The sequence below is a fragment of the Kumtagia sp. genome (assembly GCF_059502445.1).
This window is the reverse complement of sequence record NZ_JCACER010000036.1, coordinates 1-55052: the sequence shown is the minus strand read 5'-3', so window position 1 is coordinate 55052 and position 55052 is coordinate 1. Positions and strand designations below refer to the sequence as shown.

Here is a 55052-nt window from a genome sequence, read left to right as displayed (position 1 = left end):
CGGTATTCGTTGGCGACCTTCAGCTCGTCCATGTCGTCGATGACGCCCGACTTCGAAACACCGGGCAGGTTGGCTATCGTCACGTTGTGCTTGATGTGGTCGATCAGGTTGAGGCCGTAGACTTTTCTGTCCTCCGTGGCGTAGGCGAGCCCGCTGGCGACCGCCCGGTGCACCGTCGAGGTGTCGGCCGGCTTGCCGTGCAGGAACACCTCGCCGGTGACGTTGATGCCATAGCTGCGGCCGAACACGCTCATGGCGAATTCGGTGCGCCCGGCGCCCATCAGGCCGGCGATGCCGACCACCTCCCCCTTCTTCACATGCAGGTTGATGCCCTTGATCACCTGCCGCTCGGGGTGCTGGGGGTGGTAGACGGACCAGTTCTTCACTTCGAAAATGGTCTCGCCGATCTTGGGCGTGCGGCTGGGATAGCGGTTCTCCAGCGTGCGTCCGACCATCGAGGTGACGATGCGGTCCTCGGTGATGTCGGCCTTGTCCATCGTCTCGATTGACTGGCCGTCGCGGATCACCGTTATCCGGTCGGCGATGCGTTTGATCTCGTTGAGCTTGTGCGAGATCATGATCGAGGTGAGGCCCTGCGTCTTGAATTCGAGCAGGAGGTCGAGCAGGGCCTGGCTGTCCTTCTCGGACAGCGATGCCGTCGGCTCGTCGAGGATCAGCAGCTTGACGTCCTTGGCCAGCGCCTTGGCGATCTCGACGAGCTGCTGCTTGCCGGTGCCGATATTGGTGATCAGCGTATCGGGGTCCTCGCGCAGCCCGACCTTGCGCAGCAGCTCGGAAGCGCGCCGCTTGGTCCGGTTCCAGTCGATCACGCCGGCGCTAGCCTGCTCGTTGCCCAGGAACATGTTCTCGGCGATGGAGAGCATCGGCACCAGTGCCAGTTCCTGATGGATGATGACGATGCCGACCTTTTCGGAATCGTGGATGCCGTGGAACCGGCACTCATTGCCTTCGTAGCGCACGTCGCCGTCATAGCTGCCGAAGGGATAGACGCCGGAAAGCACCTTCATCAGCGTCGATTTGCCTGCGCCGTTCTCGCCGCAGATGGCGTGGATGTCGCCGCGGCGGACCTTCAGGTTGACGTTTTCGAGCGCCTTGACGCCCGGAAACGTCTTGGTGATGCCGCGCATCTCCAGAATGGTGTCTGTCATGGATGATCGTCTTCGATGCCTGGCCGCCGATAGTCGGCCACAGAGAATAGCTCAAGAGCCCGCAATATCCTACGGCCGACGATGCGCGGCCGGCAGGCCCCGCAAGCCCTTTCTCCCGCTGTCGCGGGAAGGAGGCCGGCAGGCGGATGAGGTGCGACCCGAACGCGGCAGAGTTGGCGCCGCCCCTCATCCGGCCGGGCCGCCTTCTCCCCGCAGCCGGAGAGAAGGCGATGTCGATTACTTCAGGTCTTCGGCCTTGATATAGCCCGAGCCGACGACGATCTCTTCATAGTTCGACTTGTCGACCGAGACCGGGACGAGCAGGTAGGACGGAACCACCTTGACGCCGTTGTTGTAGGTCTTCTCGTCGTTGATCTCGGGCTTGCCGCCGGAGAGAGCGGCGTCGACGAGATTGGCAGTCACCTTGGCCAGCTCGCGCGTGTCCTTGAACACGGTCGAATACTGCTCGCCGGTGATGATCGCCTTGATCGACGGGGTCTCGGCGTCCTGGCCGGAGATGATCGGCCACGGCTGGTCGGCCGAGCCGTAGCCGACGCCGCGCAGCGACGAGATGATGCCGCGCGACAAGCCGTCATACGGCGCCAGAACCGCATCGACGCGGCTGCCGTCCGAGTAGTTGGCCGACAGGATGTTGTCCATGCGGGCCTGTGCGACCGCGGCGTCCCAGCGCAGCGTGCCTACCTTCTCCATGCCCATCTGGCCTGACTTCACCACCAGCACGCCCTTGTCGATCAGCGGCTGCAGCACGCTCATGGCGCCGTCGTAGAAGAAGAAGGCGTTGTTGTCGTCGGGCGAGCCGCCGAACAGCTCGATATTGAACGGACCCTGCTTCTCGGGGTAGCCGAGGCCCTTGAGGATCGACTCGGCCTGCAGCACGCCAACCTTGAAGTTGTCGAAGGTGGTGTAATAGTCGACGTTCGGGCTTTCGCGGATCAGGCGGTCATAGGCGACCGTGATCGCGCCGCTGTCTTTCGCCTGCTGCAACACCTGGCTCAGCGTCGTGCCGTCGATCGAGGCGATCACCAGGGCCTTGGAACCCTTGGTCACCATGTTCTCGATCTGGGCGAGCTGGTTGGGGATGTCGTCCTCGGCATATTGCAGGTCGACGGTGTAGCCCTTGGCCTCCAGCGCGGCCTTCAACTCGTTGCCGTCGCTGATCCAGCGCAGCGAGGATTTCGTCGGCATGGCGATGCCGACCAGGCCCTTGTCCTGGGCGTGGGCGGCAAAGGTCAGGCCAGCCAGGCTTATCGCCAGGGCGCCGACCAATGTCTTGATGATCTTCACGGTGTTGTTCTCCCTTGTCCAAATCGAGCGCAGCCGGCGCGCGGTCGCTCATGTGGGGCGGCCCCAGGGGTCAGTCGCATGCTGTTCCGAAGTCCTCCCGCTCCCTCCGGCCCTTCGTCAGGGCGCACTCGAACGCCCGTCAGGGGAGGGCCCGAGACCGCCTGACACTGTGTCCAATTCGATATGACTGTCAAATCAGAATTATGACGAAAGATATATCCAGTCTGGTATATCGTGGCGTGCGCAGAACAGGAGGATGCGAATGCAGGATGCCGGTCCGGACCACCATCCGACATACCATGCCGACATGCCGGTGGTCGGCGCCGACACGCTGCTCAGGAGCGGGCTGAAGCTCGCCCACATGCGCATGATCGTGGCTCTCGACGACCACGGCCAGGTGAGCGCCGCCGCGCAGGTGCTCGGCATGTCGCAGCCGGCGGCCTCGCGCATGATCGCCGAGATGGAGGGGATTTTGAAGGCGCCGCTCTGCCAGCGCCTGTCGCGCGGCGTGGGGCTCACCGCCTACGGCCGCGCGCTGGCGCGGCGCGCCCGCGCCATCCTGCTGGAGTTGAGGGAGGTCGACCGCGAGATCTCGGACCTGCGCTCGGGCAAGGGCGGCTCGGTCTTCCTCGGCGCGGTGACCGCGCCGGCGATAGAGCTCGCGGTGCCGGCGATCGGCAAGATGCGCGCCGACAACCCGCGGCTCGAGGTCAATATCCAGGTCGACACCAGCCCGGTGCTGGCGCGCGAGCTGCTCGCCTCGCGCCATGACTTCATCATCGCGCGAATCCCGGACGACCTCAACCCGCGCCAGTTCGAGAGCCGCGAGATCGGCATCGAGAAGGCCTGCCTGATCGTGCGCCGCGGCCATCCGCTGGCCGGCGACGGCACCGTGCCGACCGACCGGCTGGCCGATTACGACTGGGTGTTCCAGCCGGCCGGCTCGCTGCTGCGGCGTACGCTCGAGCGCATCTTCCTGAGCCGCAACATTCCGCTGCCGGAGCGGGTGCTGAACACCGGCTCGCTGCTGCTCACGCTGGTCATGGTGGCGCAGTCCGACGCGATCGCGCCGGTGTCGGTGGAGGTGGCGCGCTTCATCCGGGGCGAGCAGGGGCTCGGCGGGGCGATCGACGTGCTGCCGATCGATTTCGACATCGTCGTGCAGCCCTACAGCCTGATCAAGGTGCGCAACCGGGTGCTGTCGCCGGCGGCCGCGGCGCTGCACCAGCGCATCCTCGACGAGATCGCGGAAGGGTGAGGCGCGGCCGTCCGTCTCGGGATCGCCCCGCAGGGACGTTCAGAAATAGCACTCCGCGCCCTTGCCGCGTGCATAGGCGCTGCGCTCGCCGCACTGCTGGCCGTTGAGCATGATGTCGTAGGGGCACTGGCAGTCGCCGCCTTGCGGCGCACGGGCAGGTCTCATCGCTCCCCAGATCGACTTGTCGGCCGGCGACGCAGCGGCAGGGACGGCCGCCGCCGGTTCGGAGATCGGCGCCACATCGGCCCTTGGTCGCGGCACGGCGGCCATTTCCGTCGTCGGCCGCGGTCCCCGGGCGGTCAGGTAGTCGCTGTGCACCCAGCCAACCATGCCGTCCACCGCGACCTTGCGCCATTTGCCGTCGGTGGCGGTAGCCTCGAGGGCCTGCCCGGCCTTGAGCATCGCCACCACGGGGCTCGCCGTGCTCGCCTCCTTGCGCAGGCGCACCTTCTCGGTGGTGCGCAGCGTCTCGGCCTCGGCACGCGCCACCGGCCTTTCCGGCCGCGGGATCGAGCTGGTCACCATGGGCGAGGGTTTCGGCGCCGGCGCGGCGGCGAGGGCAGGGGTGCTTTCCGTCGGCTTCCTCTTCTCGACCGAGGCGCTCTCGCCGGTGCGCTGGCGCTGCCAGTGCTCGCGCTTCGGCGGCTCCTGGGTCATCGCCCAGGCGCCGGCGGCGAGCGCACCGATCACCAGCCATCGCAGTCGTGGAAGCATGAATCCAACCATGCGCCGATCATGCGCCGGAATCGCTTAAGGCTTGGTTTACCACGATGCGGCGGCGCATCGATCTGACGGGAGGCGAGCCGCCGGCGGCTTTGTCCTCCGACTGGCCCAGCGCTTGTTCGCCACTAGCGATTGCATCGTCCCGTAAGGCTTGCGAAACGGGCTGCATGCAGACGCAATCCAACCTCAAGGCGGCCTTCTGGATGGGCTGCTCGCTGGGCTGCATGATCCTGATGACCTGGGCCGGGCGGGAAACCACGCGTGAGCTCGACGTCTTCCAGGTCATGGAGATACGCTCGCTGATCGGCCTCGTCCTGCTCTATCCGCTGGTGCGCCGGCTCGGCGGGCTGCGGGCCATGGCGACGGCGCGCCCGCTCCAGCATATCGGCCGCAACGTCGCCCACTATACCGGTCAGTTCTCTTGGCTGGTGGCGCTGACCATGATCCCGCTGGCGCAGCTCATCGCCATCGAGTTCACCATGCCGATCTGGACGGCGCTGCTGGCCGTCACCTTTCTCGGCGAGCGGATGACGCCGGCAAAGATCGTCGCGATCGTGCTCGGAATGATCGGCGTCGCCGTCATCGTGCGGCCGGGCGCCGGAAGCTTCCAGGTCGGCCAGCTCATCGTGCTGGGGGCCGCGGTCGCCTTCGCCATCTCCTTCGCCATGACCAAATCGCTGACGCGCACCGAATCGGTGGTGGCGATCATCTTCTGGATGCTGGTCATCCAGTCGGCGATCGGGCTCGTGCCGGCGTTGCTGGTGTGGCGCACGCCGTCGATCGGTTTGTGGCCCTGGCTGGTGGTGATCTCCTTCGGCGGCTCCTACGCGCATTACTGCATGGCGCGCGCCCTGGTGCATGCCGACGCCACGGTGGTCACGCCGATGGACTTCATGCGCGTGCCGGCGACGGCGGCGCTCGGCTACTTCGCCTATGCGGAGAAGGTCGACCTGTTCACGGTGCTCGGAACCGTGCTGATCCTGGCGGGCAATTTGCTCAACCTGGCCGGCCGGCGGCACAAGGCCGAGCCGCCGGTCTCCACGCCCTGACCTGACCTACTGGCGCCGGCGCAGCGCCAGCCGCACCCGCTCGACGCCGGTGATGATCACCGCCTCCATCGCGGCCCGCGCAGCGGCCGCGTCGCGGGCGCGGATCGCCTCGACGATGCGGTGGTGGGAGGCCGAGGCACGGTGCACCTCGCTGATGTCGGCGGTCGGCGAGGACAGGTTGAAGACACCGACCAGCGCCGCCTCGATCAGATTGCCGACCGAGCGCATGAACGGGTTGCGCGACGCCTCCGCCACCGCGAGGTGGAACTTCAGGTCGGCCATGGCGTGGCTTTCGGCGCTGTGGCCATCCTTGCCCATGTCCAGGGCAAGGCGTTCGAGATGGGCGACGTCGGCGGCCGAGGCGCGCTCTGCGGCGAGACCGGCGGCATAGGGCTCGAAGGCCAGGCGGATTTCGCTGAGGTGCACGAGGAAGGCGTCGTCGATGCCGGCCTCGAAGTGCCAGTTGAGGATGTCGGCGTCGAACAGGCTCCAGCTCTCGCGGCTGGTGACGCGGGTGCCGATGCGGGCGCGCGGCACGATCAGGCCCTTGGCGGCGAGCGTCTTCAGCGCCTCGCGCAGCACGGTGCGCGACACGCCGAAGCGCGCCATCAGCTCGGTGTCGCCGGGCAGGGTGGAGCCGGTGGGGATGGTGCCGGAGACGATGTCGAGGCCGAGCGAGTCGACGATGTGCGCGTGGTTGCTGCGCGACCGCTGGCCGGTGATCACTGTCTGGAGCAGGCCCATCGGTTGCTTTAGCGAGCCTCCCGGGCGTGGTCTGGCTGGGGTTCGTGGGGGCGGCGCGGTCCGCCCCGAGCATGGTTGCCGGACAAGAGAGACTCCTGCGGTGTAGAATCCCGCCGGGAAACGGGAAAACAACGGCAGCGGCCGACACCCCCGTCACGGATGGCGATCGTCCCTTGCTGCCGCGTTCCCGTCATCTGCGGTCGTCCACCTCAGTGATTGTCCCTTGGAATGCCCTTGGTCTGGGCGATGCGCTGGTAACGCACCGCCGGCTCCAGCACCGCGCCGGTTTCCATCTGGCCGACCATCGAGCGCTGGATCTCCTGCCAGGGCGTCTGGTGGTCGGGGTATTTGTAGCCGCCGGAGGCCTCGAGCTCGGTGCGCCGGCGCGCCAGTTCCTCGTCTGGGACGAGGATGTCGGCGGTGCCCTTGCCGATGTCGATGCGCACGCGGTCGCCGGTCCTCAGGATGGCCAGCCCGCCGCCGGCCGCCGCCTCCGGCGAGGCGTTGAGGATCGAGGGCGAACCCGACGTGCCGGACTGGCGGCCGTCGCCGATGCAGGGCAGCGAATGGATGCCGCGCTTCAAAAGATAGTCGGGCGCGCGCATGTTCACCACCTCGGCGGCACCCGGATAGCCGATCGGACCGGCCCCGCGCATGAACAGCACGGTGGTCTCGTCGATATGGAGATCCGGATCGTCGATGCGGGCGTGATAGTCCTCCGGTCCGTCGAACACCACGGCCGGCCCCTCGAAGGCATTGGGGTCCTTGGGGTTGGAGAGATAACGGTCGCGGAACTCCTGCGAGATGACGCTGAGCTTCATGATCGCCGAGTCGAACAGGTTGCCGCGCAGAACGCGGAAGCCGGCATGCTCCTTGAGCGGACGGTCGATCGGCCAGATCACCTTCTCATCGAGGATCTTCGCGTCACGGCAATTCTCGCCCATCGTCTTGCCGTTGACGGTGAGCGCGTCCTCGTTGATGAGGCCCCTGCTCATCAACTGGTTGACGACGGCCGGCACGCCGCCGGCGTGGTGATAGTCCTCGCCGAGATATTCGCCGGCCGGCTGCAGGTTGACCAGCAGCGGAATCTCTTCCCCATAGGTCTGCCAGTCGTCGATGGTGAGCTCGACGCCGACATGGCGCGCGAGGCCGTTCAAATGGATCGGCGCGTTGGTCGAGCCGCCGATCGCCGAATTGACGCGGATGGCATTGATGAAGGCGTCGCGGGTGAGGATGTCAGAGGGCTTCAGGTCCTCGTCCACCATCTCGACGATGCGCTTTCCGGTGAGATAGGCCACTTCCTGGCGGTCGCGGTGCGGCGCCGGGATGGCGGCCGAGCCGGGAAGCTGCATGCCCAAAGCCTCGGCCAGCGAATTCATCGTGGTCGCCGTGCCCATGGTGTTGCAGTAGCCGGTGGAGGGGGCCGACGAGGCGACCAGGCTGACGAAGCCGGCATAGTCGATCTCGCCCGCTGCCATCAGCTCGCGCGCCTTCCACACGATGGTGCCGGAACCGGTGCGCTCGCCGCGGAACCAGCCGTTGAGCATCGGCCCGACCGACAGCGCGATCGCCGGGATGTTGACGGTGGCCGCCGCCATCAGGCAGGCGGGCGTGGTCTTGTCGCAGCCGATGGTGAGCACCACGCCGTCGAGCGGGTAGCCGTAGAGCACCTCGACCAGGCCGAGATAGGCGAGGTTGCGGTCGAGCCCGGCGGTCGGGCGCTTGCCCGTCTCCTGGATCGGATGGACGGGGAATTCCAGGGCGATGCCGCCGGCCTCGCGGATGCCCTCGCGCACGCGCTTGGCGAGGTCGAGATGGTGACGGTTGCAGGGCGACAGGTCGGAGCCGGTCTGGGCGATGCCGATGATCGGCCGGCCCGACTGGAATTCCTCCTGGCTGATGCCGAAATTCATGTAGCGCTCGAGATAGAGCGCTGTCATGTCGGGGTTGCCGGGGTTGTCGAACCAGGCCTGCGACCGGCGCAGCGGCCTCGTCCCGTTGGGTTTGTGCGCTCCGTTTCCTGGCTTGCTCATGGCTTGGAGTCCTCGGGTGTTTCCTGGGCTTGTATCAGTCTTCGAACGGTTCGACGAAGGCGTGCCGGCCGACCATGAAGGCGTCGGCGACGTGGCGCAGCGGCCGCAGGTCGACGTCGCTTTCGCGCGCCGCGATCAATCCGGCGAAGCGCCTGTAGATGCCGGCATATTCCTCGTCGCGTCCATCGACGACCATCTTGGCGTCAATGGTGAGCCGGGCGCCACCCGACTGCAACAGCAGATCGCCGTCGTCGGTCGAGACGCGGATATCCCAGGTCTGCGGGCCGGTCTGGCGCCAGTCGAAGGTGGCGCTGGCGCGCTCGCCGGCTGCGTCGGCGAAGGTGAGCTCCACGGCGATCGGCTGGGCGCGGTTCTCGGGGAACTGCAGCGTCGCGGCCGTCAGATGGATCGGCATCGGCAGGATTTCAGTGACGATCGACAGGGCATTGATGCCGGGATCGAACACGCCGAAGCCGCCCGGTTCCCAGATCCAGGCCTGGCCCGGATGCCATTTGCGCACGTCCTCCTTCCAGTCGACGCGCACGGACCGGATATTCCTGGAGGCCAGCCACTGCTTCGCCTGGGCGACGCCGGCGGCGAAGCGCGAATGCCAGGTGGCGAAGAGCGACACGCGCTGTCCCGCCGCCAGGGCGACGAGGTCATCCAACTCGGATAAAGTCGCGCCGGGCGGCTTTTCGAGCAGCACGTGTTTTCCGGCGCGCAGCGCGGTCAGTGCCGCGGCGTGGCGCGGTCCGGGCGGCATGCAGAGCGCGACGGCGTCGAGGTCATCGACCTTTTCCAGCAGCGTCTCGATATCGGGATAGCTCGAGACCCCGTCGACGCTGCCGTGACGGCTGGCGGTGGCGACCAGCTCGAAATCGGCGCTGGCGGCGATCGACGGCACATGCTGGTCGCGCGCGATCTTGCCGACGCCGACGATGGCGATGCGGATCGGGGTCATCTGTGCGATCCTACAGCGCCTTCACCGCCACCGGTTTCGGCTGGTCGGTCGCCAGACTGTTGCGCAGCGGCAGGGTAAACGGCTTCGCCTCGATCTCGAACACGTCGCCGTCCTGCGGCTTGATGCCGTCGGAGAAGGACAGGGTGGCGGTGCCGAAGAAATGCACATGCACGTCGCCCGGCCGGCGGAACAGATCGTATTTGAAGTGGTGGTGGTCAAGATTGGCGATGGTGTGGGACATGTTGTCCTCGCCCGACAGGAACGGCTTTTCCCAGATCACCTTTCCGCCGCGGCGGATGCGCGAAAAGCCTTCGACATGGCCGGGCAGCGGGCCGGTCAACAGTTCCGGGCCAATCGAGGCCGGCCTGAGCTTGGAGTGCGCCAGCCAGAGATAGTTGTGGCGCTCGGTGATGTGGTCGGAAAACTCGTTGCCGAGAGAGAAACCGACGCGGAACGGCGTCCCATCGGGACCGATGACGTAGATCGCCGCGATTTCCGGCTCCTCGCCGCCGTCCTCGGCGAATGCCGGCGAGACAAGCGGCGCCTCCGGCGCGATCACGCTCAGGCCGTCACCCTTGAAGAACCATTCCGGCTGCGCGCCGACCTCGCCCGGCTTCGGCTTGCCGCCCTCGACGCCCATCAGGAACATGCGCATGGAATCGGTCGGCTTCTCGGCCGACGCGGCCGCCTTGTGCATCTTGTCGCGGCCCTCGGCCGAGCCGAGATGGGTGAGGCCGGTACCCGCGAGCATGAGATGCGCCGGATCGGGATGGTCGATGGGAGCAAGCACGCGCCGTTCGGCAAGCGCGGCGGCAAGATCGACCTCCGGCCCCCTGGGCAGGCCCGCCACCGTCGCCTCGAGCGAAACGCCGTCCTCGATCGCCCTGCAGGCGAGCTCGTAGGTGGAGGCCACGCCGCCGACCAGCCGCGCATCGCCGGCATCGTCCACGGCGGCGACGCGCCGCTCGCCCTGATGGATGAGTTGAACCAGCCTCAGCGCCATTCGTCTTTCCGGCGACGCGCGCCGGCCCTCTCGTTTCGCTACCGGCCTCTGCCGTTTGAAAGTCATATAGTACGACTTTTCAGGGCTGCATAGCGCCAAGTCGGCCAGAGGTTCGGGCCATGCGCGGCGAGGAGCGAGGCTGCGTCGGCGGAACTCCAGCCATGCGAAAAAGCCGTCGCGCGTTGGCGCGGACGGCCTTCGGTGGTCCAGGCGCGGCTAGACGGGGTAGAGACAGCGCCGGCCCTATCGGCGGGCCAACAGCCCGACGAGCAGGCCGATGACCGCGAGGCCGACGACCGCGGTCGTCACCGGATGATCCGATGCCGCGCGGCCGACGGCGCGCGAGCGGTCGCGAATCACCGGCAGGGCGTCGCCGATGTGGCTGGAGATGCCTTCATAGAGGTCGGACGCGGTTTCGTAGGCGTCGTCATAGGCCGCCGAGCCGCGTTTGCCCAACGCCCTGCGCAGCGACCTGACCTCCTTCTGCAGCTTCGCCATCTGGGCCTCGAGGTCGTCGGTCACATCGTCGCGGAAACGGGAAAGGGAAGCCATCATATGTCCTTGCGAAAGGGGAGATATTTCCCCGAACGCGAAGCCTGCTGAGATGGTTCCGCCTCAGCCCTTTTCCGAAACGCCTGCGTCGGCGAAGCTCGCCATGCCGGTGTGGCAGGCGAGCGCCGAGCGCAGGATGTTGACGGCTAAGCAGGCGCCCGAAGCCTCGCCGAGCCGCATGCCCAGGTCGAGCAGCGGCTTCAGGTTCATGGCGGCGAGCAGCCCGCGATGGCCGGCCTCGGCCGAGCAGTGGGCGGCGACGGCATGGTCGAGCCCATGCGGGTGGAGCCGCATCAGCGGCGCCGCCGCGGCGGTCGAGACGAAGCCGTCGAGCAGCACCGGAACGTTTTTGTGACGCGCCGCCAGCGTCGCGCCGAGGATGGCGGCGAGCTCGCGGCCGCCGACGGCGGCGGCCGCCCGCAGCGGGTCGTGCAGGACCTCGCCGTGCAGCTTTACGGCGACTTCGATCGCCGCCATCTTGCGGCCGAGCCCAGCGTCGTCGACGCCGGTGCCGCGCCCGACCCACTGATCGATGCCGCCGAAAAGGGAGGACGCGATGGCCGCCGCGGCGGTGGTGTTGCCGATGCCCATCTCGCCGAGGCAGACGAGGTCGGTTCCCGCCTCGACGGACTCGTAGCCGCGCCCGACCGCCGTCAGGAACTCTTCCTCGCTCATGGCGGGCAGCAGGGTGAAGTCGCCCGTCGGACGCTCGATGTCGAGCGCGATGACGTCGAGCTCGGCGCCGGCGGCGCGCGCGAGCTGGTTGATCGCCGCCCCGCCGGCGGCGAAGTTGGCGACCATCTGCGCGGTGACCTCTGCCGGGTAGGCCGACACGCCCTGGGCGGTCACGCCATGCGAGCCGGCGAAGACGAGCACCTTGACCCTGTCGAGGCCGGGCGTGTCGCGGCCCTGCCAGCGTGCCAGCCAGGCGACCAGCGTCTCCAGCCGGCCGAGGCTGCCCTGCGGCTTGGTCAGCGTGTCCTGGCGGCGGGCGACCGCCTCCGCCGCGGCGGGACTGCCGGCGGGCAGGTCCTGGCAGGCGGACCGCAGCGCGTCGAAGGAAGCGAATTTCATCGGAAAGGCTCCGTTGATCAGAAGACGGCCGAAGCGGCCAGAAGGACGAGGATTTCGGCAACCTGCTGCAGGGCGCCGGCCGTGTCGCCGGTCTGGCCGCCGATCTTCTTCAGGCAGAGCGCCCGCATAAGGAAGAAGGCGGCGGCGAGCAGCAGCGCGACGGCGACGGCGCCGGCGAGGCCGAGGGCGAGCAGCGAGGCGGCGCCCAGCAGCAGCGCCGCGTTGGCGACCGGGGCTTCGACGGCGCCTGCGCCGGCCGAAAGCCCGTCGCTGCGGGCAGGGGGGACGAGCCGCAGCAGCGCCGGCAGCAAGGCGCGCGAGGCGCCATGCGCAGCGATCAGCGCCGCAAACACCGCGCCGGGACCGGCCAGTTCGCTCAGCGCGCTCCAGCGCAGCAGGATCGACAGGGCCAGCGCGCAGGCGCCGAAGGCGCCGATGCGGCTGTCGCGCATGATCTCCAGGGTTCTCTCTCTTGTGAGTCCGCCGCCGAAACCGTCGGCGGTGTCGGAAAGCCCGTCCTCGTGCAGGCAGCCGGTGGCGAGCATGGTGGCGGCGAGCGCCAGCGCGGCCGCCGGGCCGGCGGCGAGGCCAAGCGCGTTCGCCAGGGCGAAGGCCAGGCCGCCGATCAGCGCCACCGCCCAGCCGGCCACGGGTGCGGCCCAGAACGCCGCCGACAGGCTGCGGTCGGATGCATCGAAGGCGGGAATCGGCAGGCGCGTGAAGAAGGCGACACACAGGCCGACGTCGCGCAGCAGGATTTGCGGGGAGAGGGTCATGCGCCTGCACCGAAAATCATCATCCCGCCCTCGCGATAGCGTGGAAGAATGTGCCGGTGACCAGCCCGCGGCGTCCGCCGAAGGCGCCGAGCGGTGCGCCCTGGCCGTCGAAGAGCTCGGCGAGCGGCTGGTCGGGGCCGGCGTCGACCAGCCGGGCATAGTGGAATTCGTGGCCGCGAACCAGCGTGCCGGCCGCGCCGATCGGGCAGTCGGCGAGCAGTCTTGCCTGGCGGTAGCCCAGATTCATGCGCCGTTTGGCGAAGCTGGTGGCATGGCCGAGCAGGCCGAGCATGGTGTGGGTGACGCCGTCGGCATCCTCCAGCGTTTCGCCCAAGACCATGAAGCCGCCGCACTCGCCATGGACAGGGCGGGTCGCGGCGAAGCGGCGCATGCCGGCGGCGAAGTTTTCCGCTTCCGCCAGCCGGCCGGCGTGGAGTTCCGGGTAGCCACCGGGCAGCCAGCAGACGTCGCAGCTCTCGTCCGGCGCCTCGTCGGCGAGCGGCGAGAACGGCCGGATCTCGGCGCCGGCCGCCTGCCATTGGGCGACAAGATGCGGATAGAGGAAGGTAAAGGCGGCGTCCTTTGCCAGCGCAATGCGCTGACCTGGCGGGGGCAGGGCGGTGGTTGTCAGTACCTGTCCCCGACTGGGCAGCTTCGTCGATGAGGTTCGGTCGGCGCTCGTCGCACCCCCCTCTGTCCTGCCGGACATCTCCCCCGCAAGGGGGGAGATTGCGCCTGCCGCCACGCCTTCGCCAATCGCCAGCGTTGCAGGAGGAGTGGCGGGGGCGAAGCTGCCAATCTCCCCCTTTGCGGGGGAGATGTCCGGCCCATTCGACAAGCTCAGGACAGAGGGGGCTGCGACAAGCGCCGACCGAACCTCAAACGCCCCCGCCATCCCGGCGATCCGGCCGATGTCGAGCGAGCGCTCCATCACGTCGGCGAGACGATCGATATGGGCGTCGAGGTCGGCGTGCTCGGAGGCCTGCACCAGGCCGAGGTGGCGCTCGGGGATGGTGACCAGGGGATCGCGCAGGATCGAACCCACCACCGGCAGGCCGAGCCGCTCGATGGCGTCGCCAGCGAGTTTTTTGTGGCGCTCGCTGCCGACGCGGTTCAGCACCACGCCGGCAATCCGCACCGCCGGGTCGTAGGCGACAAAACCCTTGGCGACGGCCGCCGCCGTCTCGGACTGGCCGGAGACGTCGAGCACCAGCAGCACCGGCAAGCCGTAGCGGCGGGCCAGATCCGCGGCCGAGCCCGACTGGCCGGCCGGCGCCGGGATGCCGTCGAACAGCCCCATGGCGCTTTCGATCACGACGATGTCGGTGTCGCGCCCCGCTTCAGCGGCGAGCGTGTCGAGCAGCGCGGGCGGCATCGCCCAGGAATCGAGATTGACGCCCGGCAGTCCGGTGGCCGCCTCGTGGAAGGCCGGGTCGATGTAGTCGGGACCGGACTTGGCGCCGCGCGCGGCGAGGCCGCGCCGCTTCAGCGCGCGCAGAAGACCGATGGTGACGCTGGTCTTGCCCGAGCCGGAGCGCGGCGCCCCGACGATCAGCCCGCGCGCGCTCATGGCAGGCCCGCGAGCGCGGCGCGCATCGACACGATATGGCCGACCACGATCAGCGCCGGCGCACCGATGCCGGCCTTCTCCGCTTCCTCGGCGAGCGTGGCGAGCGTCGCCGTCAATACACGCTCGTCCGGCGTCGTCGCCTGCTGGACCACGGCGGCCGGCGTGTCGGCCGGCAGGCCGCCGGACTGGAGTGCGGCGGCGATCAGCGGCAGGTTCTTCAGCCCCATATAGATGACGATCGGCTGGCCGGTTTTCGCCAGCGCGGCCCAGTCGAGGTCCTCGTCGGTGCCGGCGGCGTGGCCGGTGGCCAGGATGATGGCCTTGTTGATGCCGCGCATGGTGGTCGGGATGCGCGTGGCGGCCAGCCCGGCGAAGGCGGAGGTGAGGCCGGGCAGGACCCGGAACGCGATACCGGCGCGCACCAGCGCCAGCGCCTCCTCGCCGCCGCGCCCGAACACATAGGGGTCGCCGCCCTTCAGCCTGAGCACACGCCGGCCGGCGCGGGCGAAGTCGATCAGCCGGCGGGTGATGTCCTCCTGCTCGGTCGACGGCTTTCCGCCACGCTTTCCGGCGAAATGCAGCTCGGCATGGCCGGCCGCGGCCAGGATTCTGTCGGAGACCAGGGCGTCGTAGACCACACAGTCGGCCTGTGTCAGCGCCGACAGCACGTCGAGCGTCAGGCAGCCGGGATCGCCCGGCCCGGCTCCGGCCAGCCAGACATGGCCGGCCAAAAATCCGGCCGGACGGTAATCGAGGCGGGTGAGGGCGTCGGCGAGCGTCATGCGTGTCGCTTTGGACGATGACGCCCGGCTTCCGCAAGCCTATAGACGGCATCATGGAGACGGAAGATCGCCCCTTGCGGCGCGGATGGACCACCGGCGCCTGCGCGGCGGCGGCGGCCAAGGCCGCCTGCGCGGCGCTGACCACGGGCGATTTTCCCGATCCGGTCGAGATCGGCCTGCCGGGCGGGCGGCGCGTCGCCTTCGCGCTGGCGACGACCGAGGTGCGCGATGGCGAGGCTACGGCGGGCATCGTCAAGGACGCCGGCGACGATCCCGACGTCACGCATGGCGCGCTGGTGAAGGCGACCGCGCGGCGCGGCGCCGCCGGCTCCGGCGTCACCTTCCGCCGCGGCGAGGGGGTCGGGCTGGTGACGCGGCCGGGCCTGCCGATCCCCGTCGGCGAGCCGGCGATCAACCCGGTGCCGCGAAAGATGATCGCCCAGGCGGTCCGCGAGGCGGCGGGCGAGGGGGCGGACATCGAGGTCGAGGTGTCGGTGCCGAACGGTGCCGTGCTGGCCGAAAGGACGCTCAATCCGCGCCTCGGCATTCTGCACGGCATCTCCATCCTCGGCACGACCGGAGTGGTCATCCCCTATTCCTGCTCGGCCTGGATCCACTCCATCCATCGCGGCATCGACGTGGCGCGGGCCATGGGGCTCACCCACATCGCCGGCTCGACCGGCAACACCACCGAAGCCGCCGTGCAGAAGTTCCACGACCTGCACGAGGTGGCGCTGATCGACATGGGCGACTTCGTCGGCGGCATGCTGAAATATGTGCGGGCGCATCCGGTGGCGCGCGTCACCATCGCCGGCGGCGTCGCCAAGATGACGAAACTGGCGCAGGGCATGCTGGACGTGCATTCGAAGCGCGGCGCGGCCGACTTGGACGCGCTGGCGGCGGCAGCGATCGCGGCAGGCGGGTCGGCGGCGCTGGCGGATGCCATCCGGAAGGCCAACACCGTGGCCGGGGCGTTTTCGCTGGCCGGGGCGGAGGGGGTGGCCATCGGCGACGCGGTGGCGGCGGGCGCTTGGAAGACGGCGGCCGGGGCGTTGAAGGGAGCGGATGTGGAGCTGGAGATTCTGGTTTTCGATCGTCTCGGCAATCTGCAGGGGCGGAAGGGTTTTATGCCAGTGAATGAGAGGTGAGCGGCGGGCGCCGCGCTCTTTCGTAGGAGGTCGCCTCACTTCCGCCCCCGAAAACGCCGCTGATAGGCCGGATCGTAGAGCGAGCTCTCGCGAAAATCGTCGGCGCCGAGCGAGCGGCCGACGAAGATCACCGCCGTGCGCTCGATCGGCTGCGCCGCCAGCTTTCCGGCGATGGTGCCGAGCGTGCCCCTGACGATGCGCTCGTCGGCGCGAGAGGCGTGGAAGACGATGGCGACCGGGCAATCGGTGCCGTAGAGCGGCGACAGTTCCGCGACGATGCGGTCGATGGCGTGGATGGCGAGGTGAATGGCGAGCGTCGCGCCGGTGGCGCCGAAGGCGGCCAGCGTCTCCCTTTCCGGCATCGGCGATGCACGGCCGGAGACGCGCGTCAGCACCAGGCTCTGCGCCACTTCGGGGATGGTCAGCTCGCGCCCGAGGCTCGCGGCCGCTGCGGCGAAGGCCGGCACGCCGGGCGTCAGCGTATAGGAGATGCCGTGTTTCTCCAGCCGTCGCACCTGTTCGGCGACGGCGCTCCACACCGACAGATCGCCGGAATGCAGCCGCGCCACGTCCTGCCCGGTCTGGTGGGCGGAGATAAACTCCCGCTCGATCTCGTCCAACGACAGCGGCGCTGTGTCGACCAGTCTTGCGCCGGGCGGGCACCAGTCGAGCAGTTCTTTCGCGACGATCGAGCCCGCAAACAGACAGACAGGGCAGCGCGCGATGAGATCGCGTCCGCGCACCGTGATCAGGTCGGCCGCGCCCGGCCCGGCGCCGATGAAATGCACAGTCATGGCAGAACTCCGTCATATGCCAGCGCGCAGGTCACCCTACCGGCCGCGACACGCGGCCCGAGCAGTTTTGCGCCGGCGCCGATGGCCGCGAGCGCTGTCGCCTCCGACGCCGACGGCGCGCCGGTCGCCTCAAGGGACCGCGCCGAGTGCGTCAGCGAGCCGGCGCCTGCGGCTTCCAGCTCGGCCCGGCCGATCACCACCACGATCTTTCCCAATATCTGCGCCGCCGCATGAATGCCCGGCTCATCGGTCTTCAGTTCCGGCACGGCCAAGGCTTCCAGGTCCGACGGTTCGACGGCATGGGCGGCGCAGGCGGCGTCGACGGCAGCGAGCACCTCCGCCGCCGTCACGCCACTGGCGCTGCCTATGCCCGCGACGATCATGGCTTCTGCCACGCCCATTGAGTCACCGGCAGGGCGGGCCGCCAGGCCTGCATGGTGCCGACCGGAGCGGCGCGCGAAAGCCCGATGCGGGTCAGGTCGCCACCGCGTTCGGCCTGGCAGGCGATCAGCACCGCCTCCATTTCGAGCGTCACCGCATTGGCGACCAACCGGCCGCCGGATTTAAGCGCGTCGATCGCGGCGTCCATGACACCGGCCTCGCTGCCACCACCACCCACGAAGACCGCGTCGGGTGCCGGCAATCCGGCGAGCGCGGCCGGCGCCGTTCCGGTGACGATCTCCAGCCCCGGCACGCCGCAGGTTTCGGCGTTGCGGGCGATTCGCCCGGCCCGTTCCGGCGAGGCCTCGATGGCGATCGCGCGCAGCGAGGGATGGCGCAGCATCCATTCTATGGACACCGAGCCGGAGCCGGCGCCGATGTCCCACAACAGCTCGCGGCGGCGCGGCGCCAGTGCGGATAGCGTGAGCGCGCGGATCTCGCGCTTGCTGATCTGCCCGTCATGCTCGAACAGACCGTCGGCCATGCCGGGCGTGAGCGGCAGGATCCTTGCTTCAGGATTTGAATCAACCGCGATCGCCAAGACGTTGAGCGGATTGATGTCTTCCATCGCGAAGCCGGCAGCCTGCGCTGTGCGTATGCGCTCGTTCGGGCCGCCCAGCGCCTCCAGAACGGTGAGCCGTGAGGCGCCGAAACCCGTTTCCGCCAGAAGCCTTGCCACCGCACCGGGCCCGTCCGCATCCGAAGTCAGCGCGATGATGCGCGTGCCGGGATGCAGCAGCGGGCGGATCAGGTCGATCGGCTTGCCGTGCAGCGAGACCGTCTCCACCTCGGGCAGTGCCCAGCCGAGCCGGCTCGCTGTCAGCGAGAAGGCGGAAGGCGCGGGTATCGTCCGCATCTCTGTCGGCCCGACATGCCGTGCCAGCGTGGTGCCGGCGCCATGGCAGAACGGGTCTCCCGAAGCGAGCACGCACACTCTCTTGCCGCGCAAAGCAGTCACGGCGCGCATCTCCGCGTCGAAGGGCGAGGGCCAGGGCCGCGCCTCGCCTGAGATGGCGGCGGCCACCAGCGCCAGATGCCGCCTGCCGCCGAACACGATTTCGGCTTCGGTGATCCGCCGCTTGGCCTCGGCACCCAGACCGTCTAGACCATCTTCGCCGACGCCGACGATCGTGAGCCATGGCGCGGCGACGTCCTTCGCTTCAGCAGCCACCATGACCCATCGCATCCTCATCCTCGGCGGAACCACCGAAGCCCGGCAACTGGCGGAGCGGCTTGCCGGCCGCAGCGGCCTTGCCGCAACCCTGTCGCTCGCCGGCCGCACGGTCAATCCGCTCGCCCATCCCGTGCCGGTGCGCAGCGGCGGATTCGGCGGCGCCGAAGGTCTTGCCGCCTATCTGCGCGAGGAGCGCATCGATCTGCTGGTCGACGCGACGCATCCCTATGCCGCGCGCATCTCGGCCAATGCGGCGCGGGCGGCTTCGTCCACGGGCAGCGGCATGCTGGCCCTGCGTCGAACCCCCTGGCAGGCTGTCGTCGGTGACCGCTGGACCATCGTCGACGATGCCGCCCATGCGGTTTCGGCGCTCGGCGCGGTGCCGCGAAAAGTGTTTCTGGCGCTCGGCCGGCAGGAGATCGGGCCTTTCAAGGCCGCCCCGCAGCACTCCTACCTCATCCGCAGCGTCGATCCGGTCGAGCCGCCGCTGCAGGTGCCGGATGCCACCTATCTGCTGGCGCGGGGACCGTTCGCGGAAGCCGACGAGCGCAGGCTGCTGGAAGAAAACGGCGTCGAGGCGATCGTCGCCAAGAACAGCGGCGGAATGGCCACCTATGGCAAGATCGCCGCCGCCCGCGCCCTCGGCATCGAGGTTCTTCTCTTGCGCCGGCCGGCGCTTCCACCGGTGAGGACGGTGGAGACCGTCGCGGAGGCGGCTCTGGCGATCGATCATTGGCTTGCCGGGACGAACGATCGCGGCGTGTAGATCAGCGGCGGCCTTTCGCCGCGCGCGATCAGGCGGGTCTCGGCCGAGCCGATGATGATGCAGGTCGCCATGTCGGCGCGTTCCGCATCGGCTTGTGCCAGCGGCACCGTGTCGATGCGCTCGTCGGTCCTGCCGGCGGCGCGGCCGAAGATCACCGGCGTCTCGGCCGGCAGCACGGCGCGCAGGCATTCGAAAGCCCGGCCGAGCTGCCACGGCCGCGCCTTGCTGATGGGGTTGTAGAGCGCGATCACGAAGCCGGCCGCCGCCGCCGCCGTCAGCCGGCGCTCGATCACGTCCCATGGCTTCAGGTTGTCGGAAAGCGAGATGGCGCAGAAATCATGGCCGAGCGGCGCGCCGGCGCGGGCCGCGACCGCCAGCATCGCGGTGACGCCGGGGACGATTTCGATGTCGAGGTTGCGCCATGCGGCCGGGCCGGCCTCGATCGCCTCGCAGACGGCGGCGGCCATGGCGAACACGCCGGGGTCACCGCCCGACACCACCGCGACCGTTTCGCCCGCCGCCGCCTTCGACAGAGCGGCCTGCGCCCGCGACAACTCCTCGCGGTTGTCGGAGGCTACCCGCACCTGCTCGGGACTTAGGTCAAGACGGTCGAGGTAGGGCTTGTAGCCGTAGAAGAATTTGGCTTCGGCCACCGCCGCCCGCGCTTCCGGCGTGACCTGATCCGGGCTCCCGGGACCGAGGCCGACGACGAACAGGCGGCCGCTCACAGCACAACTCCGGATGCCGTGACGCTGCCGGGGCGGCCGAGCCAGCCGGGAACCAGCACGATCGAGAAATACGGCGCGGCGTCGTCGGCCTTGTCGGCCAGCCGCATCGTCGCCCCGTTGGCCATCGTGCCGCGCTCGACATAAAAGGCGCGCTCCAGCCTGCCGGTCGCTTCCAGCGCCCGGCGGATCTTCGGCAGGTTGCGGCCGACCTTCATGATCACCGCGGCGTCGGTGTCGGCCAGACGGCGCGCCAGGTCGAACTCGCTCATAGTGCCGGGCAGCACGGTGAGCACGTCGTCGCCCTGGACGATGGGCTGGCCGGTGGCCGACCAGCAGCCGGACATGGCCGTGACGCCCGGGACGACCTCGGTAGGATAGAGGTGCGCCAGGCGCACATGCAGGTGCATGTAGGAGCCGTAGAACAGCGGGTCGCCCTCGGAGAGCACCGCCACGGTGCGGCCGGCGTCGAGGTGGCGCGCGACAATTGCGGCAGACTCCTCGTAGAAGGCGAGGATATGCGCCTTGTAGTCGTCGTGGCTTTTGGCGATCTCGGTGGTGACCGGATAATGCAGGGGCAGCTCGACGACGCCGGGCTTCAGCCGACCCTCGACGATGGCGCGGGCGTTGCCGTTGCCGCCGCGCTTGGCGAAATGCGCCAGCACGTCCGCCTCTGCGAGCGCGCGCACCGCCTTGAGCGTCAGCAGCTCGGGGTCGCCCGGCCCGGTGCCGACGCCGATCAGGCGTCCTTTCGACTGCGCGGTCACAGGCCCGTCCTCGCCAGCGCGTTGAGGCAGGCCGCCGTCATGGCGCTGCCGCCGAGCCGTCCGCGTACGATGGCGAAGGGCACGCCAAAGGAATTTTCGGCAAGACCATCCTTGGATTCGGCAGCGCCGACGAAGCCGACCGGCATGCCGAGGATCGCCGCTGGTTTCGGCGCGCCGTCGCGCAGCAGTTCGAGCAGATAGAAAAGGGCGGTTGGCGCATTGCCGATCGCCACGACCGAGCCGGCCATGCGCTCGCCCCACAGCCTTATCGCCGCGGCCGAGCGTGTATTGCCGATCTCGGCGGCGATCGTTGCCGTGCGCGGGTCGCGCAGCGTGCAGACCACCTCGTTGCCGGCCGGCAGCCGGGCGCGTGTGACGCCGTGCGCCACCATCTGGGCGTCGCAGAAGATCGGCGCGCCGCCGGCCAGCGCCGTTCGCGCTGCCTCCACGAAATTCTCAGAGAAGACGAAATGCTCCGCCGCCTCCACCTGGCCGCAGGCATGGATCATGCGGATCGCCACATCGGCCTCGGCCTCGGAGAAGCGCGAGAGATCGGCTTCCTCGCGGATGATGGCGAAGGAGCGCCGGTAGATGGCGTCGCCGTCGCGGATGTAGTCGTAAACCGTCATGGTCTTCCCTGTTCGAATGCCGCGGCGAGCCTGGCCTTGTCGTCCTGCGTCAGCGCTGCAATGTCCGAATCGCCCGGGCGCCGGCCGCTGCGTATAGTTTCCGGAACCGGCTTCGCGCCACCGGCGCGCTCGGCCCCGAGATTTGTCAGAATCCTTGCCACCGCCGCGATCGCCCGCGGCAGGCCGTCCGCCGACCTGTAGGCCAGGGGCGTCGCCTTAGGTGTTCCCTGCACGACAAGTCCGGCGCCGTTTTCGCCGCCGATGATGACGATGTCGGCCGCCGCCTGCCGGGCGCAGCCCTTTTCGCAGCCGGAGATGTGGATGGAAAGATCCGAGTCGGTAAGGTCGGCGAGTGCGCCCGCGAGCTCGGCGATCTCCCGAGCCGGGATTTTTCCGGAGGCGCAGGCCGGCGCGCCCGGGCAGGCGGCGATTCGTGAACGCGGATCGGCGGGGTCGGTGACGAAGCCGAGCCTTGCCGCTGCGGCGCGCAAGGCGTCCGCGGAGTCGGGCGAAGGGCAGATCGGCAGCAGGGTGCGTGCCGGGGCTGGGCGGATGTCGGCGATACCCAACGCCTCCGCGTGGCGGGCGAGGTCGATGAGGCGGGCGGCGTCGATATGGCCGAAGGGCAGGGTGACGGGGAAGGCGTTGCGTCCGTCGTTCAGACGAAAGAGATCGCAGCCTGAACGGAGCGTGCCCTTCGCATTGCTGGAGCCGCGCTCCTTCGCACCCCCCTCTGTCCTGAGCTTGTCGAATGGGCCGGACATCTCCCCTGCAAGGGGGGAGATCGCGCCGGCCTCTGCGATTTCGCCAATCACCCGCGTTGCAGGAGGAGCGGCGGCAATAGAACTGCCAATCTCCCCCCTTGCGGGGGAGATGTCCGGCCCATTCGACAAGCTCAGGACAGAGGGGGGTGCGGAGGGACGCAGCCAGTTCAAAGTCCCGCTGGCAGCAGCGTCTCTCGCTCTCGCATCCCGGCCTCGCTCCGCAATTCTTTTAAGAACGGAAAGCACGGCCCGAATCGCGCCGTTGTCGTCATAGCAGCCGAATTGCTTGGCCGTTTCTAAGTCTCCCGCAATCGCCACTCGCCAGATCGGACCGCCTTGTGATTTCTCCGCCGTCAGCCGCACATCGGCGGAGATCGAATCCAGGGTGACAGCGCCGCGGCCGTCGACCACGACTGACACCTTTGGCCCCAGCCGCCGCTCCAGTCCGGCTGCGGCAACCGCTTGGCGGATGCGCTCCGCTATCGGCACCGGATCGGCGATCTCGGCCGGATCCGTCCCCGCCAGCGGGCTCACCTCGACCGGCACGCCGGTGCGTACCGCCATGCCGAGCGCATCGACGTCGGCGGCGAAGCGCTCGGCGGACGACGCAGAGAAGCCGCGGAACTGAAGGCTGCCGCGCGCCGTCACCTCGACCACCCCATTGCCGTGGCGCGCGGCCGATTCGCAGAGTCCGATCAGCGACTTCGGCGAAAGTCCTCCGGAAACGGGCGAGAGCCGGATCAGCAGCCCATCGCCGGTGGGCATCGGCGCCGACAGGGCCGGGCAGGCGCCGCGCCTGAGGGCCGCGCTCATGCCGCCGTCTCCTGGGCCGAGGCCTCGGCGATGAGCGCGGCGAGATCGTCGTCGACCGAGTTGCGCAGCGGGTGCCACAGGCCGCGCCGCCGCGCGGCGGCAAAACGCTCGGCGATCGCCCGCGCCGCCGCCGGATTCTCGCGTAGCAGGAAGGCGCGCACCCGTTCGTCGCCGAGATAGGCGTCGTGCACCGCGCCGATCAGCGCGCTGGGGATGGCATTGGTGGTCTCGGCGAAGCCGACCAGCCGGTCGACCGTCTCTGCGAACTCTGATGCGCCGCGCGGGCCGTGGCGCATCTGGCCTTGGATGAAGATCGGGTTGGTGGCGCGCGCCCGCACCACGCGGGTCACCGCCTCCGTCACCGAGCGCGGTTTCGGCCGTGCCGGGTCGGTGGTATCGAGCACGATCACGTCGGCATTTCTGCCGAGTGCGGCAAGCGCTGCCGAAAAGCCGCCGATGAAGGCGACGTCGGCGGAGCCTTCGAGGATGTCGCGGGTCGGATCGTCGCCGGTGTGCACCAGCAGGTCGGCCGCCGCGATGCGGCCGGCGAAGGCGCCGGGCGCCACCTCGCCGACGCCGTCGGCGCCGCCATAGGCGTGCGAGGCGGCTGCCAGATAGGCCTTGCCGATCTCTTCGCGCGCTGTCCAGTCGCCACGCGCCAGCAGGTCTTCGATGCCGGCGCCGTAGGTGCCGGGCGAGGAGCCGAAGATGCGCGCGGGAGGCTTGCCTTCGGCGCGCGCGGTGGCGGCGAGCGGATTGTCGGCGATTTCCTCGGCACAGGCGGCGACGGCGCGCGCGGCGGCGTCCATCAGCGCGATCTGCGTCGGGAACATGTCGCGGAACAGGCCGGATATGCGCCAGGTGACGTCGACGCGCGGCCGGCCGATCGTCGCCAGCGGCAGCACCTCGATGCCGGTGACGCGGCCGGTGGCGGCGTCCCATTGTGGGCGGCAGCCCATCAGCGCCAGGCCTTGCGCGATCTCCTCGCCGCCGGTGCGCAAGGAGGCGCTGCCCCACAGGTCGATGACCAGCGAGCGCGGCCAGTCGCCGTGGTCCTGCAGGTAGCGGCGCAGCATGTCGTCGGCCGCCGCCTTGCCGAGGTCGAAGGCGGTCGGCGTCGGCATGGTGCGCGGATCGGCGGTGAACAGGTTGCGGCCGGTCGGCAGCACGTCGGTGCGGCCGCGCGCCGGGGCGCCGGCCGGCCCGGCGCGGACATGGCGGCCGTCGAGCGCGGCGAGCAGGTTTTTGCGCTCCGCCTCGGCGCTGGCGGTGCGCAGCGGCTCGGCCTCGTCGGGCGCGGCGCGGCCGTAGACGTGCAGGCCGTCCTTGACGGCAAAATCCTTGAGGTCGCAGAGCCAGGCGTCGATGCGGCGCAGCGCCTCGTCCGGCGCGTCGGTCTTGGCCACGCCGGCTTCGCCGGCCAGCCCGGTCCTGGCGGCGGTCTCGACGATCAGCTTGGCCAGCCGGTCGCGGCGGCGGCGGTCGAGGCCGTCGGCCTGCGCGTATTCGTCGACCAGCCGCTCCAGCTTCTGGCGCTCTCCGTCATGGCCGGCGGCGGCCATCGGCGGCGGCAGATGGCCGAGGGTGACGGCCGCGATGCGGCGCTTGGCCTGCGCTGCCTCGCCGGGATTGCTGACGATGAAGGGATAGACGACGGGCAGGGGCCCCGTGACGATTTCAGGAAAGCAGTTTTTGCTCAGGGCGACGACCTTGCCGGGCAGCCATTCCAGCGTGCCGTGGGCACCGACATGGACGAGTGCATGGCAGCCGAGGCTTTCGCGCAGCCATAGGCCGAAGGCGACCAGCGCATGGCGCGGCGGCAGCGTAGCGTCGTGATAGTCGGCGCGGCGGTCGGCGGAGCGGCCGCGGTCCGGCGCGAGCGCCACGGTGACGTTGCCGAAGGCGGCGGCGCGGAAGGGGAAGTGGCGGTTTGGTTTCTTTGATGTGGAAATGGATGCGCTGCGCTCCTTTGCACCCCCCTCTGTCCTGAGCTTGTCGAATGGGCCGGACATCTCCCCCACAAGGGGGGAGATTGAGCCGGCCGCATTGGTTTCGCAAATCGCCGGCGTTGCAGAAAGAGCGGCGTCGCCGACGCTGCCAATCTCCCCCCTTGTGGGGGAGATGTCCGGCCCATTCGACAAGCTCAGGACAGAGGGGGGTGCGAAGGAACGCGGATTATCGCAATCATCGCCCGCGTCCCCCCACGCTGCCTCGAGCGCGGCCATGGCGTCAGCCGGCAGGTCGATAGCCAAGCGCCGATAGTCATCGAGCGTCAGGCTCTGCCCACCGCGCTCCAGCAGGTCGAGCAATGCGCGTGGTGATTGCGGAATCGAATCAACGCAATATCCGGCGTCCTTCAGATCGTGCAGCATGGCGAGCACGCTGGCGGGAACGTCCAGGCCGACGGCATAGCCGGTGCGTCCCGGCGCCGAGGGATAGTCGGGAATGAGGATCGCCAGCCGGCGTCTTTCGCGCGGGGTTGCGGCGAGCCGCAGGAAGGCAGCGATGCGTCCCGCCACCTGCTCGACGCGGTCGGGCTCAGGTGTGTTGGCTTGCGCCGTGAAGCGGAGCGATGGGTCGACGATGCTCGCAGCCTTGAAGGACAGCGCGCCGGCGAGCACGCGGCCGTCGAGCTCCGGCATCACCACATGCATAGCGAGGTCGGCCGGCGCCAGGCCGCGCGCATTCTCCGCCCAGGCCTCGCGCCGGGTGGTGGCGACGATCACCTGGAAGACCGGCACGCCGGCGCGGTCGAACAGCGTGTCGGCGCCGGGCTCGGCGCCGGTCGCGAAGGCGGTGGCGGTGACGATCGCCGCCGGCGCGAGGTCGCGGATCGCGGCCTCGACGAACGCGATCGATTCGCGGTCCTTCAGGCTGGCGACGAAGATGGGGATCGGCGCGATACCCCTGGTTTCCAGCGCCGTGGACAGCACGTCGATCGGTGCGACGTCGTCGGCGAGCAGCATGGAGCGATAGAAGAGAACGAGGACGGGCGGTGCGTTTCCCTCCGCCTCGAGGGGAGGGTGGGCGGTCCTGAGCTTGTCGAAGGGCCGGCCGGGTGGGGTAATTTCGGCAGTGCTCGGCGTTCCCCGAGGCCGAGCGCGGCCTTCATGTCGAGCGCTGCCTGGATCGACCCCCTCTGGCCGCTGCGCGGCCATCTCCCCAGCAAGGGGGGAGAGGACGCCGCGCCCGTAAAATCCCGCCTTCGGCACCGCCACCGCCGCATCCGCCGCGCCATCGCCGCGCGCCAGCGCCGCGAGCCGCCGCACGAGCGCGTCCATATTGTCCGGTCCGCCTTCGCGGAAGAAGGCGAGCAGCGCGTCGAGTTCCCCGCGTGGCAGGGTGGAACACTCGACCAGCCGCTCGTCCTGTTCCCGGCATTCGCCGGGCAGCAGCGCGAGTCGGACATTTTTGGCCCGCGCCAGCGCGGCGACCTGGTCGCAGCCGTAGCGCCACCAGTCGTAGCCGCCGAGGATGCGTATCAGAATCACTTTGGCGTGCGCCGCGACCTTGTCCAGCCAGAGATCGACCGACATGGGGTGGCGAAGGTCGCGGAGTGCTGCGAGCCGCATCGAGGGCAGGGCGGCCTCGTCGCGCTTCCACGCCGCCGCGATGGCAGCCAGGTCGCTGTCGGTGAAGGACAGCGCCACGATGTCCGCCGGCTGTTGCGCCAGGTCGACCGGCTCGATCAGGTCGTCGAGCGATGCGGATGTCGTGGGCAGGATGTGCATGGCGCAGTCCTAGACCAAGCCGGCCGTTTGCCACAGCGGCGGTCCGTACTCCTCCACACCCCCCTCTGTCCTGAGCTTGTCGAATGGACCGGACATGTCCGGCCCATTCGACAAGCTCAGGACAGAGGGGGGTGCGAAGGAACGCGGCATTCCGTCAGCCCGCCAGAATCTTCTCAACCGCATTCCGGTCCAGCCCCTTCAACCCGATCACCACCAGGCGCGAGCGGCGGTCGTCGGCGGCGGTCCAGGCGCGATCGTAATAGTGGTTGACGCGCGGGCCGACCGCCTGGACGAGCAGCCTGAGCGGCTTGCCGTCGACGGCGACGAAACCCTTCAAGCGCAGCACGTTCTCGCTCTCGGCGGCGGCGGCGATGCGCCCGGCGAGATCGTCCGGGTCGGTCACCCCCGGCAGCTCGACGATGAAGGAATCGAAATCGTCGTGCTCGTGGTCGAGCTCGTCGTCGTGATGGGTTTTTCGATTCTCGATGTCGTCCTCGACGGCCAGGCCAAGGCCGAGCAGCACGGACGGATCGACACGGCCCTCGGCCGTCGGCACGACCTTCACGGCACGCGAAAGATGCGCGTCGATCAGGTTGCGGGCGGCGGCGGTCGCTTCGGCGTTCATGAGATCGCTCTTCGACAGGATGACGAGGTCGGCGCAGGCGACCTGGTCCTCGAACACCTCCTCGACCGGGTCGTCGTGGTCGAGCGTCCCGTCGGCGGCGCGCTGCGCGGCGAGCGCGTCCATGTCGGAGGCGACCTTGCCGGCGGCGAGCGCCGGGCCGTCGACCACGGCGACGACGCCGTCGACGGTCACGCGGCTCTTGACGCTTGGCCATTGGAAGGCCTGCACCAGCGGCTTCGGCAAGGCCAGGCCGGAGGTCTCGATGATGATGTGGTCGACCTTCGGTTCCATCGCCAGAATCCGGTCGAGCGCCGGCACGAAATCGTCGGCCACGGTGCAGCACAGGCAACCGTTCGCCAACTCGATGATGTTTTCCTCCGGGCAGGCCTCGACGCCGCAGCCCTTCAAAATCTCGCCGTCGATGCCGACGTCGCCGAACTCGTTGACGATCAGCGCCAGTCGCCGTCCGCCGGCGTTTTCCAGGATGTGGCGGATCATCGTCGTCTTGCCGGCGCCGAGGAAGCCGGTGACGACGGTGCAGGGGACGCGGTTGAGCGAAGCGGTCATGAAGGGTCCTCGAGGATGGCAAGGGGCGGGATGCGGGCGACCAGCCCGCGCTTGAGGCAATCGGGGCGGCCGCGCCAGGGCAGCAGGCCGTCGGTCGACGTCGCGAAGAGCAGGGCGCCGGCGACGAGGTCGGGCGCGTCGTCCTCCGTCAGGTCGCCGAACACGTAGCTCCAGCAGCCGTCGCGCAGCAGCGCGGCGCTGAGGCGGCGCTTGCAGTTGCCGAGGCATTCGGCCTGGCGCACGGCTACGCCGGTGCCTCGCGCCGTTTCGCGGACCTGGTTGCCGAGCAACTCGCCGGCGCGGGGCCGGGCGTCCGAGCCGGTGGCGTCGCGGCAGGACGAGCAGACGACGAGCGTCACGCCCTCGACCGGCGTGGCGGCGTCCTGCGACAGAAACGGTCCGATGGTCACGTCATACGGCTCCTCGTCCGGGTCACCCGCCGGACAGTGGGATTGCGATTCCGACGGCAGGTCTCCTGGCTCGCGGGTTGTCGCCCTCAGCCGCCTTCCCGGATCGCTCCAGTGGCTTTCGGCGCGGGCTTGCCGCCTACAGTTGCGGGGACAGCTGCGGATTCGGCCGGACGGCCTGACCGCATTCCCTCTTAGCCCTTCCCATTGCCGGGAAGGGAACCGTCGCCCGTGGTTTACGCTCCGGCGGCGGAGCCTGTCAACGCACCGCCGGGGCGCCGGCATCGCATTGCCGTTCCGCATGGTGCCGGCCGACGTTATCGGGCTTGCAAGCCACGCCGGCTCGACACATTTTTTAGGGGTGATGGGTAAAAACGGCACACCGGTCCGCTCGGACAGATCGCTCGACCGCTCCGGTTCGCGCGAGATCGACGATTTCGTGCGGCTGGCGCGGTCGATGGCGCAGGCCAAGACGGATGCCGGCGGGCGGCTGGTGCTGGCGCTCGACGCCACGATGAGCCGGCAGCCGACTTGGGACATGGCCTGCCGGCTGCAGGGCGAGATGTTCGACGCCGTCGGCAACAGCGGCGGGCTCGAGGTCCAGCTCGCCTATTTCCGCGGTTTCGGCGAATGCCGCGCCTCGCGCTTCGTGCGCGACACCGGATCGCTCAAGGATCTCATGACCAGGATCGACTGCCGCGCCGGCCACACCCAGATCGGCAAGATCCTCGCCCACGCCCTCAAGGAGACGGCGCGCCGCAAGGTGGATGCGCTGGTCTATATCGGCGACGCGATGGAGGAGGAGATCGACGGGCTCGCCGAGCAGGCCGGGCGGCTCGGCCTGCTCGGCGTGCCGGTCTTCGTGTTCCAGGAGGGGCGCGATCCCGCCGCCGAAAAGGCGTTCAAGGAAATGGCCCGGCTGTCGAAGGGCGCCTGGTTCCGCTTCGACCGGACCGCTGCCGCGACGCTTGCAAAGCTGCTGTCCTCGGTGGCTGTATTCGCGACCGGCGGGTTGAAGGCGCTGGAGGCGCGCAACCGGCCGGAGGACAGATTGCTGATCGAACACATGCGGGGTGAAGGATGAGCTATGTGATCGGCGGCCTGCTGGTCCTGCTGGTCGCCCTGGCCGCCGTGACCGGCTTCCTGAAATCGGACGCCGCCAAGCTGGCGCGCACGCTGCGCACCGCCGGTCCGATCGTGCTCGGGGTCTTCGGCCTGGTGCTGCTGCTGGTCGGGCGGTCGGGGATCGGCGGCTTTCTGATCTCGGCGGCTCTGGCATGGTACGGCGCGGCGCGGGTGCAGGCCGGGCGAAAGCCGAAAAGCCCCGGCAAACGCTCCAACGTCCGCACCGCCGCGCTCGAAATGGAACTGGACCACGACAGCGGGGCGCTCGACGGTCTGGTGCTTGCCGGCCGTCACGAGCAGCGCATGCTGAGCAGCATGACGCTGCGCGAGCTCCGGGATCTGCGGGACGACCTCGCCGACGATCCGGAGAGCCGCCAGCTACTGGAGACGTATCTTGACGGCCGCTTTCCCATCTGGCGCGAAAACGCGAAGGCGGACGACGGCGACGGGGAGCGAGCTGCGCCACGTGCGGGCGCCATGACTAAGCAGGAGGCCTACAAGATCCTTGGTCTTGAAGCGGGGGCCTCCCCGGCGGATATCCGCAAGGCGCATCGCCGCCTGATGCAGCGCCTGCACCCCGACCTCGGCGGGACGTCGTTCCTCGCGGCGCGGATCAACGAAGCCAAGGATGTCCTTCTCGCCAATCACCACTAACTCTCCCGATACGAACTACAACTTCGGAAATACGTGTTCTCAGTTCTGGACGGCGTAGCAGCCGATGTTCTGCTTCTTGAGCTGCCCGCAGGCCTTCCAGGCGGCCGCCTTGGTGTCGAAGCCGGCGAAGCGGACGCGGTGGTAGGTGACGCCGTCCTTGTAGAAGGGAACGGTGTAGCCGGACGTCGAGGCGAGCACGGACGGAGCCTTGCGCGCCGTCGTTTCGAGCATGGCGGTCGCTTCCACCTTGCTCGGCGAGGAGGCCACCTGAATGACCCAGCCCTCCGGCTCGACGGAGGCCGTCTGCATAGCGTCGATGTCGGCGCGCGGGCGGGGCGCCGGCGCCGCATAGGCCTGCTCGACGACGGCCGTCGTCTCGATTGTCTCGTCCGCGGCTTCGGCGATCTCCGCCACCGAGTCGATGTCCGGACGGGCCTGCGGGGTCGGCGCCTTGCGCTTGGGCAGAATCGCCTCGGCGATCGCCGAGAACGAGGAGCCGGCGGCCTTGGCCACCAGCGGGCCGCCGCGGCGGCCGCTCGCCCTGGGCAGGTACTTCTCGATCAGCTCCGCCATGTGGCGGTCGCGGCTGGCGCCGCTCTGGCCGCCCATCACAACCGCGACGACGCGCCGGTCGCCGTCGGTGACGGAGGAGACCAGGTTGAAGCCGGATGCGCGAGTGTAGCCTGTCTTGATGCCGTCGACGCCTTCGACCTTGCCGAGCAGGCGGTTGTGGTTGGCGATGCGCTGCTTGCCGTACTGGAAGGAGCGCACCGAGAAATAGGGGTAGTACTGCGGGAAATGCTCGCGCAGCGCGATGCCCAGGGTAGCCATGTCCCGCGCGGTGGTGAACTGCGCGGTGTTGGGCAGGCCGTGCGGGTTGCGGAACACGGTGCTGTCCATGCCGAGCGCACGGGCCTTGGCGGTCATCATCTTGGCGAAACCGGCTTCCGAGCCGCCCAGCATTTCGGCAAGGGCCAGCGCCGCGTCGTTGGCGGAGCGGGTGATCAGCGCGTAGATGGCGGTCTCGACCGACACCGAGCCGCCGGCGCGCACGCCGAGCTTGGTCGGCGGCTGCGCGGCCGCCTCATTGGAGAAGCGGACCGGCGTCGTCTTCTTGATCTTGCCGGCCTTCAGCGCCTCGAAGGTGAGATAGAGCGTCATCATCTTGGTCAGCGACGCCGGATAGCGGCGCGCCCCGGCATTGGCCGAGAACAACGTCTTGCCGGTATTGGCGTCGACGACGACGGCGGCATAGCGCGAATCGGACGCCGACGCGGCGCCGACGCTGATGATCAGGGCGAGAAAACAGGCCGCGATCGCTTTGGGGGATATGGAAAACTGGAAAAAGCGGACCGCCGTCGCCTGACGCACTGTTACATCCTTTGAATTCTTGTTGCACCGGGAGGCGGCAAAGGTTCCTGCCTCGAACGGGCAGAGTAGGCGGCGGGCGTTACCAATCCGTTTATGGTAACCAGCGCGTTCATAAATTCGTTCGGGCTTTAGGTTCTAAAATTTGCGTCGAATTCGCGCGGGGCCTTGGCGGACAAGGGCTCCTTGACAATTTTGCGGTGCACAATATCTATTTTGCAACGCACGCCATCCATCCGAAGGGACAGCCATGACCACGATGTTCGAAGACACCGGCGCGTTCGGCAAGGAGTTCGTCGACAGCAGCCTGAAGAGCGTAGCCTCCGTCTCCAAGGCCGCGCAGGCGATCGTCGCCGAGACGACCGACTACACGAAGAGGTCCTACGAGGCCGGCGCCGCGGCGATCGAGAAGCTGTTCTCGGCCGGCTCGGTCGAGACTGCGTTCGATGTCCAGGCCGACTACGCCAAGAAGACCTATGAGGGCTTCGTCGCCGAATCCGGCAAGCTGGGCGGTCTCTACGCCGATCTCGCCAAGGAGGCCTACAAGCCGTTCGAATCGCTCGTCTCGCGGGCGAAGTGACGCCCCATCCGAGCCTCGTCACCCTCCCATGTCGGCAATCCGGTCGCTCGCGGCCGGATTTTTTTGCGTTGTCGGGCCTTGCGGACACCGGTTGCCGCCGTGCAATGCGGTCGTGATCGCGACCATATTGTCACCCCAATAGAAGGGCTTAAAATCGGTGATCGGAGACCTACATGAGACGGGCGGGCCGGAGGTTCGCGAAAGGAAAGGATCCGTGAGACAAGGCGGGGAAGCCACGGTGTGGCAAGCGGCTAGGATGCAAGGCGGCGACCAGGACGGGCGAGGACCCGGCCGGGGCACGGCGGTGATCACGCGCACCAAGCCCAAGACCAAGAAACCCAGTCTCTACAGGGTGCTGATCCTGAACGACGACTACACGCCGATGGAGTTCGTGATCCATATCCTGGAGCGTTTCTTCCAGAAGGATCGCGAGACGGCGACCCGCATCATGCTGCATGTCCACAATCACGGCGTCGGCGAATGCGGGGTCTATACTTTCGAGGTGGCCGAGACCAAAGTGGCTCAGGTCATGGATTTCGCCCGCCAGAACCAGCATCCGCTGCAATGCGTGATGGAGAAGAAGTGAGGTCTTGAATGCCGGCTTTCTCACCAGGACTCGAAAAGGCCCTTCACCAGGCGCTCACTTTCGCCAATGAGCGGCACCATGAATACGCGACGCTCGAGCACCTGCTGCTGGCGCTGATCGACGATGCCGAGGCCGGTGCCGTCATGCGCGCCTGCAATGTCGATCTCGACGAGTTGCGCCGCACCGTGCTCAACTACATCGACACCGAACTCGACAACCTGGTCACCGGCTACGACGAGGATTCGAAGCCGACCGCCGGCTTCCAGCGCGTCATCCAGCGCGCCGTCATCCATGTGCAGTCGTCCGGCCGCGACGAGGTGTCGGGCGCCAACGTGCTCGTCGCCATCTTCGCCGAGCGCGAGAGCCACGCCGCCTATTTCCTGCAGGAACAGCAGATGACCCGCTACGACGCGGTCAACTACATCAGCCACGGCATCGCCAAGCGCCCTGGCGCCGGCGAGAGCCGCGCCCCGCGCGGCGTCGAGGAGGAGCAGGGCAATGGCGGGCAAGGCGGCGACGCCGACGAGACCCCGTCGAAGAAGAAGCAGCAGGACGCGCTGTCGGCCTATTGCGTCGATCTCAACAAGAAGGCGCGCGCCGGCAAGATCGACCCGCTGATCGGCCGCGCCGACGAGATCAACCGGACGATCCAGATTCTGTGCCGGCGCTCCAAGAACAACCCGCTCTATGTCGGCGACCCCGGCGTCGGCAAGACGGCGATCGCCGAGGGGCTGGCCAAGCGCATCGTCGAGGGCGACGTGCCGAAGGTGCTGGCCGGCGCCACCATCTTCGCGCTCGACATGGGCACGCTGCTCGCCGGCACGCGCTATCGAGGCGACTTCGAGGAGCGGCTGAAGCAGGTGGTGAAGGAGCTCGAGGAGTATCCGGGCGCCATTCTGTTCATCGACGAGATCCACACGGTGATCGGCGCCGGCGCGACCTCGGGCGGCGCGATGGACGCGTCGAACCTGCTGAAGCCGGCGCTGTCGTCGGGGGCGATCCGCTGCATCGGCTCGACCACCTACAAGGAATTCCGCCAGTTCTTCGAGAAGGACCGGGCGCTGGTGCGCCGCTTCCAGAAGATCGACGTGAAGGAGCCGACGATCGCCGATACGATCGAGATCATGAAGGGCCTCAAGCCCTACTACGAGGACTTCCACCAGGTGAAGTTCACCAACGACGCCATCAAGGCGGCGGTGGAGCTGTCGGCCCGCTACATCAGCGACCGCAAGCTGCCGGACAAGGCGATCGACGTGATCGACGAGACCGGCGCCTCGCAGATGCTCTTGCCCGAGGCCAAGCGCAAAAAGACGATCACCATCAGGGAGATCGAGGCGACGATCGCCACCATGGCGCGCATCCCGCCAAAGACGGTTTCGGCCGACGACGAGCAGGTGCTGGCCAATCTCGACGCCGAGCTGCGCCGCGTCGTCTACGGCCAGGACACGGCGATCTCGGCGCTGGCATCCGCGATCAAGCTGGCGCGCGCCGGCCTGCGCGAGCCGGAGAAGCCGATCGGCAGCTACCTATTCTCCGGCCCGACCGGTGTCGGCAAGACCGAGGTGGCGAAGCAGCTCGCGGCGTCGCTCGGCGTCGAGCTGCTGCGCTTCGACATGTCGGAATACATGGAGCGCCACACCGTGTCGCGGCTGATCGGCGCGCCTCCCGGCTATGTCGGCTTCGACCAGGGCGGCCTGCTGACCGACGGCGTCGACCAGCATCCGCACTGCGTGCTCCTGCTTGACGAGATCGAGAAGGCGCATCCGGACCTGTTCAACATCCTCTTGCAGGTCATGGATCACGGCAAGCTGACCGACCACAACGGCAAGCAGATCGACTTCCGCAACGTCATCCTGATCATGACGACCAATGCGGGCGCCTCCGACATGGCCAAGGCGGCGATCGGCTTCGGCTCGTCGAAGCGCGAGGGCGACGACATGGAGGCGATCAACCGGCTGTTCACGCCGGAATTCCGCAACCGCCTCGACGCGATCATCCCGTTCGGCTCGCTGCCGGTGCCGGTGATCCACCAGGTGGTGCAGAAGTTCGTCATGCAGCTCGAGGCGCAGCTTTCGGAGCGCGGCGTCACCTTCGATCTGCAGCCGGATGCCGTCGCCTGGCTGGCCGACAAGGGCTATGACGAGCGCATGGGCGCGCGGCCGCTGGCCCGCGTCATCCAGGAGCACATCAAGAAGCCGCTGGCCGACGAGGTGCTGTTCGGCAAGCTCAAGAAGGGCGGTACGGTGCGCGTCACCGTCGAGGAGAAGGAGAACGGCGAGAAGGGCCTCAAGCTCGATGCGGTGGCCGACGAGGTGCCGGTCAAGCCGAAGAAGGAGGAGGAGCCCCGCAAGCCGCCGGCCCGCAAACCCGCCGCCAAGAAGGCCGCGGCCAAGAAGACGGCCGCGCAGAAGCCGAAGTCTTCGCCGCCTACGAGGGACGGCGGCAAGCGCAGCCTGGTGCCCCAACTGCCGCGCAAGGGGTAGGGCCGACCGCAGGCCGGCAACATCCGAACAATGAGCCAGGAGCCCGCCCATCCGGCGGGCTTTTGGCTGTTCGACCCTATGCTGCGTCCGGCACCCCGATCGGTGGCAGCCTACGCTCGACTGGCGAGGATTGCACGATCGCCGTGTTGGTCATGGCAAAGGGTATGATCCGGTCGATCACCTGCTCCAGATGCTCGACCGAGCGCAGATGCGCCTTGGCTATGAAGCAGTCCTCGCCGGTGACGCGGTCGCACTCGACGATCTCCGGCAGGCCGCGCAGGATTTCGGCGACCTGCTGAAGCTCGCCCGGTAATGGCCGCACCCTGAGCCATGCCGACAGCGGCAGGCCGAGGCCGGCCGCGTCGATGCGCACAGTATAGCCGGCGATGACGCCGTTCTCCTCCAGCCGGCGGATGCGCTCCGAGACGCTTGGCGCCGATAAGCCGACCAGCCGCGCCAGTTCGGCGACGCTGACCCGCGCGTCATCGGCGAGGGCGCGTAGGATCTTCATGTCGACCGGGTCCACCGGCCCGTTTTCATATCGAAGGCGTTTCATCGTTCCTGCCTGCGAACCGCGGTGAACAGACAGGATACAACGTTCTTTCTCCATAGGAAATTGCAGGCGCGGCTTGCATGCTCGGTTCGTCCAGAAGGTAGTCGGGCCGCTCGGCCAGCGGTCGATCTCTGGCCGTCTCGATCTCGATCTACGGCCAAGCCCATAGAGTCCCAATGCCGGTCCTCGATACAGCCGCCGAAAAAGTACCGCCGCAAGCCTGGTTCGTGGTCAGCGCCGTCTTCCACTATCTCGGCCCGTCCTTCGCGGTGCTGCTCTTTCCGGCGGTCGGCGTGTTCGGCGTCGCCTGGATGCGGATCGCCTCGGCGGCGCTGATCTTCGCGCCGTTCACGCGACCGATGAAGACGATCCGCACGGCAGACGGCCAATCGCGAATGCTGCTGGTCGCCCTCGGCATCACGCTCGCGGTCATGAACATCTCGTTCTATCTTGCGCTGGAGCGGCTGCCGATGAGCCTGGTCGCGGCGATGGAATTCGTCAGCACCATCGTCATCGCGCTCTACGGGCTGCGGACGCCGCGCAACCTGCTGGCGCTGACGCTGGCCGTCGCCGGCGTTTTTGCGCTGATCGACGTCCGGTGGTCGGCCGATCCGATCGGGCTCGGCTTCGCGGCGCTCAATGCCGTGCTGTTCGGGCTCTATGTCGTGCTCGGCCACAGGATCGCCGAGAGCGGTGCCGGACGCGGCGTGGAGACGCTGGGCGCCGCGATGGCGCTGGCGCTCGTCTTCGCCTTTCCGGTCGGCTTCATGCAGGCGCTGAAGGCGCTGGGTTCGCCGGAGCTGGTCCTGGCGGGCATCGGCGTCGGCCTCTGTTCGTCGGTCATCCCCTATATCTCCGACCAGCTCGCCATGTCGCGCCTGCCGCGCGCCACCTTCGCGCTGATGCTGGCGCTGCTGCCGGCCACCGCCACGGTCGTCGGCGCGGTCGTTCTGGCGCAGGTGCCCGGCCTGCGCGACATCGCCGGCATCGCCCTGGTGATGGCTGGCGTCGCCCTGCACCGGCAGGCGGCGCGGTAGCAGGTGGCCCAAGCTGTGATCGTCGCGCGGCGCGGCGGGATGTGCTAGGCGCGGGACGATGAATGACGACAATCCGCAAGCCGCCCAGCCGGGGCGCGCCCGCCGATGGCTCCTTCGCGGCGTGCGCGCGGCCTGTTCCGTACCCGGCCTGATCCTCGCCAGTGCTCATGTCGGCTTCGCCGGGCTGGCCAAGGAAGCCGGCTTCACGCTCGCCGAGAGCATGTTCATGGTCGCCGCGGTGTGGGCGCTGCCGGCCAATGTCGTGCTGGTCGGTGCCGTGCTGTCAGGTGCCTCGCTGCCCGCCGCCGCCTTCGCGGTGGCGCTGTCCTCGGTGCGGCTGATGCCGATGGTGGTGGCGCTGGTCCCGGAGATGAAGGCCGAACGGACGCGCGGCTGGGTGCTCTACGTGCTGGCGCATTGCGTCGCCGTCACGTCGTGGGTGATCGCGATGGAGCGCCTGCGCGCCGTCCCGCGCGAGATGCGCACGGCCTATTACGCGGGGCTCGGCTTCACCCTGGTGATCGGCAATACCTTGCTCGTCGGCGTCGTCTATCTGCTGGTCGGCAGCTTGCCCGCCTGGGTGACGGCGGCGCTGCTCTTCCTCACGCCGATCTATTTCCTGACGTCGCTGTGGAGCTCGGCGCGCGAGCGGGCGGGGCATGTGGCGATGGTGGCGGGCCTGGTGCTCGGCCCGGTCTTCCACGTCCTGCTGCCCGGCTTCGACCTGCTGGCTGCCGGCCTGATCGGCGGGGGCGGGGCGTTCCTGTACCACTGGTTGCGCCGCAAGGGCGGTGGAGCGCCGGCATGACCTTCGACGCGATCGACGCCTGGTGGTGGCCGTTCCTGTTCATCCTCCTCGCCGGCTGGCTGGCAACGGACGCGTGGCGCTTCCTCGGCGTCGCATTCGGCGGCCGCATCCGCGAGGATTCGGAAGCGCTGGTGTTCGTGCGCGCGGTGGCGACGGCGCTGGTGGCGGCGGTCATCGGCAATCTGTTCGTATTCCCGAGCGGTGCGCTGGCCGACACCACGGCGGCCCTGCGCATCGGCGCGGCAGCGCTTGGTTTCATCGCCTATCTCGCCGCCGGCAAGCGCATGCTGCTCGGCATCGTCGTCGGCGAGGCGGCGCTGATCGCCGGCATGGCGGCGGGATGGTGACGCCAACCTGGCCGCTCAGCCGAGCGCGGCCCTGATCTTCTCCGCATTGGCGGCCAGCACTTCGGGCTTCTCCATCTGGCCGGTATGCGGCTTCAGCGCCACGCCGTCGAAGCGCGGAATGACGTGGACGTGCAGGTGGAAGACGACCTGGCCGCCGGCCGGCTCGTTGAACTGCTGCACGGTCACACCGTCGGCGGAGAAGGCTTTCACCACGGCGCGCGCCAGTCTCTGCGTCGTCGCGGCCACGGCGGCCAGGCTTTCCGGCGCGACGTCGAGGATGTTGCGGGACGGCTTCTTCGGGATCACCAGGCAGTGGCCTTCGCCGCGCGGCATGATGTCCATGAAGGCGAAGGTGGCCTCATCCTCGTACAGCTTGTGGCTCGGTATTTCGCCGCGCAGGATCTTGGCGAACACGTTGTCGTCGTCGTAGGCGGGGGTCGTCATGGGCATCTCGCGGTGAAGGGGAGGCGGCATCATCGCCCTTCCGCCGCGCGGGTCAACCGTCGAATCGGGGCGAAGGCGCATGCAGCTCAACTATCTCTACCTCATCGTCGCGATCGGCTTCGAGGTGGTGGCCACCAGCGCGCTGAAGCAGACCGACGGCTTCACCCGGCTGTGGCCGTCGCTGCTGGCGATGGGCGGCTATGCGCTCGCCTTCTATTTTCTGTCCATCCCGCTGCGCACCATGCCCGTCGGTGTCGTCTATGCGATCTGGAGCGGGGCCGGCATCGTTCTGATCACGGCGATCGGCTGGGCGCTGTTCCGCCAGGCGCTGGACTGGCCGGCCGTCATCGGCATCGCCCTGATCATGGCCGGCGTGCTGGTGATCAACCTGTTCTCGCGCACCGTCGCCCACTGAGGCGGGCCGTCAGCATCCGGCCGGCGGCGCGTCCTTGCGGAAGGGCACGTGCTCCTCGAAATATTCGGTGACCCGCGCCACCTCCTGGCGCTCGCGCGTCAGGTAGTTCTCCACCGCGCCGCGCAGGCCGGGATGGGCGAGGTAGTGGGCGGAGTGCGTCGTCACCGGCCGGTAGCCGCGCGCCAGCTTGTGCTCGCCCTGGGCGCCGGCCTCCACCACCCGCAAGCCCCTGGCGATGGCGAAGTCGATCGCCTGGTGGTAGCAAACCTCGAAATGCAGGAAGGGGTGGTCCTCGACGCAGCCCCAGTTGCGGCCGTAGAGCGTGTCGGAGCCGATGAAGTTGATGGCTCCGGCGATATAGCGGCCGTTGCGCTTCGCCATGACCAGCAGGACGTCGCGGCCCATGCGCTCGCCGACCAGCGAGAAGAATTTCCGGTTGAGATAGGGGCGGCCCCATTTGCGCCCGCCGGTGTCCATGTAGAAGGCGAAGAAATCGTCCCAGACCCTTTCGGTCAGGTCGCTTCCGGTCAGCCAGTCGATCGAGATGCCGGCCGACAGCGCCTCGCGCCGCTCCTTCTTCAGCGCCTTGCGCTTGCGCGAGGCGAGCGAGGCGAGGAAGTCGTCATAGCTGGCATAGCCCTCGTTGAAGAAATGGAACTGCTGGTCGGTGCGGTGCAGGTACCCGGCGGCCGAGAGCGCCCGCATGTCCTCCTCGGAGGCGAAGGTGACGTGGGCCGAGGAAGCGCCAATGCGGTCGGTGACCGCCTTCAGCCCGGCGGCCAGCGTGGCGCGGGTTGCCACCGGATCGAGATCGCGGCGCGCCAGCAGGCGGGGGCCCGTGGCCGGCGTAAATGGAATGGAGACCTGCAGCTTCGGATAATAGCTTCCGCCGGCGCGCTCGAAGGCGTCGGCCCAGCCGTGGTCGAACACGTATTCACCCTGGCTGTGCGACTTCAGGTAGCAGGGAACCGCGCCAAGCAGGCTACCGGCGCCGTCCTCCAGCCGCAGATGGCTCGGCTGCCAGCCGCTGCGCGCCGCGGCGCAACCGGACTCCTCAAGCGCCCGAAGAAAGTCGAAGGACAGGAAGGGGTTATAGCCACATCCCGGCCCGTCGGGCGAGCTTCCCGCAAGGCTCTCCCACTCCTCGCGGGAAAAGTCGGCCATCGACCCGGCGACGCGGATCGCCTGTCCGGAATGGGAGTTGCCCGAGCCGCCTTCGCTGCGCTGCATCATCGCGGTCATATGTGCATTGCGAAGGCGGTGCGGCAAGGGGCATTCACGCCACACCCGTCTCCGGTGGCTCGAACCCCTCGAAGGTGATCTGGTCGGCATGGGCGAAGCTGTGCCCGGCCGCCGCCTCGTCGCGCACCGTCCAGGTGATCACCGGCATGGCGAGCTTTTCGCGCACGAAACCGACGAAGCGGTTGGGCAGGTGGTCGAAGGCATAGGAAACGAAGGCGATGTCGTGGGCGAGCATGGAGAAATGCGCCTCGATCTCCTGGTTGGCGACGCCCCATGCGGTAAGTCCGCCGGGGATTCCAGGGGCGTGGCGGGAGAAGTTGCGGATGAGCCAATGGTCGAACGACATGATCGCGACCTTGCCGGGGTAGTCCTTCAGCAGGTCGCCGACCTTGGCGACGAGACCGGCGTCGTGCCCCGGAATGCCCTTCAGCTCGACCACCAGCGGCACGCGGCCGGCGACGAAGTCGAGCGTCTCCTGGAGCGTCGGCGCGTGGTCCCGCGTGGTGCCGATGCTCAAGGCACCCATCTCGGCGGCGGTCTTCTGCCAGACATAACCTTCCTCACCGGCAAGGCGCCTGAGGTCGTTGTCGTGGAAGACGACGACCTCGTTGTCGAGGGTGAGGTGCACGTCGCACTCGATCGTGTAGTTCTTGTCGATCGCCCGGGCGAAGGCCGGCAGCGTGTTCTCCCACACCTTGTCGTTCATGTCGTGCAGGCCGCGATGGGCGACCGGCCGCCGCGTCAGCCAGGAAAGATCGGTCATGGTCAGCCTCAGGCGGTTTCGATGAGGGCTTCGATCTCGACGGCGGCGTTCAGCGGCAGCGAGGCCGTGCCGACCGCCGAGCGTGCATGCTTGCCGGCCTCGCCGAGGACCGCGGCCAGAAGATCGGACGCGCCGTTGGCGACGAGATGCTGCTCGGCGAAGTCCGGCGTCGAGGCGACGAAGACGGTGATCTTGACGATGCGGCGGATTCTCTCCAGCGATCCCAGCGCAGCCCTGGCCTGCGCCAGGATGTTGACGGCACAGAATTTCGCCGCCTCCCGGCCGGCGGTGGTGTCGAGGTCGCGGCCGAGCAGGCCGGTGAAGGCGAGCTTGCCGTCCTTCAGCGGCAACTGGCCGGCGGTGAAGAGCAGGTTGCCGCTCTGCGCGTAAGGCACGTAGTTGGCGGCCGGCGCGGCCGCTTGCGGCAGGGTGATACCGAGATCCTGCAGCCGCTTTTCGATTGTGTCGCCCATCGGGAATCCTTATCGTTCGTCAATCAGGGTCGGGTGGCCCGCGCGGCTGAAACTTGCAATTTTTGCCTCGCTTCCGCCACGACTATTTCGGAAACCATGGGCTGACAACAGGCCGCCCCTCGGCCGCCGATCGGAGCTTTTCATGCGCGCTTTGCGCCCACTCACGTTTGCCCTTCTGGCCACCTCCACGGTCTGCACGGCTTCGGCACTGGCCGCGGCGCCGCTCGTTCCGCATCGCGCGGTCTACGATCTGGCGCTCGACAAGGCCTCCGACCGCTCCGGCATCACCGGGCTCACCGGGCGCATGGTGTACGAGTTCAACGGCTCGCCCTGCGACGGCTACACGGTGAATTTCCGCTTCGTGACGCGCATCGACACCGGCGAGAATTCGCGACTGACCGACCAGCAGACCACCACGTTCGAGGATGCCGGCGGCAAATCCTTCTCCTTCGTGACCAAATCCTTCACCGACCAGGCGCTCGAGCGCGAGTTGAAGGGCACGGCGACACGCGAGGACGAAGGCTTGAAGGTGGAGATCGACAAGCCCGAGAAGAACAGCCTGGAGCTACGCCGGACCCAGTTCCCCACCCAGCATCTGGCGGAGCTGATCGACAAGGCCAACACCGGCGAGACCTTCTACGAAACCAATCTGTTCGACGGTTCGGACAATGGCGACAAGGTCATGACGACGACGGTGATCGTCGGCAAGCAGGCCTCGGCCGCCGCCAACGATCCGGAGCTGCAGGTGCTCGACACACTCGCCAAGGACAAATACTGGCCGGTCGACATCGCCTATTTCGACGACGACAATGACGGCGGCGAGGAGGTGCCGGAGTACCGGATCGCCTTCAAGCTGCACGAGAACGGCCTCACCCGCGACCTGACCATGGACTATGGCGACTTCTCGATGAAGGGCAAGCTCGTCAACCTCTCGGTGTTCGCCACCCCGCCGCAAAGCTGCAAGTAGCCGCGGCCCGCCGCCGTGCGATCCGATCGCCCGCCTCCGAGGACGCGTCGCCTGGCCGCGTTGCCGGAACCGTAGGAGACCGCGTTTGGGGGGAAGCGCGAGCCGTCTCAACATTTTCGTCGCGCCGGTGCCCAACCGGCCGCTGATCGCCCTGATGACGCCCGTCAACAGGGTGCTGATGCTGAAGGGCGTGCCGTTGCTGCGCGACCTGCCGCCGTTCAACCGCATTCCTGGCTGCCGCGGCGTCGCCAATGTCCGCGAGGTCGATTTTCCGCAAGCCGACAGGGACCGGCTGAGCGCCGTCTGCGGGCAGGGCATGGCGACGTTCCTCACGCCGAACCATCCGGAATTCTTCACTGACTGGATGATCGACAAGCAGATCGTGTCGAAAGTGGCGCCGCTTGCCGCCTCGTGGGCGACCAACGGCGTGGTCAACGGGCTCGGACGGCTGGCCCAGAAATTCTGGCTGGCCAACAACCTGATCGCGCAGATACCGGGCAACAGCGACGCGGCGCGCGACCATTCGGTCGGCTGGGCGGCGCAAGGTCACGGCGTGCTGCTGCATCCCGAAGGCGCGGTAGGCTGGCACGGCGACTGGGTGGCGCCGCTGATGCCCGGCGCCGCCGAGATGGCGCTCGAAGCGCTCGAACGCGGCCGCGCGGCGGATCCGGCGCTCCGGGCGTTCGTCGCGCCGATCGTCTGGAAGCTGGTGTTTTTGCGCGACGTCGAGGCGGAGCTTTTGGCGGAATGCGCCTATGTCGAGCGGCGGCTGAAGATCGCCGCGCCGCCGGCCGGGGCTGACCCGGCCGGGCGGGTGCATGCGATCTATGCCGCGCTGCTGGCGCGCGACGAGGAAGCCGCCGGCGTCGTGCCGGACGAGGTCCGGCCGTTTCCGGCCCGCCTGGAGGCATTGGTGTCCATCAAGAAGGCTGAACTCGCCGATCTGGTCGGCAGCCCGGATGGGGAGACGGCCGACCTGCTGCGTGCCGCCCGGCGCTGGCTGCGTGAGACGACCGGCACCACGCCGGAGGCGGCAGGTCGGGTGAAGGCTACGGCCGAGGCGCTGCAGCGGCTGATGCGGCTCGGGCCGTTCGCCTGGGCGCGCGATCGCATGACGCAGGAGGAGGCGGCCGAGCACATCAAGCGCATCCGCAACGACTATTGCGCCGGCACCTTCCGCGACACGCTGAACCGCTTCGTGCCGCAGCCGGCAGGTCCGCGCCGCGCCATCATCCGCGTTCCGGAGCCGATCGCGGTGCATGACTTCGCCGGGGACGCGGCGGCGCTGACGGCCGAGCTGCGGCGGCGCCTGCAGGCGGCGCTCGATGCGATCAATGCCGGCCTGCGGGGCGAGGGAGAGACGAGGGACTATCCCAATCCGTTCGCGGGGTGAGCGGGTGCCGTGCGTCCTTCGAGGCTCGAAGGACGTACGATCAGGCACGCCTCAATCCACCCAAAGCCCGTTCTTCCTGTGCCAGTCGGCGATCGAATCCTCGGGATAGAGGTCGAAGGCCGCGTCGCCGTCGCGGACGGCCGGCTCGACCCATGAGGCCTTGTATTTCAGCATGATGTGGACGCGCCGGGGCGCCCTGGGCAGATCGGTGTCGACGGCGCTGGCGAAGGGATGGACCAACTCCGGCCAGGTCGGGTCGTAGAGCCACAAGGCCGATCCGCATTTCTTGCAGAACCGCCGCTCGCCGGTCGAGACCTCGCAACGCGTGCGCTCGTCGTCCTCGATCTCGGCGCGGTAGAGGCCGAGATCGCTCTCGCCGGTGACCTTCAGCGTCTGCGATACCGCGCCGAGATTGATGGCGTATCCGCCGCCGCCCTGCTGCTTGCGGCAGATCGAGCAGTAGCAGAGCATGTAGGGGACGGGCGTGTGGCTCTCGACGGAAAAGCCGACGGCGCCGCAGCGGCATGAACCTTTGAGCAGAAGAGGCAAGGGTCTTCCTTTCGTCATTGTGCGGACCGCGATGCTGGCGTCGCGACGTCGCGATGACAAGCCCGTTCGCCGCTGGCATAGTCCTGGTCATGGACAACGTCGCAATCGCCGATCTGTTCGCCGGGCTGGGCGAGGTCTCCATCCGAAGAATGTTCGGAGGGAAAGGCATCTACCACAACGGATTGATCATCGGCATCGAGCTGCGCGGCGAGCTGATGCTCAAGGGCGACGAGATTTCCGCGCCGGAGCTTGAAGCCGCCGGCGCGCGCCGCTGGCGCTACACCGGCTCGCGCCACGGCAAGCTGGTGGCGATGCCCTACTGGACCATTCCCGACGAGGCGGTCGACGACCCGGAAGAGTTCGGGCGCTGGGCGAGAAAAGCCTATGAGGCGGCGGTGCGGTGGCAGAGCAAAGGCTAGCCGATGGGATTTGGCGGTGCTCCAAGCCAACCTACAGCGCCTTGGCGATCCGCGCCGCCAGCCTCGCATTGTTCTCGACCAGCGCGATGTTGGTCTTGAGGCTCTCGCCGCCGGTGAGGTCCAGAATGGTCCGGAGCAGGAAGGGCGTCACCGCCTTGCCGGAGACGCCTTGTTCGGCGGCCGCCTTCTGCGCGGCGGCGATGTGGACGGCCATCGCCTCGGCGGCGATCTCGTCCGCTTCCGGCACGGGATTGGCGACCAGCAGGCCGCCGTCGAGGCCGAGCGCCACGCGGGTCCTGAAGAAGCCGGCGATGGCTTCGGCGGTGTCGAGGCGCAGCGGCGCGGGGTAGGGCGAGGTGCGCGACCAGAAGGCCGGCATCACATCCGACTGGTAAGCGACCACCGGCACGCCGCGCGTCTCCAGCACCTCAAGCGTCTTCTCGATGTCGAGGATCGCCTTGGCGCCGGCCGACACCACGATGACCGGCGTGCGCGAAAGCTCGTCGAGGTCGGCCGAGACGTCGAAGCTCAGTTCGGCGCCCTTGTGGACGCCGCCTATGCCGCCGGTGGCGAACACCGAGATGCCGGCGAGTTTTGCCGCGATCATGGTGGCGGCGACCGTCGTGCCGCCGGTGCGGCGTTCGGCCACGGCGAAGCCGAGATCGGCGCGCGACAGCTTCATCGCCCCTTGCGTCTGCGCCAGCGCCTCGCGCTCGGCCGGCGACAGGCCGATTTTTAAACGGCCGTCGACCACTGCGATGGTGGCGGGGGTGGCGCCTTCCCCGGCGATGATGCGCTCGACGTTCTCGGCCATGCGGCTGTTGTCGGGCCAGGGCATGCCGTGGGTGATGATGGTGCTTTCCAGCGCCACCACCGGCCGGCCGGCGGCCAGCGCCTCGGCGACCGGCGCGAAGATGTCGATATGGGCCATGGCCGTGTCAGGCGACATGCGCTTCTCCCTTGCTCGGCGCCTCATGCAGCGTTTCGGCCGGCGGGACAAGGGCCAGCGCTGCCTCGAACGCCGCGCGGGCGAGCGAGGGGGCGGCGTCGGCACTCTCCAGGGCAAGCAGCGCCGCCGCCATGCCCTCGCGCACGGCTTCGGAAAAGGGCCGGCCGGAGAGCAGCGCGGCTGAAGCCGCTCCGGCCAGCGCATCGCCGGCGCCGGTGACGTCGGCGATTGTCTTCGGGGAAGGGGGCGTGATCGAAAAAATCCGGCCGCCATCGAGCGCCAGCACCGGATCGGCTCCCTTCGACAGCACCGCACGCCCGAGCCCGAGCGTCTTCAACGCGTCGAGCATCGCCGGCGCGGACGCCTCCGGGCCGAGGCCGGTCAGCGCGCCGGCCTCGCGCGCATTGAGGAACAGGCAGGAGAGCGCCGGCAGGATGGATTTCAGCCGCACCGCCTTGGCCGGCGAGATGGCGATGGCGAAGACCGGCTTGCCGGCGGCGAGCGCCGGCAGCCGCGCCAGCGCCTCGGCCGACAAATTGGCGTCGGTGAAGATTGCGTCGGCTTCGGCGATCGCGGCGCGGGCAGAGGCACGGCGAAGCTGCTTGGCGAAAGCGAGATCGTAGAGGCCCATGTCGGCGAGGGCCGCCACGACATCGCCCTGGCGGTCGAGCAGCGCGGTGTAGCTCGGCGTGGCGCGGTCGAGGAAGGTGACGGAGAGGTCGCGGATGCCGGCAGCCTGGATGGCGCGGGCGACGGTCTCGCCGGCGGCATCGCCGCCGCGCACCGACATCATCCGCGCCCCGACGCCGCGCTGCACGGCATTGCGCAGCGCGTTGAAGGTGCCGCCGCCGGCCTCCTCGCGCATGGTGCCGGGGTTGGAGGCGCCGGGCACGAAGTCGACGGCGATGCGGCCGCGCCGGTCGATATGCGCGCCGCCTATGCCGAGGATGGTCTTCTGCTTGCCTGCGCTCATGCCCGACGTGTTCTCCATGCGTCCGCCAAGACCTAAGCAGGTTTGGCCGGCATCGCCAACAGGAGCGGCGGTCCTCGCAGACAGCACGGATCGTCGCCACGCCGCGAAAAATCCGCAGGGCGTCGGTCCTCCGCTGGTCGGGTCCGCCAGCCTGGCCCCGTCAGGACGTATCGGGCGGCTCCAGTGCCCACTGGGCAAGCCCGTGCACGACGTCGAGGACCTCGTGCACCTCGTGAACGGGCTTTTTTCGCCGCCAGCCCGGAGGCCGGCCGGGTTTCAGCGGCGAGAAGCGGCCGAACCGGCGCAGACCGCCGGATACCCGCTCTTGCGCGAGGACCGCGTCGCGGCGTGCCCGCCAGCAGGCGAAGCGCCTTGCCTGGCCGGGCAGGTCGTCCAGCGCCGCAGCCAGCGCCCACAGCCGGGCGTCCAGCCGTGACGCGTCGATGGGATCGTCGGGCGACCAGGCGGGGATGCGGAACGGCTCGCTGTAGCCGGGACAGGAGATGCGCGGCACGCCCCTGGGCGCCCGCCGCGGGCGGCGGTTCCAGGGTTTTAGCGGATCGAGCAGCGGCAGGGAGGTGCTGCGGGCGCGGGCTTTCGGCCGCGCCGGCATGCGGACGGGGCCGGCCCCGGGTCGGAATTTCGGCTGCGGTTTCTGCCGGGGCGGCGGCAAGGTCACCACGAGGCCGCGCGCGGCCACGACGATGAGGCGCCGCACCGCCGCTTCGGCCGGGCGCAGCAGCCTGAGTATGGCGCGGTGGAGGCGGCGGGGAAGGGTGAGCGAGGGGTCGAGTGCCGGCGCAAGTGCCGGGGACAGTTTACTTTTTTCGGCCCGCGACAACCTTGAAGCGGCTGTGCCCTTCTGCCGAAACAAAGTAAACTGTCCCCTGAGTTCCCCGAGATCCAGCCCGGCCATGGCGACGAGCATGGCGAGGATGCGCTTCAGCGCCTCGCGATTCTTCTCGATTGCCGCATCCCAGTCCACCGCCGCTCCTTTCCAGCACAGGCGGGGGATTGTCGCTCGGGTGGGCGAGAGGGGGATAAATTCGAGGAAAACGATCCTGCCAAATGCTGACAAGAATTGCCCGGCAATCGCCCGGAGGTCACCCCCACCCCACAAGGGGGAGGGGACCCGGTTGTGTCTCGCCAGGCGCCAATCGTCGACGGTTCGCGCGGCATGGCCGCCGCAAAATTCCCCTCCCCGTTGTGGGCAGGGCTATCGTATATGAGTTTTTTGTATAGGAGCGGCAGACAGCTCTGCGTCGTCATTCCGGGGCCGCGTAGCGGAACCCGGAATCCAGAGTGCCGACGCTGCTCGAAATTCCTGGATATCTGCGAGGTCTCGCTTTTCCTTCGAGACCAACGCTCTGGATTCCGGGTTCCGCTGCGCGGCCCCGGAATGACGGTCTTCATCTGCATATGCGATTGCCCTGCCCTTGTGGGGAGGGGGTAGGGGTGGGGGTGCGAGGCCGCCGGACTCCTCACCACTCGGCGGTAGACCCGTGTGCCCGTGGCGAGCCCTCGGTTGCAGGCGGCGTCCTGACCGAAGGCTGTCATCTCGTGCCGTGCATCAACCCTGCGCGATCGCGGCGGGACATGCAGCCGACGCCGGCGCGGGCGCCGGCGCATGCGGCGGCTTGGCGGCCGTGGACGGTGCGGCAGGCTGTACCGCTCCGGTCGTGGCTGGAGACGCCGGCGGCGCGGCGGGCCTCGGCCGCACTTTCGCGACCTCGCTGCCATAGACGGCGGTCACCACCTCGTTTTCCATCCCGGCGGTCAGCGCCCGTTCGGCCTTGCCGGCGTCCTGTGTCACTGCCTGCACGGCGCCGATCACGCCGTTGAGGGCGTAGGTGTCGAGGGCAACGACCCGCTGGGTGCCGTCGATCTTGCCGGTCGCCCTGTCGACCGACCGGACGGTGCCGGTCATGCGGTTGGAATCGCCGACCAGCAGCGACAGAGCCGGGTTCTTCAGATGATATTCGGCGATCGTCACCGACACGCATTTTTCCGGGCCGGTCTTCGGCATCGCGGCGAAGCGCGAGCGCAGCGTTTCGCGCAGTCGCGGCGCGACGGAAGGCGGCACGGTATTCGACTGGTAGTGTACCGCCACGTCGACCACATGCGCGTCGTGCACGCTGGCATAGATGCCCTTGGTCTGGCAGCCCGCCCCAAGCAGGCAGACGGCGACCATGGCGGCCGCTCCGAATATCGGTTGCATGGCTGATTCTCCCCCTCGCCCGGGGGGACTGTAATGCATCGGCGAGGGCGTTGGACAGCCGTCAGGAGACAGCTTCGGCAGGCGCCGGGCGCTTGCTCACAGCGGAATGTTGTCGTGCTTCTTCCAGGGGTTCTGCAGGTCCTTGTTGCGCAGCATGCGCAAGGCCCGCGCGACGCGGCGGCGGGTCGAGTGCGGCATGATCACCTCGTCGACATAACCGCGCTCGGCCGCCACGAAGGGCGACAGGAAGCGGTCCTCATAAGCCTTGGTATGCGCGGCGATCTTTTCGGCGTCGCCGATGTCCTTGCGGTAGATGATCTCGACCGCGCCCTTGGCACCCATCACTGCGATCTGCGCCGTCGGCCAGGCATAGTTCATGTCGCCGCGCAGATGTTTCGACGCCATCACGTCATAGGCGCCGCCATAGGCCTTTCGGGTGATCACGGTGATCTTCGGCACGGTCGCCTCGGCATATGCGAACAGCAGCTTCGCGCCGTGCTTGATAAGCCCGCCATATTCCTGGGCGGTGCCGGGCAGGAAACCGGGAACGTCGACGAAGGTGACGATGGGGATCGAGAAACAGTCGCAGAAGCGCACGAAGCGCGCCGCCTTGCGCGATGCGTCGCTGTCGAGCACGCCGGCCAGCACCATCGGCTGGTTGGCGACGAAGCCGACGGTGCGGCCCTCGACGCGGCCGAAGCCGGTGACGATGTTTTTTGCAAAGCTCGGCTGGATCTCGAAGAAGTCGCCCTCGTCGGCGGTCTTCAGGATCAATTCCTTGATGTCGTAGGGCTTGTTGGCGTTGTCGGGGATCAGGCGGTCGAGCGAGAAATCGTGCTCGGTCGCCGACTGGTAGCATTCGATCTCGGGGATGTCGGCCGTGTTGGAGGCCGGCAGGAAATCGAGCAGCCGGCGCATCTGCAAGAGCGTCTCGACGTCGTTGTCGTAGGCGCCGTCGGCGATCGAGCTTTTCGTGGTGTGCACCGAGGCGCCGCCGAGCTGCTCGGCCGTCACCGTCTCGTTGGTGACGGTCTTCACCACGTCGGGGCCGGTGACGAACATGTAGGCGGTGTCGCGCACCATGAAGATGAAGTCGGTCATGGCCGGCGAATAGACGTCGCCGCCGGCGCAGGGGCCCATGATGACGGAAATCTGCGGGATGACGCCGGAGGCGAGCACGTTGCGCTGGAAGATTTCGGCATAGCCGCCGAGGGCTGCCACGCCCTCCTGGATGCGGGCGCCGCCGGCATCGTAGATGCCGACGATCGGCGCGCGGTTGCGCAGCGCCATGTCCTGCACCTTCATGACCTTCTCGGCATGCGCCTCCGACAGCGAGCCGCCGAACACCGTGAAATCCTTGGCGAAGACATAGACGGGGCGGCCGTTGACCGTGCCCCAGCCGGTCACCACGCCGTCGCCGGCGATCTTCTGCTTCTCCATGCCGAAATCGGTGGAGCGGTGCTCGACATACATGTCGAACTCCTCGAAGGAATTTTCGTCGAGGAAGACGTCGATGCGCTCGCGGGCCGTGAGCTTGCCGCGCTTGTGCTGGGCGTCGATGCGCTCCTGGCCGCCACCCATGCGGGCGATGTCGCGGCGGCGGGCGAGTTCCTCGAGCACGTTTTTCACGAGACCATCCTCCTCGCCGCGGCCTTGGCTGTCAGCCACCTGTCACAGCGTGTAACCACGGCGGTCCGCCCGCGCAAGCATGCCGATGCTCCCGACGTCGGTCGATCATCCGTGCAACAGATCGCGCAGCGCCGCGAGCGTCGCTTCCGGCGCCTCGCGCGGGATGTCGTGGCCGACGCCCGGCAGGACGCGGCGCTCGTAGCGCCCGGTGAAGCGGCCGGCGTCGGTATCGGCTGGCGGTGGCGGGTCGACGCCGTCGTCGGCGCCCCACAGCGCGATGGTGGGGACGGAGATCACCGGCTGGGCGGCGAGTTTTCGCTCGGTCTCCTCCAGCGCCGGGTCGCCCGGCGCATAGCCGAAGCGGTGGCGGTAGGAGTGGGCGACGATGTCGACGAAGTCCGGATTGTCGAAGGAGGCGGCCGTTTCCGCATAGATTTGCTCGTCGAAGCGGAAGGTCGGCGACCACAGCGACCACAGCAGTCTTCCCAGCGCATGGCGGTTGGCGGCCAGCCCGTCGCGGCCGCGCCGGCCGTGGAAGTAGTATTGGTACCAGTAGCGGTGTTCCTGCTCCGGCGGCAGCGGCTCGACCGAGCCGGCGATGTCCTGGATGGCGTAGCCGCAGCCGCTTACCAGGCAGCGCACGCGCTCGGGCCACAGCGCCGCGACGATGCAGGCGGCGCGGCCGCCCCAGTCGTAGCCGACCAGGGCGGCGCGCTCGATGGCGAGCGCGTCGAGCAGGGCGAGCAGATCGTGGGCGATCGCCGCCTGCTGACCCGAGCGCATGGTCCCGGCATCGTGGAAGCGGGTCGGCCCGTAGCCGCGCAGATAAGGGACGATCACGCGAAAACCCTCGGGCGCGAGCGCGGCCGCCATGGCGTCGTAGCAGCGTGGATCGTAGGGGAAGCCGTGCAGGAGCACGACCGCCGCGCCGTCCGGCGGCCCGTGCTCCTCATAGGCGATGTCGAGCATCGGCGTGCGCGCATGCCGGACCGGGACGCGGCGTTCGGCCATCGCTCTTCCTCCGTGGCGGGCGCTACCAGGCTCCGGTGTTGGGCATGGAGGCCCAGGGCTCGGCCGGCGGAAGCGGGTCGCCTTCCTGGAGAATCTCGATCGAGATGTTGTCGGGCGAGCGCACGAAGGCCATGTGGCCGTCGCGCGGCGGCCGGTTGATGGTGACGCCGCCGTCCATCAGGCGCCGGCAGGTGGCGTAGATGTCGTCGACCTTGTAGGCGAGGTGGCCGAAATTGCGGCCGCCGGTATAGGTCTCCGGGTCCCAGTTGTAGGTGAGCTCCAGCTCGGGCGCGCGGGCGGCGCTGGAAGTGCCCTTGTCCTTCGGCGCGGCGAGGAAGATCAGGGTGAAGCGGCCCTTGTCGTTGTCGATCCGCCGCACCTCCTCCAGGCCGAGCTTGTTGCAATAGAAGTCCAGCGAGGCGTCGACGTCCGTCACGCGGACCATGGTGTGCAAGTAACGCATTGTCTTCCTTCCATCGTTCGCCAGGTTCGGCAGGCCGCGGGGCGGTCATCTGGCCACCCTATACGCCAAGTTCCACGGCTGCCGCATGATAGTTGTCGATGAGTTCACGCCAAGGTGAAAAAAGCCATGCCGGCTATTGCCCTGACACGAATGCAAAGTGTTATCCTAACGGAAGAATCACGTGGGTCCGATCAGGAAAGGTGCGTTCGGATGGGGGAGAAGGCCTCTTTGGTGGGGCGGAGCTTGGGGGCCGACGAGGGGCTGAACCACGACGAAGGCGATGTCGCGGGCGTGTTCGAGGTCTCCGGCGCGATCAAGTGGTTCGACGTGGCCAAGGGATATGGTTTCATCCTGCCGGATGAGGGCGCCAGCGACGTCCTTCTCCACGTCACCTGCCTGCGCCGCGACGGTTTCCAGACCGCTCATGAGGGTGCGCGCGTGGTCTGCCTGGCAAAGCAGGGGGACCGCGGCCTGCAGGCGTTCCGCGTGCTCTCCATGGACAATTCCACCGCCGTCCACCCGGCCGAGATGCCGGAGCAGCGCACCCATGTCACCGTGGTCGCCGAGAGCGGGCTGGAACGCGCTTTGGTCAAGTGGTTCAACCGGACCAAGGGGTTCGGCTTCCTGACCCGCGGGGAAGGCACGGAGGACATCTTCATCCACATGGAGACGCTGCGCCGCTACGGCCTCGCCGAGCTCCGGCCCGGACAGGTGGTGCTGGTGCGCTTCGGCCGCGGCGACAAAGGCCTTATGGCCGCCGAAATTCACCCCGATATCGGAACCCTGCCGTCGTCGCACTGAGCCCGCGACCGTTTTTGGGAGTTCCGATTGGCCGCCCGACAGCCCCGGATCGCTGCTGCGCTGCTTGCCCTCGTGCTGGCGGCGCTCGTCCATCTGACGCCAGGCCTGGCCGACGGCCGCGCCCAGGTGCTGCCGGTCGACCCGGCGCCGCTGGTGGCGGCGACGTCCGCCGGCGAGCGGTCGTTCACCATCGAGGTGGCCGACGACGTCGGCGAGCGCTCGGCCGGGCTGATGTTCCGTGAGGCGATGGCGGACGACCACGGCATGCTGTTCGTGTTCGAGCGCACCCAGCCGGTGAGCTTCTGGATGAAGAACACGCCAATGCCGCTCGACCTGATCTTCGTCGCCGAGGACGGCACGGTGCGCGCCGTGAGGCGCGGCGAGCCGATGTCGGAGGCCATCATCTCCGCCGGCGAGCCGGTGCGCTTCGTCCTCGAGCTGAAGGCGGGAACCGCCGCGAAGATGGGCATCGCCCGCGGCACGGTGCTCCGCCATCCGGTGATTGCGGGTGTAGCCGGCAATCCGGGTTGAGGCCAGTTTCGCGAGGCTGACGTGACCGCCTATTTTTCACATGACGGCTTCGAGCTCGCCTATCTCGACCGCGCGCCGGAGGCCGGCGGCGAGCCGATCCTGCTCATCCACGGCTTCGCCTCCAGCATCCAGGTCAACTGGGTAGCTCCGGGCTGGGTGAAGACGCTGACCGAAGCCGGCTACCGGGTGATCGCGCTCGACAACCGCGGCCACGGCCAGTCGTCGAAAAGCTACGACCCGGCCGACTACACGCCACAGAAGATGGCGGGCGACGCGGCGGCGCTGCTCGCTCATCTCGGCATCGGGCGGGCGCACGTCATGGGCTATTCGATGGGCGCGCGGATTTCCGCCTTCCTGGCGCTGGCAGAGCCGGGGCTGGTCGCCAGCCTGGTCTTCGGCGGTCTCGGCATCGGCATGGTCGACGGCGTCGGCGACTGGGACCCGATCGCGGCGGCGCTGCTTGCCGACGATCCGGCGTCGATCGAGCACAGGCGCGCCAAGACGTTCCGGACCTTCGCCGACCAGACGAAGAGCGACCGGCGGGCGCTCGCCGCCTGCATCGAGACCTCGCGCACGCTGCTCGGCGAAGCCGACGTCTCCCGCATCGCCCAGCCGACGCTCATCGCGGTCGGTACCACGGACGACATAGCGGGCTCGGCCGCCGACCTCGCCGGGCTCATGCCGAACGCGGTCGCCTTCGATATCGAGGGCAGGGACCATATGCTTTCGGTCGGCGACCGGACGTTCAAGCGGCGCGTGCTCGAGTTTCTCGCCGCGCATCCGATCTGAGCGCGCGGCAACCTTCCGGGATCGTGCTCCGGCGCCCGGAACCGTCTGCCAAATGGCCTTGAAAAGCGGCCAATCCAATCCATTTGACAGGGTGGTGAAGAAAATTGAGTTCAGTCGCGCTATAGTCCGATGTATATAGGCGCGCGACGACGCCGGGAGGCGAAACGGAGGCATCCCATGAGCAGCAGCAATCTGGCGAAGCACACCTCGCTTCAGCCGGTCGATCCGATCTGGCGCTCGGTGCGCGACGAGGCGACCGACGCCGTGGCCCGCGATCCGCTGCTGTCGGCCTTCCTCTATTCGACGGTCATCAACCAGGAATCGCTCGAGGATGCCGTCATCCACCGCATCGCCGAGCGCCTCGACCATGCGGACCTCAGCGCCGACCTGATCCGCCATACCTTCAAGGCGATGGCGTCGGAAGTTCCGGATTGGGCGACCGCCGTGCGCGCCGACATCCAGGCCTATTACGACCGCGACCCGGCCTGCGACCGCTTCTTCATGCCGATCCTCTACTTCAAGGGGTTCCATGCGATCCAGACGCATCGGCTGGCGCACTGGCTGTGGACGCAGGGCCGCCGCGACTTCGCGCTCTACCTGCAGAGCCGCTCGTCCTCCGTGTTCCAGACCGACATCCATCCGGCATCGCGGATGGGCAAGGGCATCTTCATCGACCATGCCACCGGGCTGGTGGTGGGCGAGACCGCTGTCATCGAGGACGAGGTCTCCATCCTGCACGGCGTGACGCTGGGCGGCACCGGCAAGGCCGGCGGCGACCGGCATCCAAAAATCCGCTACGGCGTGCTGATCGGCGCCGGCGCGAAAATCCTCGGCAATATCGAGGTCGGCCATTGCGCCAAGGTGGCGGCCGGCTCGGTCGTGCTGTCGTCGGTGCCGCACAACAAGACGGTCGCCGGCGTTCCGGCGCGCGTGGTCGGCGAGAGCGGCTGCGACCGGCCGTCGCGGCAGATGGACCAGTTCCTGCCGTCGCAGACCATGGATCACGTCGTCAGCTTCGACATCTGAGGCGAGATCGCGCCAAGGCGATCGGCGCGATCTTGTGCTGACGTCGTGTCTAGCGCCCTCGTGGTTCGACAAGCTTCTGTAATTGCGGTCAACAGGGTTGCGTGTC

The 55052-nt window shown here is 68.3% G+C and carries 56 protein-coding genes and 1 riboswitch (1 of these 57 running past the window's edge); of the genes, 20 read left to right on the top strand and 36 right to left on the bottom strand.

Going from position 1 to position 55052, the window contains the following annotated elements; translation table 11 throughout:
• Both mmsA and chvE read right to left on the bottom strand, forming a co-directional pair.
• Positions 1-1169, bottom strand: partial view of a multiple monosaccharide ABC transporter ATP-binding protein gene (gene mmsA / locus AC5JDC_RS13700; protein ID WP_106774435.1) — the 5' portion only. It extends 367 nt beyond the left edge of the window; the window shows 1169 of its 1536 coding nt (coding positions 1-1169); the start codon lies at positions 1167-1169; the stop codon falls past the left edge of the window.
• Positions 1170-1406: 237 nt separating this feature from the next.
• Entirely contained in the window at positions 1407-2474 is a 1068-nt protein-coding gene (chvE, locus tag AC5JDC_RS13695) for a multiple monosaccharide ABC transporter substrate-binding protein (RefSeq protein WP_495841855.1), read from the bottom strand.
• A 307-nt stretch (positions 2475-2781) separates the two neighbouring features.
• Between chvE and AC5JDC_RS13690 the strand changes: the two genes are divergently transcribed.
• Positions 2782-3732 carry a LysR family transcriptional regulator gene (locus AC5JDC_RS13690; RefSeq protein ID WP_245428567.1) on the top strand — a complete coding sequence of 317 codons (951 nt, stop codon included), beginning with the start codon at positions 2782-2784 and terminating at the stop codon, positions 3730-3732.
• A 39-nt stretch (positions 3733-3771) separates the two neighbouring features.
• Here the strand turns inward: AC5JDC_RS13690 and AC5JDC_RS13685 are convergent, their stop codons facing one another.
• Positions 3772-4446, bottom strand: coding sequence for an SH3 domain-containing protein (locus AC5JDC_RS13685; RefSeq protein WP_495841853.1), 675 nt, complete (start codon positions 4444-4446; stop codon positions 3772-3774).
• A 176-nt stretch (positions 4447-4622) separates the two neighbouring features.
• Between AC5JDC_RS13685 and AC5JDC_RS13680 the strand changes: the two genes are divergently transcribed.
• Positions 4623-5504, top strand: coding sequence for a DMT family transporter (locus tag AC5JDC_RS13680; RefSeq protein WP_495841851.1), 882 nt, complete (start codon positions 4623-4625; stop codon positions 5502-5504).
• Between the two features lie 6 nt (positions 5505-5510).
• Here the strand turns inward: AC5JDC_RS13680 and AC5JDC_RS13675 are convergent, their stop codons facing one another.
• The 9 genes from AC5JDC_RS13675 to cobA form a co-directional block, all read right to left on the bottom strand.
• Positions 5511-6248 carry a FadR/GntR family transcriptional regulator gene (locus AC5JDC_RS13675; RefSeq protein ID WP_495841849.1) on the bottom strand — a complete coding sequence of 246 codons (738 nt, stop codon included), beginning with the start codon at positions 6246-6248 and terminating at the stop codon, positions 5511-5513.
• 209 nt (positions 6249-6457) lie between these two features.
• On the bottom strand, positions 6458-8281 hold the full coding sequence (locus AC5JDC_RS13670; RefSeq protein WP_495841847.1) for an IlvD/Edd family dehydratase: 1824 nt from the start codon (positions 8279-8281) through the stop codon (positions 6458-6460).
• Between the two features lie 34 nt (positions 8282-8315).
• Complete coding sequence (locus AC5JDC_RS13665; protein WP_495841845.1) at positions 8316-9242, bottom strand: Gfo/Idh/MocA family protein; 927 nt, start codon at positions 9240-9242, stop codon at positions 8316-8318.
• A gap of 10 nt (positions 9243-9252) precedes the next feature.
• Positions 9253-10245: an AraD1 family protein gene (gene araD1 / locus AC5JDC_RS13660; RefSeq protein WP_495841843.1), complete on the bottom strand. Its 993-nt coding sequence runs from the start codon at positions 10243-10245 to the stop codon at positions 9253-9255.
• 243 nt (positions 10246-10488) lie between these two features.
• Complete coding sequence (locus tag AC5JDC_RS13655; protein WP_106774479.1) at positions 10489-10797, bottom strand: hypothetical protein; 309 nt, start codon at positions 10795-10797, stop codon at positions 10489-10491.
• Between the two features lie 63 nt (positions 10798-10860).
• Complete coding sequence (gene cobT / locus AC5JDC_RS13650) at positions 10861-11871, bottom strand: nicotinate-nucleotide--dimethylbenzimidazole phosphoribosyltransferase (RefSeq protein WP_495841841.1); 1011 nt, start codon at positions 11869-11871, stop codon at positions 10861-10863.
• 17 nt (positions 11872-11888) lie between these two features.
• Positions 11889-12647, bottom strand: a complete 759-nt coding sequence (locus tag AC5JDC_RS13645) for an adenosylcobinamide-GDP ribazoletransferase (protein ID WP_495841839.1) — start codon at positions 12645-12647, stop codon at positions 11889-11891.
• A gap of 19 nt (positions 12648-12666) precedes the next feature.
• Positions 12667-14217 (bottom strand): cobyrinic acid a,c-diamide synthase CobB, encoded by a 1551-nt coding sequence (locus AC5JDC_RS13640; RefSeq protein ID WP_495841837.1) that lies wholly within the window; start codon positions 14215-14217, stop codon positions 12667-12669.
• Complete coding sequence (gene cobA, locus AC5JDC_RS13635; RefSeq protein ID WP_495841835.1) at positions 14214-14999, bottom strand: uroporphyrinogen-III C-methyltransferase; 786 nt, start codon at positions 14997-14999, stop codon at positions 14214-14216. The genes AC5JDC_RS13640 and cobA overlap by 4 nt, the downstream gene beginning before the upstream one ends.
• A gap of 53 nt (positions 15000-15052) precedes the next feature.
• Here cobA and AC5JDC_RS13630 point away from each other — a divergent pair, with 53 nt between their 5' ends.
• A complete protein-coding gene (locus AC5JDC_RS13630; RefSeq protein ID WP_495841871.1) occupies positions 15053-16147 on the top strand; it encodes a cobalt-precorrin-5B (C(1))-methyltransferase in 1095 nt (364 codons plus the stop codon).
• A gap of 35 nt (positions 16148-16182) precedes the next feature.
• Here AC5JDC_RS13630 and cobM read toward each other — a convergent pair whose 3' ends face one another.
• From cobM to cbiE, 3 genes are read right to left on the bottom strand one after another with little or no spacing between them, the layout of a single operon-like run.
• Entirely contained in the window at positions 16183-16941 is a 759-nt protein-coding gene (gene cobM, locus AC5JDC_RS13625; protein WP_495841833.1) for a precorrin-4 C(11)-methyltransferase, read from the bottom strand.
• Entirely contained in the window at positions 16938-17342 is a 405-nt protein-coding gene (locus AC5JDC_RS13620) for a cobalamin biosynthesis protein (protein ID WP_495841831.1), read from the bottom strand. The genes cobM and AC5JDC_RS13620 overlap by 4 nt, the downstream gene beginning before the upstream one ends.
• The gene (gene cbiE / locus AC5JDC_RS13615) at positions 17321-18556 is read right to left on the bottom strand and encodes a precorrin-6y C5,15-methyltransferase (decarboxylating) subunit CbiE (RefSeq protein ID WP_495841829.1); all 1236 of its coding nucleotides are present in this window, start codon (positions 18554-18556) and stop codon (positions 17321-17323) included. The genes AC5JDC_RS13620 and cbiE overlap by 22 nt, the downstream gene beginning before the upstream one ends.
• Between cbiE and AC5JDC_RS13610 the strand changes: the two genes are divergently transcribed.
• Positions 18555-19322 carry a cobalt-precorrin-6A reductase gene (locus AC5JDC_RS13610; protein ID WP_495841827.1) on the top strand — a complete coding sequence of 256 codons (768 nt, stop codon included), beginning with the start codon at positions 18555-18557 and terminating at the stop codon, positions 19320-19322. The two genes, cbiE and AC5JDC_RS13610, sit on opposite strands and share 2 nt — an antisense overlap.
• Here the strand turns inward: AC5JDC_RS13610 and AC5JDC_RS13605 are convergent.
• The 7 genes from AC5JDC_RS13605 to AC5JDC_RS13575 all read right to left on the bottom strand — a co-directional run bounded on the left by AC5JDC_RS13605 (position 19286) and on the right by AC5JDC_RS13575 (position 28353).
• Positions 19286-20050 (bottom strand): precorrin-3B C(17)-methyltransferase, encoded by a 765-nt coding sequence (locus AC5JDC_RS13605; RefSeq protein ID WP_495841825.1) that lies wholly within the window; start codon positions 20048-20050, stop codon positions 19286-19288. The genes AC5JDC_RS13610 and AC5JDC_RS13605 overlap by 37 nt on opposite strands.
• Positions 20047-20814 (bottom strand): precorrin-2 C(20)-methyltransferase, encoded by a 768-nt coding sequence (locus AC5JDC_RS13600; RefSeq protein WP_495841823.1) that lies wholly within the window; start codon positions 20812-20814, stop codon positions 20047-20049. Before AC5JDC_RS13600 ends, AC5JDC_RS13605 begins: the two co-directional genes overlap by 4 nt.
• Positions 20811-21443: a precorrin-8X methylmutase gene (locus AC5JDC_RS13595; RefSeq protein WP_495841821.1), complete on the bottom strand. Its 633-nt coding sequence runs from the start codon at positions 21441-21443 to the stop codon at positions 20811-20813. Before AC5JDC_RS13595 ends, AC5JDC_RS13600 begins: the two co-directional genes overlap by 4 nt.
• Positions 21440-23020: a precorrin-3B synthase gene (gene cobG, locus AC5JDC_RS13590; protein WP_495841819.1), complete on the bottom strand. Its 1581-nt coding sequence runs from the start codon at positions 23018-23020 to the stop codon at positions 21440-21442. The genes AC5JDC_RS13595 and cobG overlap by 4 nt, the downstream gene beginning before the upstream one ends.
• Positions 23017-26751 (bottom strand): cobaltochelatase subunit CobN, encoded by a 3735-nt coding sequence (locus AC5JDC_RS13585; protein WP_495841817.1) that lies wholly within the window; start codon positions 26749-26751, stop codon positions 23017-23019. Before AC5JDC_RS13585 ends, cobG begins: the two co-directional genes overlap by 4 nt.
• A gap of 154 nt (positions 26752-26905) precedes the next feature.
• Positions 26906-27943 (bottom strand): cobalamin biosynthesis protein CobW, encoded by a 1038-nt coding sequence (gene cobW / locus AC5JDC_RS13580; RefSeq protein ID WP_495841815.1) that lies wholly within the window; start codon positions 27941-27943, stop codon positions 26906-26908.
• Positions 27940-28353 carry a DUF1636 family protein gene (locus AC5JDC_RS13575; protein WP_495841813.1) on the bottom strand — a complete coding sequence of 138 codons (414 nt, stop codon included), beginning with the start codon at positions 28351-28353 and terminating at the stop codon, positions 27940-27942. Before AC5JDC_RS13575 ends, cobW begins: the two co-directional genes overlap by 4 nt.
• Before the next feature lie 38 nt (positions 28354-28391).
• Positions 28392-28592: riboswitch (cobalamin riboswitch) on the bottom strand.
• A 122-nt stretch (positions 28593-28714) separates the two neighbouring features.
• Here AC5JDC_RS13575 and AC5JDC_RS13570 point away from each other — a divergent pair.
• Both AC5JDC_RS13570 and AC5JDC_RS13565 read left to right on the top strand, forming a co-directional pair.
• A complete protein-coding gene (locus AC5JDC_RS13570) occupies positions 28715-29434 on the top strand; it encodes a VWA domain-containing protein (RefSeq protein WP_495841811.1) in 720 nt (239 codons plus the stop codon).
• Entirely contained in the window at positions 29431-30129 is a 699-nt protein-coding gene (locus tag AC5JDC_RS13565) for a DnaJ domain-containing protein (RefSeq protein WP_106774459.1), read from the top strand. The genes AC5JDC_RS13570 and AC5JDC_RS13565 overlap by 4 nt, the downstream gene beginning before the upstream one ends.
• 39 nt (positions 30130-30168) lie before the next feature.
• Here the strand turns inward: AC5JDC_RS13565 and AC5JDC_RS13560 are convergent, their stop codons facing one another.
• On the bottom strand, positions 30169-31500 hold the full coding sequence (locus AC5JDC_RS13560; protein WP_495841809.1) for a serine hydrolase: 1332 nt from the start codon (positions 31498-31500) through the stop codon (positions 30169-30171).
• Between the two features lie 247 nt (positions 31501-31747).
• Here AC5JDC_RS13560 and AC5JDC_RS13555 point away from each other — a divergent pair, with 247 nt between their 5' ends.
• The 3 genes from AC5JDC_RS13555 to clpA all read left to right on the top strand — a co-directional run bounded on the left by AC5JDC_RS13555 (position 31748) and on the right by clpA (position 35146).
• Complete coding sequence (locus AC5JDC_RS13555) at positions 31748-32077, top strand: phasin family protein (protein WP_495841807.1); 330 nt, start codon at positions 31748-31750, stop codon at positions 32075-32077.
• A 256-nt stretch (positions 32078-32333) separates the two neighbouring features.
• Positions 32334-32663, top strand: a complete 330-nt coding sequence (clpS, locus tag AC5JDC_RS13550; RefSeq protein ID WP_106774462.1) for an ATP-dependent Clp protease adapter ClpS — start codon at positions 32334-32336, stop codon at positions 32661-32663.
• An 8-nt stretch (positions 32664-32671) separates the two neighbouring features.
• Positions 32672-35146 carry an ATP-dependent Clp protease ATP-binding subunit ClpA gene (clpA, locus tag AC5JDC_RS13545; protein ID WP_495841805.1) on the top strand — a complete coding sequence of 825 codons (2475 nt, stop codon included), beginning with the start codon at positions 32672-32674 and terminating at the stop codon, positions 35144-35146.
• Between the two features lie 76 nt (positions 35147-35222).
• Here the strand turns inward: clpA and AC5JDC_RS13540 are convergent, their stop codons facing one another.
• On the bottom strand, positions 35223-35702 hold the full coding sequence (locus tag AC5JDC_RS13540; protein WP_106774464.1) for an Lrp/AsnC family transcriptional regulator: 480 nt from the start codon (positions 35700-35702) through the stop codon (positions 35223-35225).
• Positions 35703-35875: 173 nt separating this feature from the next.
• Here AC5JDC_RS13540 and AC5JDC_RS13535 point away from each other — a divergent pair, with 173 nt between their 5' ends.
• From AC5JDC_RS13535 to AC5JDC_RS13525, 3 genes are read left to right on the top strand one after another with little or no spacing between them, the layout of a single operon-like run.
• On the top strand, positions 35876-36736 hold the full coding sequence (locus AC5JDC_RS13535; protein WP_495841802.1) for an EamA family transporter: 861 nt from the start codon (positions 35876-35878) through the stop codon (positions 36734-36736).
• Positions 36737-36794: 58 nt separating this feature from the next.
• Positions 36795-37544, top strand: a complete 750-nt coding sequence (locus AC5JDC_RS13530; protein ID WP_495841800.1) for an AzlC family ABC transporter permease — start codon at positions 36795-36797, stop codon at positions 37542-37544.
• Complete coding sequence (locus AC5JDC_RS13525; protein ID WP_495841798.1) at positions 37541-37891, top strand: AzlD domain-containing protein; 351 nt, start codon at positions 37541-37543, stop codon at positions 37889-37891. Before AC5JDC_RS13530 ends, AC5JDC_RS13525 begins: the two co-directional genes overlap by 4 nt.
• Positions 37892-37906: 15 nt before the next feature.
• Here the strand turns inward: AC5JDC_RS13525 and AC5JDC_RS13520 are convergent, their stop codons facing one another.
• Positions 37907-38335: an HIT family protein gene (locus AC5JDC_RS13520; protein ID WP_106774482.1), complete on the bottom strand. Its 429-nt coding sequence runs from the start codon at positions 38333-38335 to the stop codon at positions 37907-37909.
• A 79-nt stretch (positions 38336-38414) separates the two neighbouring features.
• Here AC5JDC_RS13520 and AC5JDC_RS13515 point away from each other — a divergent pair, with 79 nt between their 5' ends.
• Positions 38415-38750, top strand: a complete 336-nt coding sequence (locus AC5JDC_RS13515) for a DMT family transporter (RefSeq protein ID WP_495841795.1) — start codon at positions 38415-38417, stop codon at positions 38748-38750.
• A gap of 9 nt (positions 38751-38759) precedes the next feature.
• Here AC5JDC_RS13515 and AC5JDC_RS13510 read toward each other — a convergent pair whose 3' ends face one another.
• From AC5JDC_RS13510 to AC5JDC_RS13500, 3 genes are read right to left on the bottom strand one after another with little or no spacing between them, the layout of a single operon-like run.
• A complete protein-coding gene (locus AC5JDC_RS13510; protein WP_495841793.1) occupies positions 38760-39992 on the bottom strand; it encodes a GNAT family N-acetyltransferase in 1233 nt (410 codons plus the stop codon).
• A 34-nt stretch (positions 39993-40026) separates the two neighbouring features.
• Positions 40027-40755: a glycerophosphodiester phosphodiesterase gene (locus AC5JDC_RS13505; protein WP_495841791.1), complete on the bottom strand. Its 729-nt coding sequence runs from the start codon at positions 40753-40755 to the stop codon at positions 40027-40029.
• 8 nt (positions 40756-40763) lie between these two features.
• A complete protein-coding gene (locus tag AC5JDC_RS13500; protein ID WP_495841789.1) occupies positions 40764-41228 on the bottom strand; it encodes a RidA family protein in 465 nt (154 codons plus the stop codon).
• Between the two features lie 142 nt (positions 41229-41370).
• Here AC5JDC_RS13500 and AC5JDC_RS13495 point away from each other — a divergent pair, with 142 nt between their 5' ends.
• A complete protein-coding gene (locus AC5JDC_RS13495) occupies positions 41371-42195 on the top strand; it encodes a cell envelope integrity EipB family protein (protein ID WP_106774471.1) in 825 nt (274 codons plus the stop codon).
• Between the two features lie 85 nt (positions 42196-42280).
• The gene (locus AC5JDC_RS13490; RefSeq protein ID WP_495841787.1) at positions 42281-43588 is read left to right on the top strand and encodes a hypothetical protein; all 1308 of its coding nucleotides are present in this window, start codon (positions 42281-42283) and stop codon (positions 43586-43588) included.
• A 51-nt stretch (positions 43589-43639) separates the two neighbouring features.
• On the opposite strand, the gene AC5JDC_RS13485 is transcribed toward AC5JDC_RS13490, so the two are convergent.
• Positions 43640-44137, bottom strand: coding sequence for a GFA family protein (locus AC5JDC_RS13485; RefSeq protein ID WP_495841785.1), 498 nt, complete (start codon positions 44135-44137; stop codon positions 43640-43642).
• An 89-nt stretch (positions 44138-44226) separates the two neighbouring features.
• Here AC5JDC_RS13485 and AC5JDC_RS13480 point away from each other — a divergent pair, with 89 nt between their 5' ends.
• Complete coding sequence (locus AC5JDC_RS13480; protein WP_106774473.1) at positions 44227-44556, top strand: TfoX/Sxy family protein; 330 nt, start codon at positions 44227-44229, stop codon at positions 44554-44556.
• A gap of 31 nt (positions 44557-44587) precedes the next feature.
• Here AC5JDC_RS13480 and AC5JDC_RS13475 read toward each other — a convergent pair whose 3' ends face one another.
• The 7 genes from AC5JDC_RS13475 to AC5JDC_RS13445 form a co-directional block, all read right to left on the bottom strand.
• Positions 44588-45505, bottom strand: a complete 918-nt coding sequence (locus tag AC5JDC_RS13475; protein ID WP_495841783.1) for a pseudouridine-5'-phosphate glycosidase — start codon at positions 45503-45505, stop codon at positions 44588-44590.
• On the bottom strand, positions 45495-46478 hold the full coding sequence (locus tag AC5JDC_RS13470; protein ID WP_495841781.1) for a PfkB family carbohydrate kinase: 984 nt from the start codon (positions 46476-46478) through the stop codon (positions 45495-45497). Before AC5JDC_RS13470 ends, AC5JDC_RS13475 begins: the two co-directional genes overlap by 11 nt.
• Before the next feature lie 160 nt (positions 46479-46638).
• Positions 46639-47463 (bottom strand): hypothetical protein, encoded by an 825-nt coding sequence (locus AC5JDC_RS13465; RefSeq protein ID WP_495841779.1) that lies wholly within the window; start codon positions 47461-47463, stop codon positions 46639-46641.
• 585 nt (positions 47464-48048) lie between these two features.
• Positions 48049-48696 carry a hypothetical protein gene (locus AC5JDC_RS13460; protein ID WP_495841777.1) on the bottom strand — a complete coding sequence of 216 codons (648 nt, stop codon included), beginning with the start codon at positions 48694-48696 and terminating at the stop codon, positions 48049-48051.
• A gap of 96 nt (positions 48697-48792) precedes the next feature.
• On the bottom strand, positions 48793-50325 hold the full coding sequence (locus AC5JDC_RS13455) for an acyl-CoA carboxylase subunit beta (protein WP_495841776.1): 1533 nt from the start codon (positions 50323-50325) through the stop codon (positions 48793-48795).
• A 105-nt stretch (positions 50326-50430) separates the two neighbouring features.
• Positions 50431-51336, bottom strand: a complete 906-nt coding sequence (locus AC5JDC_RS13450) for an alpha/beta fold hydrolase (protein ID WP_495841775.1) — start codon at positions 51334-51336, stop codon at positions 50431-50433.
• A gap of 22 nt (positions 51337-51358) precedes the next feature.
• Entirely contained in the window at positions 51359-51799 is a 441-nt protein-coding gene (locus AC5JDC_RS13445; RefSeq protein ID WP_106775635.1) for a VOC family protein, read from the bottom strand.
• A 210-nt stretch (positions 51800-52009) separates the two neighbouring features.
• Here AC5JDC_RS13445 and AC5JDC_RS13440 point away from each other — a divergent pair, with 210 nt between their 5' ends.
• The 4 genes from AC5JDC_RS13440 to cysE all read left to right on the top strand — a co-directional run bounded on the left by AC5JDC_RS13440 (position 52010) and on the right by cysE (position 54946).
• Positions 52010-52600, top strand: a complete 591-nt coding sequence (locus AC5JDC_RS13440) for a cold-shock protein (RefSeq protein ID WP_106775634.1) — start codon at positions 52010-52012, stop codon at positions 52598-52600.
• A 48-nt stretch (positions 52601-52648) separates the two neighbouring features.
• Positions 52649-53131 carry a DUF192 domain-containing protein gene (locus AC5JDC_RS13435; RefSeq protein WP_495841869.1) on the top strand — a complete coding sequence of 161 codons (483 nt, stop codon included), beginning with the start codon at positions 52649-52651 and terminating at the stop codon, positions 53129-53131.
• A 21-nt stretch (positions 53132-53152) separates the two neighbouring features.
• Positions 53153-53920, top strand: a complete 768-nt coding sequence (locus tag AC5JDC_RS13430) for an alpha/beta fold hydrolase (protein WP_495841774.1) — start codon at positions 53153-53155, stop codon at positions 53918-53920.
• A 177-nt stretch (positions 53921-54097) separates the two neighbouring features.
• Positions 54098-54946 carry a serine O-acetyltransferase gene (gene cysE, locus AC5JDC_RS13425; RefSeq protein WP_106775631.1) on the top strand — a complete coding sequence of 283 codons (849 nt, stop codon included), beginning with the start codon at positions 54098-54100 and terminating at the stop codon, positions 54944-54946.
• The last annotated feature ends 106 nt before the right edge of the window (positions 54947-55052 follow it).

Bases quoted from the DNA above. Each gene is read 5' to 3' on its own strand.
- AC5JDC_RS13675 (WP_495841849.1), bottom strand. From the start codon at position 6,248: ATGGGCCTGCTCCAGACAGTGATCACCGGCCAGCGGTCGCGCAGCAAC.
- AC5JDC_RS13475 (WP_495841783.1), bottom strand. From the start codon at position 45,505: ATGTCGCCTGACACGGCCATGGCCCATATCGACATCTTCGCGCCGGTC.
- AC5JDC_RS13530 (WP_495841800.1), top strand. From the start codon at position 36,795: ATGAATGACGACAATCCGCAAGCCGCCCAGCCGGGGCGCGCCCGCCGA.
- AC5JDC_RS13645 (WP_495841839.1), bottom strand. From the start codon at position 12,647: ATGACCCTCTCCCCGCAAATCCTGCTGCGCGACGTCGGCCTGTGTGTC.
- cobT (WP_495841841.1), bottom strand. From the start codon at position 11,871: ATGAAATTCGCTTCCTTCGACGCGCTGCGGTCCGCCTGCCAGGACCTG.
- AC5JDC_RS13685 (WP_495841853.1), bottom strand. From the start codon at position 4,446: ATGCTTCCACGACTGCGATGGCTGGTGATCGGTGCGCTCGCCGCCGGC.
- AC5JDC_RS13630 (WP_495841871.1), top strand. From the start codon at position 15,053: ATGGAGACGGAAGATCGCCCCTTGCGGCGCGGATGGACCACCGGCGCC.
- AC5JDC_RS13640 (WP_495841837.1), bottom strand. From the start codon at position 14,217: ATGAGCGCGCGCGGGCTGATCGTCGGGGCGCCGCGCTCCGGCTCGGGC.
- AC5JDC_RS13670 (WP_495841847.1), bottom strand. From the start codon at position 8,281: ATGAGCAAGCCAGGAAACGGAGCGCACAAACCCAACGGGACGAGGCCG.
- AC5JDC_RS13440 (WP_106775634.1), top strand. From the start codon at position 52,010: ATGGGGGAGAAGGCCTCTTTGGTGGGGCGGAGCTTGGGGGCCGACGAG.
- AC5JDC_RS13620 (WP_495841831.1), bottom strand. From the start codon at position 17,342: ATGGGCGTGGCAGAAGCCATGATCGTCGCGGGCATAGGCAGCGCCAGT.
- cobW (WP_495841815.1), bottom strand. From the start codon at position 27,943: ATGACCGCTTCGCTCAACCGCGTCCCCTGCACCGTCGTCACCGGCTTC.
- AC5JDC_RS13595 (WP_495841821.1), bottom strand. From the start codon at position 21,443: ATGACGGTTTACGACTACATCCGCGACGGCGACGCCATCTACCGGCGC.
- AC5JDC_RS13495 (WP_106774471.1), top strand. From the start codon at position 41,371: ATGCGCGCTTTGCGCCCACTCACGTTTGCCCTTCTGGCCACCTCCACG.
- clpA (WP_495841805.1), top strand. From the start codon at position 32,672: ATGCCGGCTTTCTCACCAGGACTCGAAAAGGCCCTTCACCAGGCGCTC.
- AC5JDC_RS13570 (WP_495841811.1), top strand. From the start codon at position 28,715: ATGGGTAAAAACGGCACACCGGTCCGCTCGGACAGATCGCTCGACCGC.
- AC5JDC_RS13610 (WP_495841827.1), top strand. From the start codon at position 18,555: ATGACCCATCGCATCCTCATCCTCGGCGGAACCACCGAAGCCCGGCAA.
- araD1 (WP_495841843.1), bottom strand. From the start codon at position 10,245: ATGGCGCTGAGGCTGGTTCAACTCATCCATCAGGGCGAGCGGCGCGTC.
- AC5JDC_RS13460 (WP_495841777.1), bottom strand. From the start codon at position 48,696: ATGCAACCGATATTCGGAGCGGCCGCCATGGTCGCCGTCTGCCTGCTT.
- AC5JDC_RS13500 (WP_495841789.1), bottom strand. From the start codon at position 41,228: ATGGGCGACACAATCGAAAAGCGGCTGCAGGATCTCGGTATCACCCTG.
- cysE (WP_106775631.1), top strand. From the start codon at position 54,098: ATGAGCAGCAGCAATCTGGCGAAGCACACCTCGCTTCAGCCGGTCGAT.
- AC5JDC_RS13520 (WP_106774482.1), bottom strand. From the start codon at position 38,335: ATGACGACCCCCGCCTACGACGACGACAACGTGTTCGCCAAGATCCTG.
- AC5JDC_RS13540 (WP_106774464.1), bottom strand. From the start codon at position 35,702: ATGAAACGCCTTCGATATGAAAACGGGCCGGTGGACCCGGTCGACATG.
- AC5JDC_RS13450 (WP_495841775.1), bottom strand. From the start codon at position 51,336: ATGGCCGAACGCCGCGTCCCGGTCCGGCATGCGCGCACGCCGATGCTC.
- AC5JDC_RS13515 (WP_495841795.1), top strand. From the start codon at position 38,415: ATGCAGCTCAACTATCTCTACCTCATCGTCGCGATCGGCTTCGAGGTG.
- AC5JDC_RS13665 (WP_495841845.1), bottom strand. From the start codon at position 9,242: ATGACCCCGATCCGCATCGCCATCGTCGGCGTCGGCAAGATCGCGCGC.
- AC5JDC_RS13470 (WP_495841781.1), bottom strand. From the start codon at position 46,478: ATGAGCGCAGGCAAGCAGAAGACCATCCTCGGCATAGGCGGCGCGCAT.
- AC5JDC_RS13655 (WP_106774479.1), bottom strand. From the start codon at position 10,797: ATGGCTTCCCTTTCCCGTTTCCGCGACGATGTGACCGACGACCTCGAG.
- AC5JDC_RS13525 (WP_495841798.1), top strand. From the start codon at position 37,541: ATGACCTTCGACGCGATCGACGCCTGGTGGTGGCCGTTCCTGTTCATC.
- AC5JDC_RS13510 (WP_495841793.1), bottom strand. From the start codon at position 39,992: ATGACCGCGATGATGCAGCGCAGCGAAGGCGGCTCGGGCAACTCCCAT.
- AC5JDC_RS13480 (WP_106774473.1), top strand. From the start codon at position 44,227: ATGGACAACGTCGCAATCGCCGATCTGTTCGCCGGGCTGGGCGAGGTC.
- AC5JDC_RS13505 (WP_495841791.1), bottom strand. From the start codon at position 40,755: ATGACCGATCTTTCCTGGCTGACGCGGCGGCCGGTCGCCCATCGCGGC.
- AC5JDC_RS13445 (WP_106775635.1), bottom strand. From the start codon at position 51,799: ATGCGTTACTTGCACACCATGGTCCGCGTGACGGACGTCGACGCCTCG.
- AC5JDC_RS13680 (WP_495841851.1), top strand. From the start codon at position 4,623: ATGCAGACGCAATCCAACCTCAAGGCGGCCTTCTGGATGGGCTGCTCG.
- clpS (WP_106774462.1), top strand. From the start codon at position 32,334: ATGCAAGGCGGCGACCAGGACGGGCGAGGACCCGGCCGGGGCACGGCG.
- AC5JDC_RS13585 (WP_495841817.1), bottom strand. From the start codon at position 26,751: ATGCACATCCTGCCCACGACATCCGCATCGCTCGACGACCTGATCGAG.
- AC5JDC_RS13565 (WP_106774459.1), top strand. From the start codon at position 29,431: ATGAGCTATGTGATCGGCGGCCTGCTGGTCCTGCTGGTCGCCCTGGCC.
- AC5JDC_RS13535 (WP_495841802.1), top strand. From the start codon at position 35,876: ATGCCGGTCCTCGATACAGCCGCCGAAAAAGTACCGCCGCAAGCCTGG.
- cobA (WP_495841835.1), bottom strand. From the start codon at position 14,999: ATGACGCTCGCCGACGCCCTCACCCGCCTCGATTACCGTCCGGCCGGA.
- cobG (WP_495841819.1), bottom strand. From the start codon at position 23,020: ATGAGCGCGGCCCTCAGGCGCGGCGCCTGCCCGGCCCTGTCGGCGCCG.
- cbiE (WP_495841829.1), bottom strand. From the start codon at position 18,556: ATGGTGGCTGCTGAAGCGAAGGACGTCGCCGCGCCATGGCTCACGATC.
- cobM (WP_495841833.1), bottom strand. From the start codon at position 16,941: ATGACTGTGCATTTCATCGGCGCCGGGCCGGGCGCGGCCGACCTGATC.
- AC5JDC_RS13555 (WP_495841807.1), top strand. From the start codon at position 31,748: ATGACCACGATGTTCGAAGACACCGGCGCGTTCGGCAAGGAGTTCGTC.
- AC5JDC_RS13690 (WP_245428567.1), top strand. From the start codon at position 2,782: ATGCCGGTGGTCGGCGCCGACACGCTGCTCAGGAGCGGGCTGAAGCTC.